Source organism: Streptomyces sp. NBC_01471 (genome assembly GCF_041438865.1).
Classification (GTDB): Bacteria; Actinomycetota; Actinomycetes; order Streptomycetales; family Streptomycetaceae; genus Streptomyces.
Genome location: NZ_CP109451.1, coordinates 509,884 through 554,737 on the forward strand (window position 1 = coordinate 509,884; position 44,854 = coordinate 554,737).

At 68.0% G+C, this 44,854-nt stretch carries 39 protein-coding genes and 8 pseudogenes (1 of these 47 cut by a window edge); 28 read left to right on the top strand and 19 right to left on the bottom strand.

Annotation, left to right across the window (positions count from 1 at the left end):
* From OG285_RS38200 to OG285_RS38210, 3 genes are all read left to right on the top strand, one after another.
* On the top strand, positions 1–275 hold the 3' portion of the coding sequence (locus OG285_RS38200) for a bifunctional DNA primase/polymerase (RefSeq protein WP_331760481.1). The gene continues 805 nt to the left of window position 1, outside the view; 275 of the gene's 1,080 nt are visible here — the last part of the coding sequence; its start codon lies off the left edge, out of view; it ends in the stop codon at positions 273–275.
* Positions 272–1,822 carry a phage/plasmid primase, P4 family gene (locus tag OG285_RS38205; protein WP_331760482.1) on the top strand — a complete coding sequence of 517 codons (1,551 nt, stop codon included), beginning with the start codon at positions 272–274 and terminating at the stop codon, positions 1,820–1,822. The genes OG285_RS38200 and OG285_RS38205 overlap by 4 nt, the downstream gene beginning before the upstream one ends.
* Before the next feature lie 126 nt (positions 1,823–1,948).
* Positions 1,949–2,329 (top strand): DUF6009 family protein, encoded by a 381-nt coding sequence (locus OG285_RS38210; protein WP_331760483.1) that lies wholly within the window; start codon positions 1,949–1,951, stop codon positions 2,327–2,329.
* Positions 2,330–2,547: 218 nt separating this feature from the next.
* On the opposite strand, the gene OG285_RS38215 is transcribed toward OG285_RS38210, so the two are convergent.
* Entirely contained in the window at positions 2,548–3,081 is a 534-nt protein-coding gene (locus tag OG285_RS38215) for a DUF1990 domain-containing protein (protein ID WP_331760484.1), read from the bottom strand.
* Positions 3,082–3,235: 154 nt separating this feature from the next.
* On the opposite strand from OG285_RS38215, the gene OG285_RS38220 reads away from it, so the two are divergent.
* The 3 genes and pseudogenes from OG285_RS38220 to OG285_RS38230 all read left to right on the top strand — a co-directional run.
* Positions 3,236–3,475, top strand: coding sequence for a hypothetical protein (locus tag OG285_RS38220; RefSeq protein WP_331760485.1), 240 nt, complete (start codon positions 3,236–3,238; stop codon positions 3,473–3,475).
* A complete protein-coding gene (locus OG285_RS38225) occupies positions 3,475–3,852 on the top strand; it encodes a fic family toxin-antitoxin system, toxin component (protein WP_331760486.1) in 378 nt (125 codons plus the stop codon). The genes OG285_RS38220 and OG285_RS38225 overlap by 1 nt, the downstream gene beginning before the upstream one ends.
* Positions 3,853–3,943: 91 nt before the next feature.
* Positions 3,944–4,276: pseudogene (locus tag OG285_RS38230) on the top strand (CbrC family protein); the annotation flags it as partial.
* Between the two features lie 53 nt (positions 4,277–4,329).
* On the opposite strand, the gene OG285_RS38235 reads toward OG285_RS38230, so the two are convergent.
* Entirely contained in the window at positions 4,330–5,808 is a 1,479-nt protein-coding gene (locus OG285_RS38235; RefSeq protein WP_331760487.1) for an MFS transporter, read from the bottom strand.
* Between the two features lie 576 nt (positions 5,809–6,384).
* On the opposite strand from OG285_RS38235, the gene OG285_RS38240 reads away from it, so the two are divergent.
* The 7 genes and pseudogenes from OG285_RS38240 to OG285_RS38270 all read left to right on the top strand — a co-directional run.
* Positions 6,385–8,274 carry an ABC transporter ATP-binding protein gene (locus OG285_RS38240; RefSeq protein WP_331760488.1) on the top strand — a complete coding sequence of 630 codons (1,890 nt, stop codon included), beginning with the start codon at positions 6,385–6,387 and terminating at the stop codon, positions 8,272–8,274.
* 160 nt (positions 8,275–8,434) lie between these two features.
* The gene (locus OG285_RS38245; RefSeq protein ID WP_331760489.1) at positions 8,435–9,430 is read left to right on the top strand and encodes a 4,5-dihydroxyphthalate decarboxylase; all 996 of its coding nucleotides are present in this window, start codon (positions 8,435–8,437) and stop codon (positions 9,428–9,430) included.
* A gap of 265 nt (positions 9,431–9,695) precedes the next feature.
* Positions 9,696–11,537: a prenyltransferase/squalene oxidase repeat-containing protein gene (locus OG285_RS38250; protein WP_331760490.1), complete on the top strand. Its 1,842-nt coding sequence runs from the start codon at positions 9,696–9,698 to the stop codon at positions 11,535–11,537.
* Entirely contained in the window at positions 11,537–11,683 is a 147-nt protein-coding gene (locus OG285_RS38255; RefSeq protein ID WP_331760491.1) for a hypothetical protein, read from the top strand. Before OG285_RS38250 ends, OG285_RS38255 begins: the two co-directional genes overlap by 1 nt.
* Positions 11,684–11,689: 6 nt before the next feature.
* Positions 11,690–12,547 carry a terpene synthase family protein gene (locus OG285_RS38260; RefSeq protein ID WP_331760492.1) on the top strand — a complete coding sequence of 286 codons (858 nt, stop codon included), beginning with the start codon at positions 11,690–11,692 and terminating at the stop codon, positions 12,545–12,547.
* Between the two features lie 144 nt (positions 12,548–12,691).
* Positions 12,692–13,933: a condensation protein gene (locus tag OG285_RS38265; protein WP_331760493.1), complete on the top strand. Its 1,242-nt coding sequence runs from the start codon at positions 12,692–12,694 to the stop codon at positions 13,931–13,933.
* A gap of 534 nt (positions 13,934–14,467) precedes the next feature.
* Positions 14,468–14,662: pseudogene (locus tag OG285_RS38270) on the top strand (helix-turn-helix domain-containing protein); the annotation flags it as partial.
* A 59-nt stretch (positions 14,663–14,721) separates the two neighbouring features.
* Here OG285_RS38270 and OG285_RS38275 read toward each other — a convergent pair.
* Positions 14,722–14,931, bottom strand: coding sequence for a hypothetical protein (locus OG285_RS38275; protein ID WP_371793758.1), 210 nt, complete (start codon positions 14,929–14,931; stop codon positions 14,722–14,724).
* 73 nt (positions 14,932–15,004) lie between these two features.
* Between OG285_RS38275 and OG285_RS38280 the strand changes: the two genes are divergently transcribed.
* The 3 genes from OG285_RS38280 (at position 15,005) to OG285_RS38290 (ending at position 17,045) form a co-directional block, all read left to right on the top strand.
* Positions 15,005–15,961: a dihydrolipoamide S-succinyltransferase gene (locus OG285_RS38280; protein WP_371793753.1), complete on the top strand. Its 957-nt coding sequence runs from the start codon at positions 15,005–15,007 to the stop codon at positions 15,959–15,961.
* A 3-nt stretch (positions 15,962–15,964) separates the two neighbouring features.
* A complete protein-coding gene (locus OG285_RS38285; RefSeq protein WP_331760495.1) occupies positions 15,965–16,555 on the top strand; it encodes a hypothetical protein in 591 nt (196 codons plus the stop codon).
* Positions 16,556–16,694: 139 nt separating this feature from the next.
* The gene (locus OG285_RS38290; protein ID WP_371793743.1) at positions 16,695–17,045 is read left to right on the top strand and encodes a hypothetical protein; all 351 of its coding nucleotides are present in this window, start codon (positions 16,695–16,697) and stop codon (positions 17,043–17,045) included.
* A 904-nt stretch (positions 17,046–17,949) separates the two neighbouring features.
* Here the strand turns inward: OG285_RS38290 and OG285_RS38295 are convergent.
* Positions 17,950–18,444 (bottom strand): GNAT family N-acetyltransferase, encoded by a 495-nt coding sequence (locus OG285_RS38295; RefSeq protein WP_331760498.1) that lies wholly within the window; start codon positions 18,442–18,444, stop codon positions 17,950–17,952.
* Positions 18,445–18,801: 357 nt separating this feature from the next.
* Here OG285_RS38295 and OG285_RS38300 point away from each other — a divergent pair, with 357 nt between their 5' ends.
* From OG285_RS38300 to OG285_RS38315, 4 genes are all read left to right on the top strand, one after another.
* On the top strand, positions 18,802–19,215 hold the full coding sequence (locus OG285_RS38300; protein WP_331760500.1) for a VOC family protein: 414 nt from the start codon (positions 18,802–18,804) through the stop codon (positions 19,213–19,215).
* Positions 19,216–19,488: 273 nt separating this feature from the next.
* Positions 19,489–19,668: a CopG family transcriptional regulator gene (locus OG285_RS38305; RefSeq protein ID WP_331760502.1), complete on the top strand. Its 180-nt coding sequence runs from the start codon at positions 19,489–19,491 to the stop codon at positions 19,666–19,668.
* A 1-nt stretch (position 19,669) separates the two neighbouring features.
* The gene (locus OG285_RS38310) at positions 19,670–20,014 is read left to right on the top strand and encodes a VOC family protein (RefSeq protein WP_331760503.1); all 345 of its coding nucleotides are present in this window, start codon (positions 19,670–19,672) and stop codon (positions 20,012–20,014) included.
* Positions 20,015–20,037: 23 nt separating this feature from the next.
* Positions 20,038–20,895: a class I SAM-dependent methyltransferase gene (locus OG285_RS38315; RefSeq protein WP_331760504.1), complete on the top strand. Its 858-nt coding sequence runs from the start codon at positions 20,038–20,040 to the stop codon at positions 20,893–20,895.
* 365 nt (positions 20,896–21,260) lie between these two features.
* Here OG285_RS38315 and OG285_RS38320 read toward each other — a convergent pair whose 3' ends face one another.
* Positions 21,261–21,686 carry a RidA family protein gene (locus OG285_RS38320; RefSeq protein ID WP_331760506.1) on the bottom strand — a complete coding sequence of 142 codons (426 nt, stop codon included), beginning with the start codon at positions 21,684–21,686 and terminating at the stop codon, positions 21,261–21,263.
* A 6-nt stretch (positions 21,687–21,692) separates the two neighbouring features.
* Here OG285_RS38320 and OG285_RS38325 point away from each other — a divergent pair, with 6 nt between their 5' ends.
* Positions 21,693–22,481, top strand: a complete 789-nt coding sequence (locus OG285_RS38325; RefSeq protein WP_371793744.1) for a GlxA family transcriptional regulator — start codon at positions 21,693–21,695, stop codon at positions 22,479–22,481.
* A gap of 258 nt (positions 22,482–22,739) precedes the next feature.
* On the opposite strand, the gene OG285_RS38330 is transcribed toward OG285_RS38325, so the two are convergent.
* The 4 genes and pseudogenes from OG285_RS38330 to OG285_RS38345 form a co-directional block, all read right to left on the bottom strand.
* Entirely contained in the window at positions 22,740–23,849 is a 1,110-nt protein-coding gene (locus OG285_RS38330; RefSeq protein ID WP_331760508.1) for a hypothetical protein, read from the bottom strand.
* Between the two features lie 110 nt (positions 23,850–23,959).
* Positions 23,960–24,280, bottom strand: a pseudogene (locus OG285_RS38335) (transposase); the annotation flags it as partial.
* Positions 24,281–24,424: 144 nt separating this feature from the next.
* Entirely contained in the window at positions 24,425–24,712 is a 288-nt protein-coding gene (locus tag OG285_RS38340; protein ID WP_371793745.1) for a hypothetical protein, read from the bottom strand.
* 380 nt (positions 24,713–25,092) lie between these two features.
* The gene (locus OG285_RS38345; protein ID WP_331760509.1) at positions 25,093–25,818 is read right to left on the bottom strand and encodes a carotenoid oxygenase family protein; all 726 of its coding nucleotides are present in this window, start codon (positions 25,816–25,818) and stop codon (positions 25,093–25,095) included.
* A 954-nt stretch (positions 25,819–26,772) separates the two neighbouring features.
* On the opposite strand from OG285_RS38345, the gene OG285_RS38350 reads away from it, so the two are divergent.
* The 4 genes and pseudogenes from OG285_RS38350 (at position 26,773) to istB (ending at position 30,435) form a co-directional block, all read left to right on the top strand.
* Positions 26,773–27,207 (top strand): hypothetical protein, encoded by a 435-nt coding sequence (locus tag OG285_RS38350; protein WP_331760511.1) that lies wholly within the window; start codon positions 26,773–26,775, stop codon positions 27,205–27,207.
* Between the two features lie 415 nt (positions 27,208–27,622).
* Positions 27,623–28,067 (top strand): annotated as a pseudogene (gene folP / locus OG285_RS38355) (dihydropteroate synthase); the annotation flags it as partial.
* A 149-nt stretch (positions 28,068–28,216) separates the two neighbouring features.
* A pseudogene (gene istA, locus OG285_RS38360) lies at positions 28,217–29,661 on the top strand (IS21 family transposase); the annotation flags it as partial.
* A pseudogene (istB, locus tag OG285_RS38365) lies at positions 29,648–30,435 on the top strand (IS21-like element helper ATPase IstB). The pseudogenes istA and istB, both read left to right, overlap by 14 nt.
* Before the next feature lie 57 nt (positions 30,436–30,492).
* Here the strand turns inward: istB and OG285_RS38370 are convergent.
* Together OG285_RS38370 and OG285_RS38375 are read right to left on the bottom strand one after the other, a co-directional pair.
* Positions 30,493–30,789, bottom strand: coding sequence for a hypothetical protein (locus tag OG285_RS38370; protein ID WP_331760513.1), 297 nt, complete (start codon positions 30,787–30,789; stop codon positions 30,493–30,495).
* Between the two features lie 72 nt (positions 30,790–30,861).
* Complete coding sequence (locus OG285_RS38375) at positions 30,862–31,338, bottom strand: transposase (protein ID WP_331760514.1); 477 nt, start codon at positions 31,336–31,338, stop codon at positions 30,862–30,864.
* A 1,035-nt stretch (positions 31,339–32,373) separates the two neighbouring features.
* Here OG285_RS38375 and OG285_RS38380 point away from each other — a divergent pair.
* Positions 32,374–33,409: pseudogene (locus OG285_RS38380) on the top strand (IS701 family transposase).
* A 266-nt stretch (positions 33,410–33,675) separates the two neighbouring features.
* Here OG285_RS38380 and OG285_RS38385 read toward each other — a convergent pair.
* The 3 genes from OG285_RS38385 to OG285_RS38395 form a co-directional block, all read right to left on the bottom strand.
* Positions 33,676–34,065 (bottom strand): lipocalin/fatty-acid binding family protein, encoded by a 390-nt coding sequence (locus OG285_RS38385; RefSeq protein ID WP_331760515.1) that lies wholly within the window; start codon positions 34,063–34,065, stop codon positions 33,676–33,678.
* 336 nt (positions 34,066–34,401) lie between these two features.
* On the bottom strand, positions 34,402–35,433 hold the full coding sequence (locus tag OG285_RS38390) for an alcohol dehydrogenase catalytic domain-containing protein (protein ID WP_331760517.1): 1,032 nt from the start codon (positions 35,431–35,433) through the stop codon (positions 34,402–34,404).
* Positions 35,430–36,560, bottom strand: a complete 1,131-nt coding sequence (locus tag OG285_RS38395; RefSeq protein ID WP_331760518.1) for a cysteine protease StiP family protein — start codon at positions 36,558–36,560, stop codon at positions 35,430–35,432. Before OG285_RS38395 ends, OG285_RS38390 begins: the two co-directional genes overlap by 4 nt.
* A gap of 110 nt (positions 36,561–36,670) precedes the next feature.
* On the opposite strand from OG285_RS38395, the gene OG285_RS38400 reads away from it, so the two are divergent.
* Both OG285_RS38400 and OG285_RS38405 read left to right on the top strand, forming a co-directional pair.
* A complete protein-coding gene (locus OG285_RS38400) occupies positions 36,671–37,165 on the top strand; it encodes a gluconokinase (protein WP_331760519.1) in 495 nt (164 codons plus the stop codon).
* A gap of 275 nt (positions 37,166–37,440) precedes the next feature.
* The gene (locus OG285_RS38405) at positions 37,441–38,037 is read left to right on the top strand and encodes a hypothetical protein (RefSeq protein ID WP_371793759.1); all 597 of its coding nucleotides are present in this window, start codon (positions 37,441–37,443) and stop codon (positions 38,035–38,037) included.
* A 23-nt stretch (positions 38,038–38,060) separates the two neighbouring features.
* On the opposite strand, the pseudogene OG285_RS38410 reads toward OG285_RS38405, so the two are convergent.
* From OG285_RS38410 to OG285_RS38430, 5 genes and pseudogenes are all read right to left on the bottom strand, one after another.
* Positions 38,061–38,486, bottom strand: a pseudogene (locus OG285_RS38410) (hypothetical protein); the annotation flags it as partial.
* Positions 38,487–39,468: 982 nt separating this feature from the next.
* Positions 39,469–40,674, bottom strand: a complete 1,206-nt coding sequence (locus tag OG285_RS38415) for a reverse transcriptase domain-containing protein (RefSeq protein WP_331760521.1) — start codon at positions 40,672–40,674, stop codon at positions 39,469–39,471.
* 261 nt (positions 40,675–40,935) lie between these two features.
* Complete coding sequence (locus OG285_RS38420) at positions 40,936–41,802, bottom strand: hypothetical protein (protein WP_331760522.1); 867 nt, start codon at positions 41,800–41,802, stop codon at positions 40,936–40,938.
* Positions 41,803–42,060: 258 nt separating this feature from the next.
* Positions 42,061–42,465, bottom strand: a complete 405-nt coding sequence (locus OG285_RS38425; protein WP_331760523.1) for a hypothetical protein — start codon at positions 42,463–42,465, stop codon at positions 42,061–42,063.
* Entirely contained in the window at positions 42,440–44,041 is a 1,602-nt protein-coding gene (locus OG285_RS38430; RefSeq protein WP_331760524.1) for a hypothetical protein, read from the bottom strand. The genes OG285_RS38425 and OG285_RS38430 overlap by 26 nt, the downstream gene beginning before the upstream one ends.
* Between the last annotated feature and the right edge of the window lie 813 nt (positions 44,042–44,854).

Below are 44,854 nucleotides of genomic sequence, written 5' to 3' on the forward strand. Positions count from 1 at the left end.
GCGCCAACCGGCTCCTGGAGCCGCTGCTGGCCCAAGTGGAAGCCTGTGCGGCCGCCCCCGAGGGAACCGCCTTCACCGAAAAGCTGAACCGCGCCGCCTACACCGCCGGTGGCCTCGTCGCTTCCGGCCATCTGACCGAGACGCAGGCCCGCGACCTGCTCATCACAGCGGCCGACGCCGCCCGCCCGAACCGCAGCCGACACAGCCTCACCGTCATCGCCTCTGCCCTGTCCGCCGGCGCAGCCCGGCCGCTTCACCTAAAGGGACGCCCATGAGCAGCGCCGACATCCCACGCTTCGACGCCACTGCCGCGGCGCAACAGATGCTCGCTCTCGAAGTCCAGGCGGACCAGCCCAGCCTGCCCGCTCAGCAGATCACCACCGCTGTGCAGGGGCCGCCTTCGCCGACGGGGCAACTTCCCGGACTGCTCACCGATCGCGGCAACGCCAAACTGTTCGCGATGATGTTCGGTGAACAGTTCCGTCATGTCGAGGGCCTGGGCTGGTACCACTGGGATCAGTACAGATGGAAGCGGACCGGCGGCGAAAAGGCAGCCGTCTGGGCAGCCGGTGACCTGGCCGAGCAGATGCCCGCGACCGACCCGACCGGCCAGTTCACCAACCGCGATCTGGCGTCCCACCGGCGGCGTTCCATGTCGACCCCCGGTATCAAGGCCATGCTCACTCAGGCCAAGGCCTCGCCTGCACTGGCCCTGGACCCTGATGTCCTGGACGGAGACCCGTACGCCCTGTGCACTCCCGCAGGCGTCGTCGACCTCCACACCGGCAACCTTCACAAGCCCGACCCCGAAGCGGACATGCACTCCCGTGCCACCAGTGTCGCTCCCGAAGTGATGCCCACGCCCCGGTGGCACCGCTTCCTCCACGACACCTTCGGCGAGGACGCCAAGGGCGAGGAGACCATCCACTTCCTCCACCTGCTCCTCGGCTACTCCGTCACCGGGGACGTCGGCGCCCAGGTCCTGCCCTTCCTGTACGGGACAGGAGCCAACGGCAAGTCCGTCCTGCTGGACGTCATGACGCAGATCCTCGGTGACTACGCCCAGGCCGCCCCGCCCGGCTTCCTCATGGAAAAGGGCAAGTTCTCCGAGCACTCCACCGAGCTCACCGAACTCCACGGCCGGCGCATCGTCGTCTGCTCCGAACTCAAGCCGAACGACAAGTTCGACGAATCCCGGGTCAAGCTCCTCACGGGTGGGGACCGCATCATGGCCCGCCGCATGCGCCAGGACTTCTTCAGCTTCAACCCCACCCACAAACTCTGGCTGCTCGGCAACCACCGCCCCGAAGTCGGTACCGGCGGCCACGCCTTCTGGCGGCGGATCCGGTTGATCCCCTTCGAACGTGTGGTCCCCGCCTCCCGCAAGATTGACAACCTTGCCAAGGAACTCGTGCAGAGCGAAGGCCCCGGCATCCTGCAGTGGCTCATCGAAGGCGCCAAGCGCTACCTCGACACCCGCGACCCGCTGGCCGGACCGGCCACCGTCCGCAGCGCCACCGCTGCCTACGCCACCACCGAAGACCACATCGGCCGCTTCCTCGCCGAGTGCTGCACCACCGATCACCCCGACCGCACGACGGGCGACCTCCGCGTCGAACAAGGCCTGCTGTACACGACCTACAGCAGTTGGTGCAGCGCCGGCGAAGGAATCCGCCCCGCAACCGCCCGTGCCTTCGCCACCCGCGTCCGCCAGGAACTCTCCCTGGCCTCACCTGCCGACATGATGAAATCCAGCGGCAAAAAGTACTACCCCGGCCTCGGACTGCTCACCGACGATGAACCCCACAACGACCATGACTGACTTTCGCGCCCTGGGCGCATGCGCGTCCGCCGCTTACCATGACACTGGTGCCGCCACCCGGGATCGTGCTCACCGCACCCATCCCGGCCCCCAAGAGGCTGGCCACAACGAAAAGGGGCTGCAGCCATGAGCTCGCTGCTGAACGAGAGCGACCTCCGCCACGAGAACGCCGTGGTATGGCTGGAGGACCCCGACGATCTCGACTACGTACGTCAGGCCCTCGACAAAACTCCCCGCCGCCGAGGCAAGCCCCGCTACGAACGGGACGGCCGCATGATCGGCTACACCGAGCTCGACACCCATGCCGAGTCCGACCCCGACAGCGGACTCCATCTCCGCCGGGTCTTCTTCCTCCTCCCGCACGATCGCGACACCAATCCGGACGGCCCTTACCACGAAGGCGCCCCCGGTGAAGCCGTCGATCCCGCCACCATTCAGCCCCGCCGCGTCGGTGACAAAACCCCCCGCTCCCAACGCGGTCCCGCCGCGATAGCAGCCACCAGCTGACCCACGGGTCAGCAACGTGCCCGTGCACTGGACGGGCTGTGGTGGACGGACCGCCGGCCGTGGTGGGCGAACCAGATGCCCGAAGGCGAAAAGAACAGGCCGGTTTCCCGCAGACGGAGCTGACTCCGACGGCGCGGGTTCGGTTCTGCTCCGTGTCCGGCCGGGGAACATCAACACGATGGCGCGTGCGACCTACCGCTTCGTAACGATGGCGCGCCTTACCGGTTCGTATCGGTGTCCACTCGCGGCTGCGCAGCCAGTTTCCTCAGTACGTGCCCGCACCGGCGCGCGTACCCCCGCTGAAAGGCGGGAACCAGAGGGCCGGCCGCGCGGGTCCACCAAGCGTCAGGACGGCTGAAGGCAGAGACGGTCAGCCACGCGGCGCCGTCAGCCAGCCTCTCGACAACGAACGCTTCTTCACCACACTCGGGATGCCCCGGCAGGGTGCCGTACCCGAACCCCACCTGCCGCGCGTTCTGCACGGTCCACGCCACGCGGCATGGCGCCCGAACCCGCCACGGGCCTATGCCCAGCCCCACGACAACTTCTGCACCGACAACCGCTGTCGGAGCCTGCGTCTCGATGGACACGCCTACGGCCCGGTGCATCTGCCAGCTCAGCAGGTATGCGCCGGCGGTCCGAACGATGTCTTCTTCCGTGCCCAGCCGGGTACTCACCCGCAACGGTCTGAACCCTTCGGGACAGTGTCCTTCGCGGCTCGCGCCTATCTGCGCATAGGTGAATCCGTCCACCACCGAACCGTATAGCGCTCGCCACCGGTTCTGAATCGTCCGCCCGCTTCGCTACCGAGGCACAGTCGTGCGTACAAGGCGAGCTCTGGTCGTTGCAGGTCACGTACGTGGATGGCCGCCAGACGCTCTTGGTAACAAGTGTTACCATGAGGTCATGGCGAAGACACAGCTCGGGGCACGGGTCGACCAGGATGTCGCGGAAGTCGCGAAGCAGCGTGCTGCTGACCTCGGTCTGAGCGTCGGCGACTATCTCACCCGCCTCGTCCAGGAAGACAGCAGCGGCCTGCGCAGCCGCGCGGTGGACGCAGCCGCCCGCTTCCTCGCCGAGCACCAGGACGTCTTCGACGAAGCCGAGGACGCACAGAACACCACTCCGGTGGCCCGCGTCGCGTGATGGAACTGCATATCGACACTCCCTGGATCCTGCAGGTCGCCGAGATCGCAGGAACAGGCGACCCTGCGCCTGACGACTACGGCGTGCCTTTCGCCGCCGTCGCCCGCCATCGCGCCGAATCCTTCGACCAGCCCATCTACGACGGCCCCTACGCCAAAGCCGCCGCCCTCGTGCACACCCTGGGCCGCTGCCGATGGCTGGAACGCTCCAACATGGCCGTCGCCGCCGCCACCGGCGTCATGTACCTGGAAGCCACGGGCATCGCCGTCAAACCGACCCGCCACCACGCCACAGCCCTGCGGGACCTCCTCCTCGACGCCGGCTGCACCGCCCCCAAAATCGCCGCGCTGCTCCGCACCTGGCCCACCGTCAGCTGATCACCCGGGTGTTCTTGTGGACGAGCACCCGGCCTGAGTGTTCCGTACGGTCGCGGTTGTCTGTCCGGGGCGACTGTTACGGTGCCGGGCTGTGACCGAGCTGCTTCCCGAGTTTCCGTATCACCCCGATCCTGTGGCCACGGGCGTGGTGGTTCCCTCCGACGCGACGTGCCTCTGTTGTGAGCGGAAGCGCGGGCACATATACACCGGACCGGTCTACGCAGCCGAGGACCTCACGGGGCACTTGTGCCCGTGGTGCATCGCGGACGGCAGCGCCGCAGAGCGGTTCGATGCCCACTTCACGGGCGGGACCAGTCTGGGGGACGACGTTCCTCTCAAGGTCTTCGCAGCCGTCGACAGCCGCACTCCGGGCTTCGAGGCATGGCAGGAGCCCCAGTGGTTCTTCCACTGCGGTGACGGCGCCGCGTTCCGCGCGGAAGGGCCGAACTACGGCCCCGAACGGGTCAGGCGACACGCCTACGACCCGGCGTGCCGCCGTTCGGGAGGTGTGTCCGCGGTGACCTGTTCCAGTGGCGGCGCGGACAGCCCGCAGCTCATGCGGCACTCGGGCTCCGCGCGTACCTGCGCCAGGTCCGCGGGAGCCGGCCTTCGGACGGTGAGGAAGGCGACGAGCGCGCCCGCGATCATGATGCCCGCGCAGATCGGCATGGCCTTGTTGAACGACCGGTCGAAGGCGGTGGCCGAGTGGTACGCCTGCGGCCCCATCCCCGTGAGGAACGGCAGCGCGGCGACCGCGATCAGGCCGGCCGCGCGGGCCGCCGCGTTGTTCACGCCACTCGCGAGGCCCGCGCGGGCGGTCTCCACGGAGGAGAGCACCGTCGAGGTCAGCGGGGCGATGAGCGTGACCAGGCCCGCGCCGAGCATCACCAGCGCGGGGAGCACGTCCGTCGGATAGAAGGCGTGGCGGCCGACCCTCAGCATCAGGAGCAGGCCCCCCGCGCACAGCAGAGGCCCCACGGTCAGCGGGGCCCGCGGGCCGATCCGGTCCGCGAGTTGTCCGGACCGCGCCGAGAACAGCAGCAGGAGCACCGTCGTCGGCAGCAGGGCCGTGCCGGCCGCCAGTGGCGAGTAGCCGGACACGACCTGAAGTTGCAGTGTGCCGAGGAAGAAGAAGCCGCCCAGAGCCGCGTACACGCACAGGGTCACGATGTTGACCATGGAGAACAGGCGGGAGGAGAAGATCGACAGCGGCAGCATCGGGTCCGGTCGCCGCTTCTCCACCAGCACGAACGACACCGCGCCCACGACGCCGAGCCCCCCGGCCCACCCGTTCTCCGCGATGAGCGAGTAGGCCAGGAGTGCCAGCGCGAGCGCGCCGAGCAGGGCCCCTCCCACGTCGAACCTGCCGTGATGCCGCGGGTCCTTCGTCTCCGGCACGTGTCGCAGCGCGACCGGTACGCACAGCGCCGCGAGCGGAAGATTGATCAGGAACACCCAGCGCCAGCCCGGCCCATCGACCAGCCAGCCGCCGACGAACGGGCCGATCGCCGATCCGATGCCGCCGAGACCCGACCACATGCCGACGGCCTTCGAGCGTTCGGCAGGATGAAAGCTGGCCTGGATGATGGCGAGGGAGCCCGGAGTCAGCAGCGCGCCGCCGATGCCCTGCAGGGCACGCGCGGAGATCAGCACCTCCGTAGTCGGCGCGAGACCGCACAACAGCGAACCGCATGCGAACCAGACCACCCCGATGACGAACACCCTGCGGCGTCCGTACCGGTCGCCGAGCGAGCCACCGAGGAGAATCAGCCCGGCCAGCGTGACCGTGTAGGCGTTGGTGATCCACTGCAGGGAACCCAGTGGGGCGTGCAGATCGTCACCGATGCGCGGCAACGCGACGTTGACGACGGTGGAGTCCAGCAGCGCCATACTGGAACCGAGCACGGTCGTGAGGATGACCCAGCGGCCCTGGGCCGTGGACAGACGGAGATCCATATCCGGATCATCCCCGTCCGCAGCGAGTCGGTGATCCGATAGCGGGTGCGGCGATCCGATCAGTACCCATTCGACCGGCACTCGCACTAATCGCCCATCGCCTGGCCATGACCAGCCCATGCCGACGACGCCACAGGGGCGCGAATCGCTGCCGGAGCGCTGCTCGGACTGCGGGCGAAGCCACACCGTCACCCGCTGCCGCTCTTGTCATGCGGCTGACCGGGATGATGCGGGATGACACGGGAGGACGCGGGACGATGGCCGGTTCGCCACCGCACGGCGGTTCCTGACACCCTGCGCTGTGTACCGGACACCCTGAGCTGCGTGCCGGACTGGTCGGATCATCCCTCGGAACAGGCGAGTTGACCGGCGGGATCGGCGGAATCGGCGGGACCAACGGGACCAACGGGACCGGAGGGACAGGCGGGGTCCGGCAGCGCAGTCCATTGACATCAAGTTTGCTTGAGGTTTTAGCGTTCTGTATGCATCCCGGACCACACGGCCGATGGGAACCAAGAGTCGGTCCACCAGCGCCGGGGCCACCAGCGCCGGGCCAACAGATTCGGAGTCACCTTCATGGACATGGAAGTCACCGCATGGCACTCGCTGCACAGTGCGATGAGTGCCCAACAGGACCGGAGACCCTTCTCCCGGGCCACTCTGCGCCGTATCGCCACGTTCGCCAGCCGGCACCACCGGCAGCTGTACCGTTTTCTCCTGCTCAGTGTCGTCACCGCTCTGCTCGCGGTGGCCACTCCGGTACTCGCAGGCCGCGTCGTCGACGCGATCGTTCAAGGCCGGGAGAGCGGCACGGTCTCCCGCCTCGCCTGGCTCATCGCCGCGATCGCGGTCGCTGAGGCCGGACTTGGACTGCTCACCCGCCGGCTCTCGGCCACCCTCGGCGAGGGGCTGATCCTCGATCTCCGCACGGCGGTCTTCGACCACGTGCAGCGGATGCCGGTCGCCTTCTTCACCCGCACCCGCACGGGCGCACTCGTCAGCCGGCTCAACAACGACGTCATCGGAGCTCAACGGGCCTTCAGCAACACCCTCTCCGGCGTCGTCTCCAATGTCGTCACGCTCCTGCTGACCCTCGCCGTGATGCTCAGCATCTCCTGGCAGGTCACCCTGCTCGCTCTGGTGCTGCTGCCGGTGTTCGTCGTCCCCGCCCGCCGGATGGGCACCCGGATGGCGGCGCTGCAGCGCGAAGCCGCCCATCACAACGCCGCCATGGGTACGCAGATGACCGAACGCTTCTCCGCCCCGGGCGCGACTCTCATCAAGCTCTTCGGGCGTCCCGACGAGGAGTCCGCCGCGTTCGCCGCCCGCGCGAGCCGGGTACGCGACATCGGTGTTCGTACCGCCATGGCCCAGTCGACGTTCGTCACCGCTCTCACACTGGTGTCGGCCCTGGCACTGGCCCTGGTCTACGGACTCGGCGGCCACTACGCCCTGCGCGGCACGCTCGACCCGGGGGCTGTCGTATCCCTCGCCCTGCTGCTGACCCGCCTCTACGCCCCGCTGACCTCGCTGGCCGGCGCCCGGGTCGAGGTGATGAGCGCTCTGGTGAGCTTCGAGCGGGTCTTCGAGATTCTCGATCTGAAGCCACTGATCGTCGAGAAGCCGGACGCCCACCGGGTGCCGGACGGACCGGTGTCCGTGGAGTTCGACAAGGTCTCCTTCGCCTACCCCACCGCCGAGAAGGTCTCACTGGCCTCCCTCGAAGATACGGCGACCCTCGATTCCCGTGGCGGTACCGAGGTCCTGCACGAGGTCTCCTTCCGTGCCGAACCGGGCCGGATGGTCGCACTCGTCGGCTCTTCGGGAGCGGGCAAGTCCACGATCGCGCAGCTCCTGCCGCGGCTGTACGACGCCGACTCCGGTTCCGTACGGCTCAACGGCGTCGACGTACGCGACCTGAGCGCCGAATCGATCCGCGAGACCCTGGGGATGGTCACACAGGACGGGCACCTCTTCCACGAATCCGTCAGGGCGAACCTGCTCCTCGCCCGGCCCGACGCCACCGAGGACGACATCTGGGACGCCCTGCGCCGCTCCCGCCTCGACGGGCTGGTGGCCTCGTTGTCCGACGGCCTAGACACCGTCGTGGGTGAACGCGGATACCGGCTCTCCGGTGGTGAACGTCAACGGCTCACCATTGCAAGGCTGTTGCTGGCCCGCCAGCGCGTGGTCATCCTCGACGAGGCCACGGCCCACCTGGACTCCACTTCCGAGGCCGCCGTCCAGGAGGCCCTGGGTGAGGCACTTGAGGGCCGTACCGCGGTGGTGATCGCCCACCGGCTCTCGACCGTACGGGCCGCCGACCTGATCCTGGTCGTCGAGAACGGCCGGGTCGTCCAGCGCGGAACCCACACCGAACTGCTGGCAGCCGCAGGCCGCTACCAGGAGCTGTACCGAACCCAGTTCGAGAACCCGCAGGCGCAGGAGGTGCGCCCGGTCGGCTGACCTTCAGGGGGCGGCGCCGCGACCGGTCAGGACGGGGGCAGGAGCGTGCGGACCGTTTGCGGATCCGGTCCGGGTTTTCGACGGTGGCAGCGATCAGGTCGGCCACGGACGCGTCCGCGTCCGCGTCCGCGTTCTGAAGGTGGGATCGAGGAGGCAAGCCATGAACCAACGCGAGATCCACGTCGGCGTCTTCCCCTACGAGCACACGCAAGCACTGCTCACGGGGGAGGTCTCCATCGAGGGAGTGACGGCCACGGTCGAGGGGGCGCCGATCGTCTCGGACGTCTTCCGCAGGGCGGTGCTCGGCGAGTTCGACGTCGCCGAGCTGGGGCTGACCTATTTCCTGCGGATGTGGGACACGGCGCAGCGGCCGTTCGTCGCGCTCCCGGTGTTCCCCAACCGCAACTTCCGCCATTCGGCCATCTTCGTCAACACCGACAGCGGCATCGAGCAGTCCGGAGATCTGGCAGGGAAGCGCATCGGGGAGTTCGCCCTGTACGGGCATGACCCCGGTGTGTGGGTCAAGGGCATCCTCGCCGACGACTTCGGGGTGCGCTGGGACGAGTGCTCGTGGGTCATCGGAGGCACCAACACCCCGTTGCCCGCGTTCGACTGGCTCCCCCTGCCGACGCCTGCGGATGCCGACGTCCGCCACCTCGGAGACGGCCAGACCCTGGGCGCGATGCTGGAGGAGGGCGAGATCGACGCGCTGATCTCCGTCGACGTGCCCCGGGCCATCACCGAAGGGTCGCCGCGCGTTGCCCGCCTCTTCCCGGACTACGAGACGGTGGAGCGGGACTACTACGGGCGTACCGGCATCTTCCCGCCCATGCATCTGGTTGCTGTCGACAGAGAGTTCGCTTCCGACGGCGCTCTGCTCAAAGCGGTCTTCGACGCGTTCTGCACCGCGAAGGGCCAGGTGGAACAGCGTTACCTGGGCGGCGCGGTCAAGCAGCACATGAACCTCATCACCCCGTGGTTCAGCAGCCTGTTCGAACGCAACCGCCGCCTGATGGGAGACGACTGGTGGCCCTACGGCGTCGAGCGCAACCGCAAGGCCGTCGACATGTTCCTGCGGCACCACTACGAGCAGGGCCTGTCGAAAACGTTGCTCACCATCGAGGACATCACCGCCCCGGCACTGCTCGACACCTGAACAAAGCTCGTCCGTCCGGCCAGAACGCTCGGCGCTGCCGGACAGCGCGCTCCGTCACGTCCGACCCGCCGGCCAGCGGGACCGCGGCTGATCAGCTGACGACGTCGGAGACGCACGCGGTGTCGTCCGCCATCCGGGTGCACCTGAGGAAGAGCAGGAACGCCCGGCGGGGCTCCCCATTAGCTTCCTGAGCATGGATCTTGAGCAGACCTGTCAGCCGGAGCGCCGCCCGGGTCCGAGATTCGCCGCAGGCCGGGATGCGTCTGTGACCGTGGTGGAGGCGACGGCCCGGCTGCGGAGTCGGGTGGAGGAGCGGGTCGAAGCTGACGGCGCCTTGCGGGAGCCGTGCCGGAGCCGGGTTCTGGAGTCCGCTCTCGTGCTGGCGCTGATGCGCCGGCTCATGGACTTCTCCGGAAGCCGTGAGCGGGTGACCCGTTATCTGTGGCTGCGGTGCAAGAGTCCTGATCCGCTGGAGCGGTCGCTGGCCCTGGTGGGCAGCGGAGCAGGGCCGGCACCGGAGGGGGAGGATTTCCGTACGCTCATCCTGGAACAGGTGCCCTCCTATGTCGCGCCCCGGCGCCGGTTGGTCCTCGACGCGGTGGCGGTGATCCTCGGCGGGCACACCGGGAGATCCCCGGAAACGGCCGCTGCAACCGCCGCCGCAACCGCCTCTGCAACAGTCCCTTCAAGCGCCGCCGACCCCGCGGGCAGTGCACCGAGCGGTGTCCTGCACCCGTGGGCGCGGGTGCAGAGCGTCGCGTCCGCGGTCATCGTGCGATCCACCCGGGACGGGCCCGTGGAGATCAGCGCAGATGATCTCGTGGCGCTGCGGGCGACGCAGGACGGTTCGGGCCGGGTGTGGGAGGGACACCTGCTGGCCCACGTACTGGCCCTGCACGCCCTGGCACGGCTGCCCGGGAACGACCACCTGGTCCGGCGCGGCCTGACGGCGATGCTGCCCCTGCAGCGTGCTGACGGGGGATTCCCGTTCGTATCGGACATCGACACCTGGTGCACCGCCACCGGTGGCCTGGCCCTGGCGGTGGCAGGCGCCTCCACTTCGCTGCTGCACCAGGTGGCGGGCCATCTGGTGAGCGAGCAGAAACAGTGCGGCGGCTGGTCCATCACGAACGGCACCCGCCTCACGGACACCGACGACACCTCAGTGGCCCTGGAATTCCTCCAGGCCCTCGACCCCGGACGCTACAAGCACGAGATCGACGCGGGGCTGGGCAGACTCAGGGCGCTGCGCGGGCCGGACGGAGGGTTTCCCACGTATGTCGCGGGCGGGCCGTCGGAGGCGTGCATGACGGCGGCCGCAGTGAACGCCTTCGCGCCCGCGGGGCGTGGGGACGCCCGGTTGCTGGAGGAGGCGCGCCGGTTCCTGGCGGCGAGTCAGCACCGGGACGGATACTTCGAGCCGGGCTGGAGCAACAGCCGGCTGCACGTCCTGTACCGGGCCCGCATGGCAGCCGGCCCGGGAGCGTCCGGGCTCGCGATGGCCGCCCGGATCCGGCAACTGGTGGCGGACACGCAGAACCCGGACGGCGGCTGGAGCAGAGAACCGGGCCACACCAGTGACGCGATCAGCACCTCCTACGCACTTCTCGCCCTCGGCAGGCAGGCCACCGGCAGCCCACCGCAGCGCGCGGGGGCCCGATGGCTGTGTGAACGCCAGGACGCGGACGGCGGTTCGACTCCCCGCCCGACATGGTCGGCCCGCGCCCCTTCACGTACCACGTGCCGCTGCTCACCGACATCTGCGTGCTGCGGGCCCTGGGTCACCTCACCCGCTCACCGGCGCGGAACCTCGCTGATCCGCCGGCACAGGACCTCGCCGATCGGCACGCAGGGAGGCGCCGGAGCGTGCCCGCACAGCATCGCAATGACAGGGCGCCGGGGGAGGGGCAGCCGGGCAGCCCAGAGCTGTGCCTTGTCGACCGGCCGAGAGGGCACGTTCGTGGACCGCGCGGTCTGCGGCCAGCAGTGGATCTGTCGGTCCGGCCCCCCGTCCGGTCGGCGGCGGCCCTGTCCGGCCAGAGCTTCCGGATGCCGGTGCTCGCACACCAACTGCCCCGTGCCCTGCACGCCGACAGCGAGCGGCTGATGGCGGAGACCGGCGCCTGGGCGCACGAGCATCTCGGGTTCGCCTACGACGGCGACCACGACCGCGTCGAGCACAACGTCGACGGGACGCTCCTGGTCGCGCTGAGCATCCCGCACGCCGGCTACGACCTCGCACTGGTGTGTTAGAAGCTCATGAACCACCTCATCGGGATCGAGAACAGCCTCGTCGACCGGGGCGCTCTCGGCGGCAGCTCCTTCGCGACCTGGGGTGTCTTCTCCCGCCTCATGTCGGACCTGGTGGGATGGCAGGACGGCGCGACCCCGCTGACCGCCGAATTCCGTTGGCTGCGCCGGCGCATGCCCCGTCCCGCCTGGGAGCGGTTCGTCGCCTGCATGGAGGACTTCGCCTACGGCTTCACCACCGAACTCGAACAGTGGCGGGAAGAGGAGTACACCGGCTACGAGGACTACCTGCACCAGCGGCGCAGCAGCCTGGGCGTGCGCTGGCTCTTCGGATTCGCCGAAGCGCAGAACCCCGCGCTGCCGCTCGCCGAGGAGACGTTCCGGCGACCGGAGATGAAGGCCCTGCACGACACCGCCGTCGACGGCTACACCTTGATCAACGACCTTGTCTCCTACCGGCGGGAAGCCGCCATGGGCGACACCATGAATCTGGTGCACCACCTCCGGGAGAGCGAGGGGCTCACCACCGGGGGCGCGATGAACCGGTTGTGCACGCTCATCGACGCAACCGAGGCGCACTTCCTGTACCTGCGCGAACAGATCATGGACCATGACGCCCGTCGTCCTTCACCGGTCCCTGCCCCGGACCCGGAGCCGCGCGGAGACCCGCACAAGGAAAGGGACGGGGAGAGCCCTGAGGGATTGCGGGGCTACCTCGACACGGTCGGCCACATCATGACCTCGAATCTCTGGTGGGCCACCCTCAGCAACCGCTACGAACACGGTGGTCTCCAGTGGGACGGCACCTGCCCGGGGACCATGACCCTTCATACCGACCGGACCGAGTTCGTCCCCGACCCCTCCTGAGAGCCGGGGCAGCGTGCCAGACCCACCACTCCGGCACGGTCGCGCCGGTGCGTTCATTCGTCCGGATGAACGCGGTGCGAAGCCGTCTCCGGTGGTGGCGTGCCGGGCGATGGTGTCGCTGTCCGTGGAATCAGGGGAGGGGCGATGACGGAGCGTCAGCTCGCACCGCACGAGGCGGCCATCACTGCTGCCGGTGTCCGGCTCGTACTGCACTGCGACATCGTGGGCGAGCTCGACGAGGCGGTCCTGGCGCTTGCCCTGGCCCGACTGCGGTCCTGCTACCCCCTGATCACCGGCAGGATCACCACTGACCGTGCGGAGGCCGGGCCACTGGCCCGGATCGGGGAGACGGCCACCGGACCCTTCCTGGGCCATGGCGCTGACTTCGACGAGGAGATCAGCGCACCCCTCAACTGGGAACAGGATCCGTTGCTCCGGATCACCGTGCTCCACGAGCCGGACCGCCCCGGTCACCGCCGGGTGGTCCTGACGCTTCCCCGGGCCTTCGCCGACGCGATGAGTTACGTCGCTGTCCACCAACGCCTGTGGACCCTCTACACCGCACTGTCCACCGGCCGGCCCGCTCCCGACGAGCCCGTCCGGCCGGTGCTGGGCCCGGCGCTCGACGACCTGCTCGCAGCGCGCTTCACCCCGCGGCAGCTGCGCGACTTCGTCGACGAACGCGCCCGCCTGGACACCGGGGCTCCGCCCGCGCTGCTGCCCACTCCGGCCTCGCGTAACGGCGGCCCCGGGCCCGACCTGAGCTTCGGCATCATCGAGATCGAAGCCGATGCCGACCAGTGCGCACAGCTGGTCCGGCGGGCCCACGACGCCTCCCTCACCGTCAACGCACTGGTCTCCGGAATCCTGCTGACCGCTCTGCGCACCCTGTTTCCCGCACCGGGTGGACCGGTGCGAATCCTGTGCACGACGGCCGTCGACATGCGCCGCAGACTCGTCCCGCCGCTGCCCTACGAGGTCCTCCAGTCCGCCGCGACGACCACCTCGATCCGGCTTGAGGTCGCCGGCGGGGCGGACCCCGTCGCGGTCGGGCAGGACCTGGACACCCGGCTGCGCGCTGCTCTGGAGAACGGAGCCGCCGCGATGGAACTGGCCGCGTTCCCCCACATGCTCGACCAGCACCCGCCCAGCCTCGTCATCACCAACGTCGGCGCCATCACCGCCCCCGATCTGCCGGACGGTCTCCGCATGGTCGATGTGTGCCTGGCACCACTGGGCCACGTCCCGATGGTCTTCGCCGTCGTCAAGCGCTATCAGGGCCGCCTGACCATGACCCTGAACTACAGCCGCGCCTGGTACACCGACACCCAGATCCACGCACTCGCCCACCAGGCCGCCACCTTGCTGACTGACCTGACCGCATAACTCCTGGGCCGACCCGGCTGAGTGCGCTCGGCGACCTCCCCCTTCGCTGAACTTCGCACCCTGCCCCACTCCCTGCGCCCCGCCGGTCAGGACCTGAACACCGAAGCAACCCGCTCGGCCCCACCGAGTTCGGCCGCACCGCGCTCGGGACGATCACGGCGCCCGACTTCGCCCGGCCTTCGGGTGCCGGCCTCCGGTGACGGTCACCGTGGTGGCCACCCGGAGGCTGGTCCATCGCACTGCCCCGGGGTTCCGTACGGTGAACGGTCACGACGACTGTCGGGCGAACGCTGTCGTGAACCGCTCATTTCAGGCAACCGTGCGTTGACCCGCAGCGTCGTAACGCAGGTTACGTGGTAGGCATACCAAGGACGGCTGGGTGCTCTCCGGCACTGCCCTCACAGCCTCCCGGTCAGTAGAGGCAGCTGGGCGGGGTGTTCATGAATGCGATCCGGCGGAGAGCCCTCGCAAAGATGCGCACCATGCATGATGAATGCGATATGCGCATGCGGCGGGTAGGGTGTGCGCATGCTGATGAGTACCGAGGAAACCCTGCGGGCGACGGTGACCGCGATTGCGCACCGTACCGGTGAGCAGCAGTCGGCGCTGGCTGCCGCTCTGGGGCTGACGCAAAGTCAGGTCAGTCGCAGGCAGCGGGGAAAGGCCGCGTGGACTCTGACGGACTGCGACCGCCTCGCTTCCCATTGGGGCATGCCCGTGCTGGATCTCCTCGCGGGCCCAACTCACGCTCTGACGAGGCTGCCTGCGGACCGTATCGCGGCCGGCGGTCAGCAGACCCTCATCCCGCTCGACACTCCTGTACCCGAGCACATCACACCCCCGTCTCTCGCTCCGGCCGTGCCCCCGGCTCCTGCTCCCACCCCACAGATGTCGGCGTCGCCGCCGGTGCCCTCTGCGCTGTCCACCCCGGCCACGACCCCGTCCCCGGCCACGACCCCGTCCCCGGCCGCGACCCCGTCCACCTTGGTTGTGTCCACCTCGGCTGTGTCCGCGCCGCCCTCCCCGACCGTCTCGGAGTCGGCACCTGTCGCCCCGCCGGCCCCCAAGCGGGTGGCGCCGCCTGCCGGTCCGCTCGCGGACCGTGTCCGCGGGCGGATCGCGGAAGAGCTGTCCGCGCATGGCGGGGACCTGGAGGCCGCGCGGGCCGCGCTCATCAGAACGGCGGTCCCGGACGTGATGGCACTGTTCGCCGCTTCCCGGGTTGGTGGCCGTTACGAGCACAGCGAGTTCCCGCCCACCGCGGGCATTTTGAAGAAGGCGTCGCAGAAGGGTGCGGATCAGGTCTGGGAGGCGCGGCCGAAATGGCGCTCCGAGGAGTTGCACCGTGCCGCGCGCGGCGGGCACATCACCATGGAGGTGACTGCCCTGGACATGAACGCGGCCTACCTGTCCGCGCTCAAGACGTGGCTTCCCATCGGGAAGCTGGTGCATTCCGAGGGTGACCACCACGACGCGAAGCGCTCCGGCGTCCACCGGGTGACGCCGGCCACCTGGCAGCAGCCGGACCTCCCCTCGCCGCTCGGCGCACGGAAAGAGCCGGGCGACCTGTGGATCACGGAACCGACCCTCCGACTCCTCCTGCGCTGCGCGAAACTCGGATACTGCGAAACTCCGGTCATTCACGAATCCTGGACGTCCGGCGCGTCCGAAGGGCTGCTGGAAAAGATGCGCCGTGCCCTCGTGGAAGTACGCAAGGATGCCATTTCCAGGAATGATGAAGTGGCCCTGGAATATGTGAAGTCCATGTATTCTAAGTTCGTGTCAACTATCGGGGAGAGCAGCGCGAACCGTGAGATTCGGCGCCCCGACTGGATGCACATCATTCGCTCCCAGGCATTCGCGAACCTGTGGCTCAAAGCACACAAAGCACACACGTCGGGCCTGACGGTCGTCCAAATGTCCGGAACCGACGAACTGCACGTCGCCGGAGACTGGCAGCAGGTCTTCCCGGAGGGCCGCGACCTGTCCCAGGTCAAAGCGAAGACCATCTACACACTGGGGGAGTAGCCCATGTCCGGCGGAGCAACCGACCTCTGGGGCGAGTGGCAGAAGCACGGCGCCCAGGGGCTGAGCGGCGCGCGGGCTCTCGCGGGCGAGCTGGACCGGATCGCCCGCGAAGGCGGCATCGCCTCACCGGTGACGACCGACCGCGGGCTCTCCGCCCGCCTGCGCTACCTCAACACCCGCCCCGGCCGTGAAGTCCTGCGTGAGCACGGCGTCTCCGCCCGCCTGCTGCGCTCGTGGGGACGCGGGGCCCGTCCCAGCGCCCCCAAGCTCGAAGCGGTCGAGCGGGCCTACCAGGAGCGGCGCAGGGACAACCTGGTGCGCTCGGGTGCGCTGAAGCGCCTGATGGACAACGAAGGCCGCGGCCGCCGCATCGAGATCTACCCCGTCGACCAGACGGCGGTGGACGAGAGGTACCGCCGGCCGAATGTCAGCGAGCGCTCGGTGCAGGCGCGTTACGTCTGGGACGACATGGTCGACGCCTGGGGCAAGGGCGACATGAACACCCTGGACGAGATCTGGGACGACATCATCACCGACCTCGACTCCGACTATGCGGCATACGCCTACGTCGGATCCATCGGAATCGGCGCGTGAAAAACGGATCCTGAAGCCGGAGAACGGGGCCCGTCGCTACAGCGGGGCCCCGTTCTCATATGGGGACGGCTCCTCACGCAATACCGCTTCGGTGCCGATGGTCCAGAGGTACGCATACACGCCGACCCGGAGGAGACCGATGAACTCGCGAAGGATGTTGCCGGCCAGGTCGATCGGCAGGATGGGCCTGGCTCTTGCCGGTGCCCTCGTGATGACCGCCGCGCTTCCCCTCAGCGCTCAGGCCGCAACCGGACAGCTGACCCTCACTCGGGACGACGGGAGCGTGAGCGTGATCTCCAACCCGCGGGACGGCCGGTGCTACTCGCTGCGCGGCGCGGGCGCGGCGCGCGTCGCCAACGACACTGACTCCACAGCATTCGTCTACATGGACAGTGGCTGCAGCGGGCTCGTCTCGCGGGTGGACGCAGGAGAGACCTGGGAGAAGTCCGGGACTCAGGCTGCCGACAGCATCGTGCTCTTCCAGCCCTGATAGTTCTGGAGAGTCAGGGAAATCCTGCCCGCGGACAGAGAGTAATGGTCAAGAGTTGTGGATCCGCCGATCCGCATGGCGTTCAGTCTGCCGCCGAAGGCCAGTGGAGGAATGGTGGTTCGGGTAGTGCCGCGCCGTCCTGCACGTCCAGGTCAGTCCCCTGGGAACGTCCTGTCAGCCGGGCCAGATGGCGGGGGCACCGGCGCGTGCGTGGAACGACGCGACAACCCCGGCCCAGCATCGCTTGGACGAAGTCGCCCGGCACTGCACAGGCGTGTACCCGGCGTCGAGACCTACGTGGTGGACCATCACCTGCTCCCGACGACTGCGGCCCCGGTCGGCACCAGACCCGCGGCGCACCTCACAGGCCAGACCCCGCAGTGCACCTCACAGGCCGAGCCCGCCATGCGCCCGGCTTCCGTGCGGAAGCCGGGCGCTGCGGCGTCAGGACTGATGTAGTACTGGCGCATCGCGGTGAGGAGTTCCGCGACGCTCAGCTTGCCGCTGCCATCGATGTTCCAGTGCCCGGAACGCAGCCGCGCGGCCGTCCGGGGACGTACCGAAGACCTCCTGCCAGGACTGGAACTCCTTCAGCTCAGCGGCACGGTCACCGTTCGCCGTGCCACCGACAGCGGACAGCCCTTCCTCCTCGCCCAGCAAGACCCGTCCCGGAGGGGGCGTTTCCCGACGATCTGCCGGTTACGCCCGGGGTGGCTTCTCCGGCCGGGCGAACCGGACAACGGGCCGGCTCATCAGGCCCTCGAACGCTTCCTGCCAGCAGGCAAGGGCTACGCGGTGACTGAGACCACGGAAAGATCGTCAGTTCCCCCCCCCCACACACACACACCGATGATCGGCGGTGGCCACAGCCGTCCCTCAGCCGACCTACGAGCAAGATCAAGGTCTATGGCTGGAGGTCGCGCCGGTACCAGGTGCCTGACTTGCCGCCGAGATCGGCCGGGGCCGCGGGGCCAACCGGGACGAACCCGGCCTTGGCCAGTACTTTCTGGGACGCGGCGTTGTCGTGGGAGGTGGCCGCCCACAGTGTGCGCAGGCCGTGCATCGCTGTCGCCATCCGGCACAGCTCCCGGACGGCCGTGGTCGCCACGCCGTGGCCGGCGACCTGCTCCGCGACCCGGTAGCCGAGTCTGGCAGTGCCGTCCTCCAGGTCGTACAGATTGAACCTGCCGAGTACTGAGCCGTCCCCGGCGACGAGCACGTAGAAGGCGCAGATGCCGGCCTCGTGCTCGGCCAGCGAGGCGTTGTACCGGTCGGTGAACTGGTCGAAGAAGTCGTCGCCGCGGTCGGAGACCGAGGCCGCGAAGTAGGCGCGGTTCGCCAGCTCGAAGGCCAGGACCGCCGGGGCGTGGCCGGCATGCAGCCGCTTCAGCTCGGGCATTGCCCGACTCTATCCAGCTCGTGCGCTGAGGCCACCCGAGTTTCCGTCAGTGACAGACAGCCCCAAGACCCTTCTCCGACGGCTCAAAGGAGATTTCGGGGGGCCGGGCCCCGCTTCGGGTGCGGCATCGTCATCCTCGGCGCAGAGGCCCCTGGTTCCGAAAGTGTCGTCCTGACCCACCGGCGGAAACCGGTCGTACAGCTCCTGTCGGTCGAGCGGCTGCCCCCGTCCGGCCACCGGCCGGGCGGGCGGGCTCTTCAGGCGCCGGGGTATCTCGGAGCGCGTCGCTGGACTCGGGCGGGACTCGTTCGGAGATCGTGATGGAGCCGGAGTCGGAACCGGGTGAGAAAGTTCCGTATGGAACTCACCCAGATACGCCTGCTGGTGTCCGACTTCCCCACCGCCTACCGCTTCTACCGGGACGTACTCGGGCTCAGGCCGCAGTTCGAGGCCGAGAACGGCCCGTACGCCAAGCTCAGCCCCGACACCGGACCTGCCGCGATCGCGTTGCAGGACCGGGCTCAGATGGCCGGCGTGCTGGGGAGGTTGGGGGTGGAGCCGGAGGGATACCGCGCGCTGGTGGTGCTGCGGGTGGAGGACCTGGACGCCGCCCACGCCGAACTCACCTCGCGTGGGGCGGAGTTCACCCTGGCCCCGGGACCGATGGGCGACCGGATGCGGGTCGCGTACCTGGAGGACCCGGAGAAGAACCTGATCGAGCTTCAGGAGTGGCTGACGCTGCGCGAGCAGGCTGGTAGCGCGGTGGGGTAGAAGCGCCGGGGTGGAAGCTGCGGCGGCGACCAGGAAGCCCGCCGGCCTGGTCAGGCTCCAGGTGGGGAACGGCAGGTGACCCGGTGCCCCTGCGGATGATCCGCATCGGCCGTCGGCCCTCGTCGTCGTCGACTTCCCGGACAGGCACTCGCTCTGTCACGAGGACAGCATGGCGCGTCCGCGCGTCCCGGACCGATACCACGGCTTGTGCGTCACAACCGGGTGAACGTTGCCCGATGTGCGCTAGCTTTCTAGGATGCTAGCATCGCTTCTGTGAGTGACGAAGAGGTCAAGCAGTTCAACGTGTACTTGCCGGTCGGGCTGATCAAGCAGGTCAAATATCGCGCCATCGAGTCGGGCTCGTCCCTCTCGGCGTTGGTCGCGGAGGCCCTGCGCGCCTACCTCGACGACACCCATGGGCAGCGGCAGCAATCGTCTGAGAAGGAGACCTGACATGGCGACCCAAGGCATCGAGGCCGTGTTCCTGACGACACACAACTGGGGCAAGGCGGCGAAGTTCTTCCAGGCACTGGGCTTCGACTTGGAGTTCTCGACCGACCACAGCTCGGGCCGACTCCGCAATGGCGACGGTCCCTACGTGTTCATCGCCGAGGTGCCCGAGGACCGGGAGCCCCAGACGCAGATCGTGCTGAAGGTGACCGATGCGGAGACGTTCCGACCTGATCCTGCCGTCGAGGTGGTCACGCCGTTCGAGGACACCCATTACGGGACCACGGAGATGACTGTCCGTGATCCCGACGGACGTCTGTGGAGCCTCCAGGCTCCGACCAAGAACTGACCGACCGTACGGAGAGGGACATCATGGCAGACGAGCAGAACGAGGTGCCGGACAGCACCGCAGTACGGACCGCCCTCTGGCGGGCGATGCACGTGCAGGTCGATCCGCCGCCCCATGTGTTCGAGGACGAGATCGGTCTGCAGCTGGCGGCCCCGGGCGACGAGTGGCAACAGCGGCCGGACATGGACCCGCGCGCCACCAGCGGGTTCCGGGCGGCCATCGTGGCCCGCGCTCGTTTCATCGAGGACCTGGTCGCTGAGCAGACCGGCCGGGGCATCACCCAGTACGTCGTCCTGGGGGCCGGTCTCGATACCTTCACCCAGCGCAGGCCGGAGCTCGCCGACCGGCTGCGGGTCTTCGAGATCGACCAGCCGGCCACCCAGACCTGGAAGCGCCGCCGCCTGATCGAGCTCGGGTACGGGATCCCCGACTGGCTGCGGCTGGTTCCGGTGGACTTCGAGGCGGGCGGGGACTGGTGGGAGCAGCTGTCCGCAGCCGGCTTCGATCCCGGCCGGCCTGCGGTCGTCGCCTGCACCGGCGTCACCATGTACCTCACCAAGGACGCCACCGCGGCGACCCTGCGCCGGCTCGCCGGGCTGGCCCCGGGCTCGACGTTCGCCATGACGTTCATGCTGCCGGTCGAGCTCATCGATGACGCCGACCGCCCCGCGCTGGAGGCGACCAAGCCACAGGCACAGGCGTCCGGGACGCCGTTCATCAGCTTCTACACCCCCCAGGAGATGCTGACACTGGCCGGTGACGCCGGCTTCAAGGAGGCCCGACACGTGTCGGGAACTGTGCTCGCCAACCGCTACTTCGCCGACCGGACCGGCGGCCTTCGCCCGTCAAGCGGAGAGGACCTACTGGTCGCCACCACCTGACGCAGACCGACGCCTCATCCGATGCGGCACACCATCGCTCGAAGCCCGCTTGTCGTTCATGGTCCGGCGTCGAAGGCGGCTCGTACTTGATCTGCTTGACCTTGCCGACTGCCGACTGCCGACTGCCGACTGCCGACTTCCGACTGCGGCTTGTCCTTGCCGCCGTCGGCAGTCCATCTCGCACACACCCTCGGCATCGACATCACCGCCGTGGCCAAAGGGCAGCGGGACGCCGCAGGCGACTCGGCAGCGTACGCCGCCGAGTCAGCCGCCGGACAACCAATACCAAGGAGTCCCGATCATGACTGGCCGCCCCTATGGCCGGGGCCCCGGGGTCGAGCTCCCGGGGGCCCCGGAGCGGCGCTCTATCGGGCCGCGTCGTCGGGGTAGGCGGCGGTCGCCTGGATCTCGACGAGGAGTTCCGGGCTGGCGAGGCCGCTGACGCCGATGATCGACCAGGCGGGGTAGGGAGCCGTGACGAGGCGCTGCTTGGCCGCGAGGAAGCCGGACATGTTCTCGCGGATGTCGACGTGATAGCTGGTCACGTCCACCAGGTCGCTGAGGTCGAGGTTCTCCAGCCGGAGGATCTCCTGGAGGCGCCGGATGGCGAGCTCGGTCTGCTCCTCGGCGGTCTCCCCGGGGACGCCGTCGGGGCGGCGGCCGATCTGACCGGAGATGAACAGGTGCCCGTGCGAACGGATCGCGGGGGCGTGGCCGAAACGCGCGAAGGCGCTGGTGGTCCCTCCGAAGACCGGCGAGTTGTCGGGGACCTCTACAGGGTGGATGGCCATTGCGGTGTGTCCTTCTCCCTCGTGACCGAGGGGGGCCTGGACCAAGTACGCGCCGCCGACACCGTGATCGTGCCGGGATACGAGCCGATGGTAAGGCCGTCGGAGGAGGTCCTCGACACGCTGGCCCAGACGCGCGACCGGGGCCGCAGGGTGGTGTCGATCTGCACGGGCGCCTTCGCGCTGGCCGTGGCGGGCATTCTGGATGGACTGCACGCCACGACCCACTGGCTGCACATCGACGAGCTCGAACAGGACTTCCCGTCCGTCACAGTCGACCGCGACGTGCTCTACGTCGACGAGGGGGACGTCCTCACGTCGGCCGGAGTGTGCTGCGGCATCGATCTGTGCCTGCACATCGTGCGGCGCGATCTGGGGGCGATCGTGGCCAACCGGATCGCCCGCGGCCTGGTGGCCGCACCGCACCGCGACGGCGGGCAGGCCCAGTACATCCCGGCTCCGGTCACCGTGGCCGGGGAGACGTCCCTCTCCGAGACCCGGGGCTGGGCGCTGCGCCACCTCGACCAGCCGCTCACGCTCCGCGAGCTCGCCCGGCACGGGGGCGTCTCACCACGCACCTTCATGCGCCGGTTCGCCACGGAGACGGGCACCACACCCCTCCAGTGGCTGCTGGGCGCCCGCCTCGGCAAGGCACGCGAACTACTGGAGACGACGACCCACTCGGTGGACCAGGTGGCCCGGGACTGCGGCCTCGGCACAGCGGCCAACCTGCGTCTGCACTTCCGACGCACCCTCAACACCACCCCCACCGCCTACCGACGCACTTTCACGCGCTGACACCGTTCGCGCGCCGACCACCCACCTCGGTCCGGCTCGCGGCGACCACCGCCGGCGTGGCCATGTGATCCCGGCGGTGTTGTGGGTGGCGTAACTGCCACAGACCAGCGGACGTTGAGGCCGGTGGGCATCAAGGCCGGCGGGCATCACCCTCATGCTCGGCGTGCTGTTCGTCGCACCCGTCGATCGAACGCCGCCGGGACCGCCCATTGTGCGAGTCCCGGCGGCAGGAGCCGAACCGGGCTTCAGCGGAAGGTCCTAACGCGACTGCGCCCAGTCGTAGAGGCGGTGCGCGCTGTCACCGAGGCGCGTGGCGTAGAGCGTGTGGGTCGGTCCGCCCGCGAGTTCCTCGGTGGTGGTGGTGATGCCCACGACGGTGCCGTTCCCGGTGCGGGTGTTGAAGTTGGCCAGGTGAGGTCCACCGCTCGATCCGGCCGACATGTCGCAGGTCTCACCCCACAGCAGAGGGACCTTGGGGCCAGGGTGGCTCGGGCCCGCGCAGTGGATCATGCGGGATCCGACGTACTTGTCTTTGGGGTCGTTGAGTCCGTTGCTCGGGTATCCGAGGGCATGGACGAACTCGTCCTCGACGGGCTGACCGAACCCGATGTGCTGGCTTCCGGTGATGTCCGCGATCGGTTGGCCCCCGGCAGCCGGGTTCGCCACGAGGAGCCCCGCGTCGTAACCAGCGGCAGCTACGTCCGACGATTCCGTGGTGTCCGGATCGGCGTCCCAGCGGGAAGAGGTGGCCATGGTCCTGAGGCTGAAGCCACCGACCGGTTTCGTTCCGTTGCGATAGCCGGGCACGAAGTAGAAGTTGTGGTTCCAGGTGTCATCGGCGGAAGGCGCGCCGACGCCCCTCAGACAGTGTGCTGCCGTGAGGACGGTACTGCGGTTGGCGCTCGTGACGACCGTCGCTGTGCAACTGCCGTCGTAGCCGTCGGAGAAAGTAAAGAACAGACGGCCGACGTTCTTCTCCACCGCCCCGCCGTGAGTCCACACGGACCCGGAGTCCGGCGTGTTCGCGGGAAGCGGCCGCGGGTCGTCCGGCGTGTCGTCGTCCTTGGGTATGGGGGTGATCTCGGGGATCACAGCGCCCGCGAGCTTCATCCGCTCAGGGCTCCAGTAGGCGTTGATCCGATTGCGCTCTTGCGCGGTCGTGGCGCCGGCGTGGGTGGTGGCGTCGTCCGGTCCTGCCGCGCCGCCGCTGTTGGACGACGGGAGGTGCGGTGCGGCGTTGGCGGCCGCGGCTGGCGTGACCAGTGCGAAGACGGCCGCCGACACTGTGACGGTGGCCCCGATCGCGCGGAGGAGGGTCCTACGGGTGCTGCCCTGCTGACCGCATGGGTGATGGGGAGGTATGCGCATGCGCCGGACAGTAGTCACGCGTTGTCAGGAAGCGGTCAGAGAAGTGTGCAGGCGGTGCTAACACGGCAAGTCGGCGGGTCTTGCTGGACGGCGGGGATGGTGACTCGGGGTCAGGGCATGAGTGAACCCCCGGTAGGAACGGGTCTGCGAAGACAACGTCCCGTACAGACAGAGCCGAGTGCCGTCTTGAGGTCGTCGAGGGAGCAGAAGACGCCGCATCCCAGGCAGCGGCGTTCCAGTTCGGCGAACCACCGTCCGACCTGGTTGATCCACGACGAGTAGGTCGGGGTGAAGTGCAGGGTAGAGCAGGTGTGTTCGAGCAGCCACCGGTGCACCACGGGTGCCTTGTGGGTGGACAGGTTGTCGCAGATCACGTGGACCGCAGCCCGGGTTCGACCTGCGGTCGATCTTGTCCAGGAAGTCCAGGAAGTCCAGGAAGTCGCGGAAGTCGACGGCGCGGTGCCGCTCCGAGAGCTGGCTGATGACCTTGCCGGTGGCGGTGTTCAGGGCGGCGAACAGGTCTACGGTGCCGTGCCGCACGTAGTCGAAGCTGTGTCGTTCGGGGACGCCGGGCATCATCGCAGGACCGGAGCCGTTCGCTCCAGGGCCTGGATCTGCGGCTTCTCGTCCACGGAGAAGACGGCCGCGTTCGCCGACGGGGCCAGATAGCGCCCCACGACGTCGCGGATCTTGTCGATCAGGAGCGGATCCGTGGAGATCTTGAAGGTCTCCGTCCGCCGCGGCTGCAGACCGAAGGCCCGCCAGATCCGGTGCACGCTGGTGGGCGAGATCCCCACGGTCTTCGCCAGTTCCCGCTTGGACCAGTGCGTCGAGCCCCGCGGTGTCCCCTCGAGCGTGCGCACTACCACCTCCTCGACCTGCGCGTCGGTGATGGTGCGTGGCACACCCGGGCGTACATCGCGCCGTGTCCGCTCCGGTGCTCGGCCGTAAGACAGAACTCGACCAACGTCTCTACTGGACCGTCGGTGTACAGAAGTGCGTCGGCGAGCTCGAAGAGGCATCGCCGCGCTTGTACAGGCAGTCGTAGAACTCGACCCCGAAAATGGAACAACACACTCAACGCGTCACCTACAGACGCGTCGACGGTGAGACTCATGGGCAGCGGCCGGTCTCTTGTGCTTCCTGACTCGACATCTCGAAGCGTGGAGAACGGCCGTGCTTGCTGTCCCGGGAATGACCGCAGAGCAGCAGGTCGGGTGACCCGCGAGGTGAAAATAACAGGCTAAGCCCGCTGGTCGGGTACCCAGCTGCCGTGGACACCAGCGGGGACCCGTCGCGGCATCTCCACGGTGGCCACCCGGGTCATGCCCTGGGCGTCCAGGACCAGCAGCTCTGATCCGTGGGCCGTGCCGTGCTCGACCATCGACAGGAGCCATCCGGCGTCTTCCGGGGCGCCGGCGCCGTGTGCGGGCACGAAGACCGCTTCACCCGGCGAGGAGCCGTTCCCGGTTCCGTAGGCCTGCGAGGTTCCCGCGAGGGTGTCGTACTTCAGGATGGCATTTTCGGTGACGGTGTAGAGATAACGGCTGGGCCGTCCGGTCAGGTCGTCGTTGATGGTGGGCAGCTCCACACCGCGGTCGTCGAGCGGCTGCTCGCTGACCGTGCCGGTGGCGGGGTCGAGCCGCCACCGGTGTACGCGGCCGCCCTGGGTCTCTCTCAGCAGCCATCCGGTGTCGGCCACCGGATTCTCGACGGGCCCGCCCGCGAGGTTGCTGGTGCGTACCCAGCAGTTGCGGTACCACTCAGCACGGCCGTTGCGCAGATAGCCGGGCAACGTGGTGCCCTCATAGGGGATGGTGACCGGTTCGACGCGCGGCGTGAACAGCTCCGCGGCCGCGCGGAAGCACTCGACGCCGCGATCGTAGGCATGCTCGTGCCGCGGGTCGCACGGGCGCCGCGACCCAGTTCGTACAGGCGAGTTCGGGGGCACTGCCGTGGTCTCGCACATCCAAGTCTCGCTATGCGCAAGACCACCGTCACACGCCCTGTTCCCGGCAGGGGTTAGCGTTGAGAGACACTGCGAGGCGTCCCCGACTCGCCGACGCTGGCCGGCTTGCAGCCAGTCAGCACGGCACCGTCAGGACTCTCGTTGGCGCACTGCACTGGCGGTGACGGGCAAAGGTCCTCGTCGGTCCCTCCCCTCACCGGTTGGCAACCCGTGCCCACCCCTTCACCGACGGGGACGTCCACGCCGATCTCACTGGAGAGCTTCGCTGCCTGGTCCTTATCGGGGTAGTTGGGACAACACCAGGTGCCGGCAACCATCACACGAACGGCAGGCGCGGACGGGGCACCAGTCGCGGCGCCCGTACCGCTCAGCAGGCCAAGGGCCAACACGGCACCGGCTGCCAGAGTCAGAGCCCTGCGCATCAGACGTCCTCCAAAACCATGCGCCCCGCACCGGCCGCCGCGTCAACCACACAGCACCGGAGGGGGCACAGAACAGGCCGGCCGGATCCCAGGCCGACACCAGCACCGTGCCCCCCAGCTCAAGACCCGCTCACCCCAACACCCGTACGTCCCATGAAGAACCGTTCCCCCCCCTCGTCCGCTTCAGTGAGCCCGAAGCACACGCCGACACCGGCGCGCGCCCGCACACCACCCCCAGGGCGAACAGGCAACCTGGAGGCCTGACGGCAGGCGGGAACGGCAACGTACCGGGGCACAGAGAACTCGGACAGCGACACGAACCGCCTAGCGGTCCGACCGCGCCGCTGGTGCCGTACCGGCCCGGAGGGGGCGGCTGTCGCTGCGGCGCCGCTTGCAGCGGTGCCCGGTAGTGAGGTCGCCAGCGGAGGGGGCTACCCGTTCGGGTGAACCTCCCCGTGCGGTCTGGTTACCCATTGGAGTCATTCGGCACTGTGGGTAGTCAAGTATTGGGTGTGTGCAAGGGAGGCTCCTCATGACGGTGTTCAGGAAATCGCGTGTCGTTGCCGTGACGGTTGCTGCGGCGTGTGTTCTCACCGCGGGTGCGGTCGCGGTCGCGGTGCCGGGCAAGGCACCCGCCGCGCCGGCTGCCGCGCCGGTCGCGGTGGCTCCGTACGCGCGGGCCGCAGCGGTCGTCGACGCGGCGGGCAGGTTGGTGCGGGGCAAGGGCATCGCCTCGGTACGGCGCCTCTCGGCGGGCCTGTACTGCGTGAAGGTCTCCGCCTCCGGTTTCGACATCAGCACCGCGGTGACCCAGGTGTCCGCGAACCTGAGTGCCGACCGGAACTCCATCGTCGAGGTGGCCCGTTCCCGGCAGCCCGGGTGCGGGAACACCGCCACGTCGGTACTGGTGCGGACCGCCGCGGGCCCCACCCGCAAGGACGAGGCCTTCACGATGATCGTCGTCTGACCCCGGTCGCCACACGGCCGTACACGTCGTCACGGAACGCGGCGTCGTCTCTTGGGACTGGCTCTGCCCGGCGACGAGACGGTTCCTCCTGCCTGCCCCGGGACGCCCCTTGGACAGGTGCGCTGCCGAGGGGCAGGGCGATGTTTCGGCGGGCCGGCGGCTGGCAGCCGGTGAGCTCCGGCCCGCTCCCGGGGCCGGAGTGCGGGCGGCACAGGGCGCGATCGGGGTCGTAGACGCAGGTGACGAAGGCCCCGGGGTGCATGTGCGGGTCGTGCCGGGCCATGATCCGTTGCAGGCGGGCTTCGCCGGTGACGACGCTGTCTGTTCGGGTGGGGGGTGGCGCCCGCCACAATGCGTTCATGAGCGCATATAAGTCCTGCCGCCTGGCCTGCCCGACTGGGAGCGTTGTGGGGTCATGGGCGTCGTCAACCTCACCCCGGACTCGTTCTCGGACGGCGGGCTCTGGCTGGACCCCGATCGAGCTTTAGTCCACGGTTGGGAGATGGTTGCCCAAGGCGCGACGTGGTCGACGTCGGCGGCGAGTCGACAAGCCCGGGTGCTGTGCGGATCACCTGCGAGGAGGAACTGCGGCGGGTGGTCCCGGTCGTCCGGGGTCTGGCCGGAGGCGGTGCGTTGATCAGCGTGGACACCATGCGCGCGGATGTGGCAGAGGCTGCGGTGGATGCGGGGGCGCGCGCATCATCAATGACGGCAGCGGGGGGCGCGCAGACGCTCGTATGGTGCGCGTGGCCGCGGAGGCGGGTGTCCCCTTCGTCGTGATGCACTGGCGGGGGCAGTCTGCTCGCATGGATGAACTGGCTGGCTACGGGGATGTTGTGGGCGAGGCCATCGAGGAAGTCGAGCTGGCTTTATTCACGAGTAGTGCCGTCAGTTGTTCACGGGTTTGGGAGGCACCCAGATCCACGGGCGGGTGATGTTCACGAGTTTCGACAGCACTGGGGTACTTGCCAGGGCAGCATCGGGGTGCTCCTGGCGAAAGGTCCTGGTCATGCCGCAGATGTCCAAGGTCGAGCTGTACGCGGCGATCCTGCGTGATCACCGCTCCGGTATGAAGATGCGCGAGCTTGAGCGCAAGTACAACGTGTCGTGGCGAACTGTGAAGAAGGCCGTGGACTCGGTCTGGCCGGAGCCCCGCAAGAAGCTTCCGCCGCGGCCGACCGCGCTGGATCCGTACAAGCCGGTCATCGACGAGATGCTGCGGACAGACCTTGACGCGCCGCGCAAGCAACGGCACACGATCACCCGGAACTTCCACCGGCTGGTCGAGGAGCACAGTGCCGACGTCTCGTACCAGATGGTCCGGCGCTACGTCTCCGACCGGAAGCCGGTGATCCTCGCGGCCTCGGGCAAGGCTCCGATGGAAGCGTTCGTTCCTCAGTCCCGTCTGCCCGGTCACGAGGCGGAGGTCGACTTCGGCGACGTCACGGTGCGTCTGGCCGGCGAGCTGGTGACCTGCTATTTGTTCTCGCTTCGCCTCTCCTACTCGGGCAAGGCCGTGCACCGGGTTTTCGCTTCGTGCGGCCAGGAGGCGTTCTTCGAGGGGCACGTGTATGCGCTTCGGACGCTGGGCGGTGCCGGACCAAGATCCGCTACGACAACCTCAAGTCGGCCGTCGCCCGGGTGCTGGGGCTGAGCCGGGGAGGGTGGAGACCGACCGGTGGATCGCCTTCCGCTCGCACTTCAACATTGAGAGCTTCTACTGCCGCCCCGGCATCGAAGGCGCCCACGAGAAGGGTGGCGTCGAAGGGATGATCGGCTACTTCCGCCGCAACCACTTCACCCCGGCCCGGAAGTCGACTCCCTCGCTGAGCTCAACGAGATGGTCGACCAGTGGGACCTGCACGACGGACACCGCCGGATCGGCTCGCGGCCTCGGACCGTGGACGAGTACTTCGCCGTCGAGCACCCGCTGCTGATGCCGCTGCCTCAGGAGCCCTTCGAGACGGGCCGGTTGTTCACGCCACGGGTCGACCGCTACAGCCAGATCAACGTCCGAACCAACCGCTCTCGGTCCCGACCCGTTTCATCGGCAAACGGGTGCGGGTCGTCCTGCACGCCTCTCACCTGGTGGTTTACGACAGGAACGTCGAGCTGGCCCGGCACGAGAGGCTGATCCCGAAGGGTGGGTTGCGCCTGGACCTGGACCACTATCTCGAAGCCCTCATCCCCGGCGCCACGGCCCTGGAACAGGCCCGGTCCGCAGGCAAGTTCACCCCGGTCCACGACGCCTGGTGGGCCCAGGCCCGCAAGGTTCACGGCGAGCGGGACGGCACCCGGGCGTTGATCGAGGTCCTGCTGCTGAACCGCCACCTCGCCCACGAGCACGTCGTCGCGGGACTGGCCACCGCTCTGCGGGCCGGAGCTCTGACCGCCGACGCCGTCGCACCAGCGGCGGCGGCCATCATGAGGGAGAAGCCCAGTGACCCTGCCCCGCCAGCGAGGCTTGACCGAACAGGCCGCCGACGCGGCGATCGACACCGCCTGCCGCCTGCTGCGGCTTCCGTCGATCCGCAACGAGATCGCCGATCGGGCGATCAAGGACCAGATGACCTACCGCGGCTTCCTCGCCGAGCTGCTGATGACCGAGTGCGACGACCGGGCCAGGCGCCGTTCGGAACGACGGATCAAGGCTGCGGGCATTCCACGGGAGAAGCCCCTGCGGGCCTTCGACTTCGATGCCAACCCCAACATCGACGCCGCCACCATCCATACCCTCGCAAGCTGCGAATGGATCAAGAAGAGCCAGCCGCTCTGCCTGATCGGCGACTCCGGCACGGGCAAGTCCCACATGCTCATCGCCCTGGGCACCGAGGCCGCGATGAAGGGCTACCGGGTCCGCTACGCGCTGGTCACGAAGCTGGTGAACGAGCCGGTTGAGGCCGCCGATGAGAAGAAGCTGAACAAGGCCATCGCCCGTTACGGGCGTGTTGATCTGCTCTGCATAGACGAGCTCGGCTATATGGAACTCGACCGCCGCGGCGCCGAACTTCTCTTCCAGGTCCTGATCGAACGCGAGGAGAAGACCAGCGTCGCGATCGCCTCCAACGAGTCCTTCGGCGGCTGGACCAAGACCTTCACCGACCCCCGCCTCTGCGCGGCCATTGTCGATCGCTGACCTTCAACGGCACGATCATCGAGACCGGCACCTACTCCTACCGCCTCGCCAGCACCCGAGCCCGAGCCGAAGAGCCAGCCAAGGCCGTCTGACGGCGTTCCTGCAACCCGCCACCCTTCACGGGTGGTGGGGCGCCAACCAGCTGGTTGTCACGGGCCGATGGCACCGTTCTGCTCCAAGTCGTCCATGAACTGTTCATGCCCCCTCAGCTCACGCCCTCTGCCTGGGCTCGTCAGGACGACGGTCTTCGCCTCCGCGAGCGACGTGGGGCCCGCCCCCAGCAGTTCACGCGTGATCACCACCGCATCAAGCACCTCGACCCGGCGCCCACTCAAAAGCCGCTGCACGGACGCCATTCCGCCGTCCCCTGTCAACAGCGGTCGGCACTCGTCGACGAGCACTTCAAGGCGGGCCGTCCTCTCTGGGCTCAGCCCACTGATCGCCATCGCGCTGTTCCTTCCCTCGCAGATCCGAACTCCTTCCCCGATCATCCCGGACGCTCGGGTATCAGACTGACTTCATTTCTCGTGAACATCAGCGAGCCAGTCGATCACCAACTGCCTCCCAGACTGCTGAACAAACGCTGCCGCTTGGAGTGAACGAAGCCAGACCCCTATCTGGCAGTTCCCGACCTTGCCCAGGGTGCCGGAGTACTGCCTGGCCACCCCGGGTGAGGACGTGCCGTCTTTCGGGAACCCGGTGTCGTCCACCACCCACACCTGAGGCCGCACCACCGCCACCGCCCGGCGGGCCAGCCTCGTTCGAACAGTGTCCACCGGCCAGGTAGAGGAGGTCGTGAACTGCTGCAACTGCTGATGGTCCACACCGAGGCGTCCAACCATCGGCTGCATCGACTTCCGGCGCCCGTCCAACAGCTGGCCCCGCAGATAGAGGCTGCCCTTCACTCGCTGGTCAGCATGCGACCAAGGCGCGAAAACCTCCCCAGCGAACTCTTCCAACCGGCCCCTGCACGAAGCGAGTTCATTCGCCCTCATACCAGCAGGAAACCACCAGGGCGACCACTTGCCCAGAGACGTAACAAAGCCCTACTAGGTGGAATGAGCACGGGCCCGGATGTAGGGGGACGCACGTGGGCCCGTGCTTCATTCCGGAGCGTTAGCCGTGGCTGTGCATCACTTCCACGATTGCCGCCCACAGAACGCGAACGCCCAATGCAACGGCGAATCGCTTAGCCAGCTCAGCAAGCAGTTCCGCTCGTTGGGTCGCCTTTCGGTTGCCCATGCCCCTCACCCCCTCCTGGTTTCAGCGCCAACGGCATCCCGGTTGGGTGCCGTTGGCGTCGATCCCCCACGAAGAGAGGTACTGAGCAACCCCCAGATTAGCGGACCTAGTTGGTCACCGGACAGGAATCCTTGAACCCCTGCACCGGGCGACCAGAAGGCGATTGCCGAATTTACGGCCATGCTGACGCTGACTCCGTCATCCTGGCCCCCATCCAACCCGAACACCGAGACCCCCTCTCACCAGCAGAGTCCGGTGCTGCCGTACACGAATCCTCGGTATCTGGACCGCCCCTCACCGCATGCGGCGAGCCCCCCAGTCCCCGGCCCACCACGACAGCCGCATGAAGAAGGCTGCCGGCATCGGCTCCCTGTCCATCATCTGCAACAAGGACATCTGGACGGACACGCTTCCCAACAGCCTGAAGAAGGTCGCCACCGTGCCCGCCGGCGGAGGGTGAGGCCAACGCGGGATGGTCCGGATCACACTCACCGGTGCCCAGCTCGTCACGTACTTCGACCAGCTCGACCACTTCGGCGACGGTCCGGAGGCAACGGCTCGATCCGCGCCCACTGCGCATCAGTCAACGACACACCCAGACCAACGATCGGATGATCCGAACGAAACGGCCTAGTACTCCAGCCGTACTTCTCTATTAGTGCTGGTCAGCGGCTTGTGTGTGGGGATTGTAGTGGGGTGGATCGGAGTGCGGGGCGGTCTTAGCGGACCGTCCCGCGAACGTGTGACCACGCCGGATGTAGTGGCAGCGGACCGAGCAGTCCGCAGGTGTGATCAATGATGTGCCCACGAGCGCCTGGGGCCATGAACTCGAGAACCTGTTCCTCCGGGCCGGAGCCTGCTTCGCAAGAATTGAACCCCGGCGCCGGATGCGCGACTACGTACGAGGACTGCTGGGTCCGGTAGGTCGCAAGAACGGCTGGCAACTCGCCGAATACGCCGGCCATGCCACCCCGGACGGGCTGCAGCACCTCCTCTCCCGCAGCCGCTGGGACGCCGACCGCCTCCGCGACGACCTGCAGTCTTACGCGGCAGAACAACTCGGTTCCTCAGATGGCGTGTTGATCATCGATGACACCGGCTTCATCAAGAAAGGCACCACCTCAGCCGGGGTGCAACGGCAATACTCCGGAACGGCAGGCCGCACCGAAAACTGCCAGATCGGTGTCTTCGCCGCCTACGCCACCACCCGCGGTCACGCGCTGGTCGACCGCGAGCTCTACCTGCCCAAGTCCTGGACCGAGGACCGCGAACGCTGCCGAGCAGGTCCACGGCCCGCGCATCGACTACCTCATCGGCCAGGCCCCGCCCGAGGCATGGCAACGCCTCTCCTGCGGAGACGGCGCCAAAGGACCGCGCCTCTACGACTGGGCGGCGGCCCGACTGCCGGCCGTCTGGGAGTTCGACGGCGACGAGCCTACGCGGCAACGCTGGATGCTCGCCCGCCGCAGCATCACCAGGCCCGATGAGATCGCGTACTACCTGGCCAGTGCCCCGTTGGACGCCACCGTTGCGGACCTGGCCCGTATCGCGGGCTGCCGTTGGAAGATCGAGGAGTGCTTCCAGAGCGCGAAGAACGAGTGCGGGCTGGACCAGTACGAAGTCCGCCGCTATGTCGGCTGGTACCGGCACATCACTCTCGTCATGCTCGCGCATACCTTCCTCGCGGCGATGGCCGTCCAGGCATGTGAAAAAGGGGTGACACGGCCGACACACCCGACCTCGTGGACCTCACCCCGGCCGAAATTCGCCGTCTGCTGGCAGTTGAACCCCAACGCTGTCCTGCACAACGCGATCACGCAGTGAGGTGGTCGCACTGGAGACGCCTCCACCAAGCACGCGCCCGCCGCTGCCACTACATCCGGCGTGGTCACACGTTCGCGGGACGGTCCGCTAAGATCGCCCCGCACTCCGATCCACCCCACTACAATCCCCACACACAAGCCGCTGACCAGCACTAATGGAGAAGTACGGCTGGAGTACTAGTTGGCCGGTCCTGCGGCTAGGTAGCGGCAGTCGGCATGCGGGACCCCCGCACGGATGCCCGTGCGGGGGTTGGCGTTCGCGTCGAGTCAGATGCGCTTGTAGATGCGCTTGGAGACGGCGCCGTTTGCTTCGAAGGTGGCGTCGAGTCCGTTGTCACGGAAGGTCCGAGTGATGGTGAACGTCTGGCCGTCGAGTTTCTGGGTCTGGATCAGGGTGTTCCCGTCGCGGGTGACAGTGGTATTGCACTTACGTCCGTCTGTGGTCTCCTCGACGAACTCCTTGTCGAGGGTGAAGACCAGGTCGATCGTCTTGAGGGTGGTAGTCGTCTTCAGCTTGAAGTTGTCGCCGTTCTCCGTGAGTTCGACGGTCGGCTTGGAGGCGGCCTCGATCTTGCGGGTAGCCGGGCGCACGCCGGTCGCCTTCAGGTACTCCTCGTAGTTGTCGCTGCTGGTCATCTCGTACGTGCCGCTGATCACGCAAGTCCCCCTGATGCAGTGGTGTCACAACGCAGCGAGCCGACTGCTCACTGTGACTGCCATGATCGCACCGCTGCCTGATGTGCCGTGTCACGTTAGTTGGAACTGGAAGGGAGCGGCGACCTGCGCTTCTGGGAGTAGTCGGACAGCGGAGTTGGAACCAATGTGACAGGTTTGTTGGCACCCGCAGTGAGTTGTCACGCTCGTTGGAACTGGTCGTGGGTGTCCCGTCTCGGTCGGTCGTTCCCCGAGGTGCTCGGCGCGGGTCGGCGCGTGGGCCGCCCGGCCGGGCCTTGCCGCAGGGTCGATTCGGGCCTCAGCCAGTGGTCGGTTCGTTCAGCTGGGGGTTTGGTCTATGAGGATCTTTCCTCGAGGGCCGTCGGCCGGGTCGGTCAGCAGCCGTAGCGCGTGGGTGTACTCCTCGATCCGGACCCGGTGGGTGATCGCGGGCAGTGGCCGGTAGACGCCGGTGTTGAGTAGGCGCACAGTCTGGGCCCAGGCGGCTGAGGTGTAGCTGAAGCTGCCGCGGATTCGCAGGTCGTTGTTGACGACGTCGTCGACGGGCAGGGCGGCGGTGCGGCCGTGGCCGGCGATGCCGAACAGCAGCACCTGCCCCCCGCGACCGGCCGATTGGAAGGCGTCCGCCACGGCGGTCGTACTCCCAGCGGCCTCGATGACGACGTCGTAGGGTCCCGTCGCGGGCCGGTCGGTGGTGAAGTGGTCGACGCCCATGGCTTTCGCGAGCCCGGCCTGTGCGGGGCGCAGTCCAGCCATGGTGACGGCGCCCGGTGACCACAGCCGGACGAGGTGCGCGGCGAGGAGGGCGATGGTGCCGTCGCCCACCACGAGCACGTGCGCGCCCGGGGCTATGTCGATCTCACTCAGGCCCCGGAGTACCACTGCTCCGGGTTCGATCAGGGCGGCGGCGGTCAGTGGGACTTCGGGGGCGATCCGGTGGACCAGGTGCCAGGGTGCGGTGATCGCGGGGGAGGCGGCTCCTCGCAGGGTGAAACCGAGTTGCTCGATGTCTTGGCACAGGTTGGTCCTGCCGCTGCGGCAGGGCGGGCACGGCTGGCACGGCCGGATCCCTTCCACGACCACCCCGTCCCCGGGGGCCAGGCCCGGCACGCGCGGTCCGGCCGCCAGTACCCGCCCGGACCATTCGTGTCCCAGGACCACCGGGTAGCGGACATAGGCCGGATCGAGCTCCCCCTTGACGATCTCCAGGTCCGTTCCGCACAGCCCGACGAAATGCGGTGCGATCAGCACCTCCCCGTCACCAGGGGCCGTAGCTGACCGCTCCTGAAGTGCCACCTTGCCGGGGCCGAGGACAACCAGGGCCGGGCCGCGGACGGGCAGGCCGTTCATGCCGCGCCCTTCAGCAGGCCCACGCACGTGTAGGCGAGGTGGGGCACGACCTCGACCGGGACGCCGCGGGCCGCGGCGAGCAGGCGGACATGTCGATGCTCAAGGGCCTGCGGTTCGCGGACCAGAACCCGCCAGGTCGGGCGGCGCAGCAGCACGCGGGTGGTCTCACCGACGCCGGGTTTGACAAAGTTGGGGTCGGTGATGCCGTACTGCGCGCACAGCGTCGCGGCGGTCTGCCGGCCGGCCCAGGTGGGGGTGCGGTCGCTGCCCCGGATGGCTGCGACGGCTGGGGCCACCTGGTCGGCTATGTCCGAGAAGGCGTCGCTGACAGCGTCCAGGAGCCGGTGGGAGGCGTCGTCGCGGGCCAGCTCGCGGTAGAACTTGGCGCCGTGGAAGCCGTCGGGCGGGGTCAGGGACGGGCTGTAGACGGTCCGTGAGACAAGGCCGGTGGCTGTGGAGTTCAGGCAGGCTGATGGCAGGAGGAAGTCGTCGCGGGTGCCGTAGGTCCGCACGCAGGATCCAGGGTCGGCGAGCACGGCGAGTTCGTCGTTGAACGCGGCGCCGCCTCCTACGGCCCGGTAGCGGGCCAGTGACGTGCTCAGCTCCTCGGCGATCGCGCCCTTGCCGGTCCAGCCGTCGACGAACACCACGTCGGCCGGGTCGTGGTGGCGGGCGAGGTAGTCCAGCGCACCGGTGTCCACGCCTGGTCCGCGAACGAGCGAGACCGCGTAATGAGGCAGCACCTGACCGCGGGCGGCTGCCGCCCACCGGCGCATCAGGATTCCGACCGGTGTACCGCCCCGGGCGATGGACACCAGGACGCTGTTCGCGCCGCGTTCGGCCAGGACCAGTTCCGTCAGCACCGCCACGGCAAGGGCAAAGCGGGCACTGCCCTCCCGCAGTACCGTCTCGAACAGCTCCTGGTAGGCGGCGTCGGGCTGGTACTCGGCCGGCAGCCAGGCGAAGAAGTCTGCCTCGTCCACCGCGCGACGGGGCTCGAGATCGAGGTGGGACAGGTCTTTGAGAAGCCATCCCACCTCCTCAGGCGCATAGGTGCCAAAACCGGGCCCCCGCAGTGGGACATGCACGCCACCGGAACACGGCTCCGGCCTCTGAGGCCCACCCACGCCCGCCCCTGCCCGCGCCGTCCTGCTGAAAACACCACTTCGCATCCCGTGATCATATAAAGCTGGTCTGCTGGGGCGGGGCCAGTTCCCAAGACACGAAGGAGGGCTCCATGGTGATCGTGATGATGGGAGTCGGCGGGGCCGGCAAGACCACCCTGGGACAACAGCTCTCCGCGGCACTGGGTACCGGCTTCATCGACGCCGACGTCTACCACTGCCCGCGATCGGTGGAGAAGATGTCCCGTGGGATCCCGCTGGACGACACCGACCGCGCACCATGGCTGCGCCGCGTGAACGCGGAGATCCTGCGCTCCCCGGCGCGCACGGTCCTCGCCTGCTCCGCCCTCAAACGCGCCTACCGAGACGTGCTGCGCACGGAAACGGGAGCAGGCGTCTGGTTCGTACACCTGGACGTCGGCGAGGCTGAGGTACGGCGGCGGTTGGCTGCCCGCAAGGGGCACTACTTCCCTGAAGCCCTCGCCGGATCCCAGTTCACGGCCCTGGAACCCCTGCAGCCGGATGAACACGGAGTCACCCTCGACGCATCCCGCCCGCTGGACGAACTCCTCGCCGAGACCCTGGCCACCGCGCCTGGCACAGGCTGACGGACCGCAGCGCAACACCCCCGCCAGATCACACGACCGGCTGGCACTGATGCGGACGTCCCGCCGTCCAGCCATCGACGGTGCCAGTCGTCGTGGCAAGGTTCCAACTAACGTGTCCCGGCTCACCACGACGTCGATGCCCACCAGGGAAAAGGCGAACCCGGCCACCAGCACTTCGACCTCCGGTTCTTCTTCCGCCTGCACACCGTGGACGAAACGCCGGTGGTGCTGCAGGAAAAGAGGTCGGCGGCATCGAGTGGCGGCCCGTGGACAAGGTGACCTCTCCCTCCCTGCGCGAGAAGCTGCTCAAGCTCCCGCTCCAGGCCGAACCGGAGAGGGCCCATGCCTCCGCCCTGATCTACAACGACCGCGGCGAGTACCTGCTCCACCTGCGCGACTACTTCCCCGGCCAGATCTGGGAACCGGGCATGTGGTCCCCGCTGGGCGGCGGCCGAGAGCCCCAGGACGCACCCCTCACGGCCGCGTGCTGTGCCGGGCCCGTCGGTGCGGCTCTCCTGGAGGAGGGTGGAGAGCACGTCGCCCTCGGCCGCACCGTCGCGGCGGCAGGCGGTGACGCTCCGCGCGACGGCCTCACGCAGGTGTGTGTTCGCGCGGCGGAAACGCCGGTTCGCGGGTGTGGGCAGTTTCTCCAGCAGGCGCAGCGGGTTGCGGAGACGCCGGTCCAGGCCCTGCAGGAGATCGCCCGCCACCGCGTCCAAGGCCGCTGCCGCGCTTCCCGCCGCCGGTGTGACAGAGTTCCCACAACCGTTCCCATGGCCATCCTTCGCATCTGCGCTGGCACATCGACCACCAGCCCGTCGCTCCAGGACCCGGTCACAAGCCGTGCCTGCTCGCTCATGATCCGGGCGTAGCCGGACAGCCGCCCGGGATGAAAGGCGGGCTGCAGGAGCCGCCGCTGGCGGCGGTGCTGATCGTGCGAGCAGGTGGCCAGGCCGTTGCCCACCACCTCGCGCCCCTTGTCGAAGAACCAGCCGCCCTTGTCGAACGCGCGGTCGTCCAGCAGCAGCTCCCGCACCAGGCCCGGATCACAGACCACCCACGCCCGCACCGGCCCCAGCCCCACCTGCATCACGTCCCCCTGCACGGCGAGCGACCGCAGAAACCCCAGCGGATCCCGGCGCAGCACCCACAGATGCCCCAGCACGGGAAGCCCGCCCAAGGCGCGAGAGGGAACAGGCCCGCCCCGCACATCCACCGGCTCCCGACGGTCCGCCCGGCCTTCCCTTGCCATCACACCGTCTCCTCCCTCGCCACCACCACCGGCTGCCGACGAAGACCGGCCGCCGTACCCCTGTGACATGTACGGCGACGCGGCCCGGAGTTACTCGTCAGCGGATCCGGATCGTCGCAGTGTCGAGCAGGACGTTGAACTCTCCGCGTTCGTTGGGATCGCCTGAAATCTCCCCGCCCAAGAAGGCGAAAGGCCCTTCCACAATGCTGGCCTCTGCGTCTGCCGTGCCCCTTGCGAAACCGGGCCCGGAGATATCCGCGGGCTCGATCTCGACCTGGCTGGTGCGCTGGGTGCTTGGTGAACCTCCAGCGCATGTCGTCCTTCTTGCTGTCGCACGGCACGAAGCGGGCCGTGTTGGACATCCAGAACCTGCCGTCGAGGCATCTGCGCGGGTCCTTCTTCGACTGGACGTAGAAGGAGCTGCGTCCTGCGAAGCGGATTTTGAACTGCTGGTCGACGTTGTCGCCGCACTTGCGTGTCTTGGCGAGTACGGTCCCATTGGCCTTGACGTAGTACAGGCACTCACCGCTACGGCGCTTGCTCTTGGTGGACTTGAGGTTCCAGACCCCGGGGCCCTTGCGGAGGATCTGCCAGCGGGCGGTCCCTTGGTGGTCCGCGACGATGCCGGCTAGGTCGGTACCGGTGGGAATCAGACGGTGATCGAGGCCGGTTTCTTTGTCAGTGACGGCCTGGCGGACGATGAAGGCGCTCTGGTTGCCCCACTTGGCCGGGGGCGGCGGGGGGACCTTGATGCCAGTGACGTCGTTACTGCTGATCCAGAAGCGCTGGCGGCAGCTTTCGGGGAAGGGGCCCCTGCACTTCTTGTTCTTCTTCTTGGTCCATATCCCGTGGCGTCCCAGGGAGTGGGAATCGTCAGGCCCCGGTAGCGGTAGCGAGTGGTGCCTACCGTGACCGGGTTGAACAACTCCCGGGTCTCCCCGGTCCACCATGGTCTGCGACCGCAGTAGCGGCGGAAGATCTTCTTCCGGCCTGTCTTGGGGTGCTTGCGCTGGACCCATCTCCAAGCCGTGTGCCACACGTAGTTGCGCAGCTAGGAGAAGGTCGCGAAGGACACCCCGGGTCGGAAGTAGGCGCACCAGCCCCGTACTGCCGGATTGATCCGGGCGAGCAGGGCGTCGAGCGGCTGGTTCGTGCCGACCTCCCGGCACAGCGCCTTGACCTTGGCCATGATGGCCCGCAGGGCCTTCTTGGCCGGGTAGGTGTAGACGTAGTACCGGTTGGTGTCTGGTTTCCGGTGGCGCTGGATGTGCCAGGCCAGGAAGTCCAGGCCCTGTTCGATGTGGGTGATCAGAGTCTTCTCCGGCGACAGGCGCAGGCCCATCGTGGTGAGGACTTCCGCGATCTCTGCGCGTAGCGTTTCGGCGTCTGCCTTGGTGCCGTGAACCATCAGGCACCAGTCGTCCGCGTACCGGACCAGCCGGTAGTTGGGTAGACCTCGGCGTCGGCGCCTCCGACGCCCGTTGAGATCAGTTCCGGCGCCTCCCGGCGGCTGGGCGATGTGCTCGTCCAGGACCGAGAGAGCGACGTTGCTGAGCAACGGCGAGAGAATCGAGCCCTGCGGGGTGCCCGTGTCGTTGACCCGCAGCAGACCGTCCTCGCTGAGGATGCCCGCCTTGAGGAACGCCTTCACCAGGGCCAGGACGCGTTTGCTCTCGGAGTCCTCCTCGGGAAGTGCGGCGAGGACCGCGCCGACGCCGGGGGTCAGGTCGGGCCAGACGGTCAGTAGAGCTCGTGGCCCGAGACCGGCGCGCACCGCGTCGAGGTTCTCCGGCGTGAGGCGGTGCCAGCGTGCGGAGTTGCGGACGGAGGCCTCCTCCAGGAGCACCGTCTGCCGTGAGGCCAGCTGCACATGCACGCGCGCCCAGAAGCCCTCGTCGGCGGCCTCCGTCACTTCCCGTTCCTCAAGTTCCTCCGCGTAGGGCGAGGCCGTCAGCGGTTCTGGGAAGAGGCCGAGCTTCCGTGTAAGGGCCATGGCATCCGTGCAGCGCCGGTCGCTGCCTACGTACACGTACTGGTCCCATCCGACGTGCACGGTGAACAGGTCCCCCGCCTTCAGCCGACACCAGGCGCCCCGGTCGCGGAGCATCGCCCGGACCAGTTCCAGAGCCACGGGAAGGGAGAACTCGGCCCCGTCGTGGTAGCCGGTGAGGTCGGGTGGGAAGAGCCCGGCCAGGCCGTGTCCCTCTACGGGCGGCTCCACGCCGAAGTGGACGAAGCCGGCCAACCGAGGGCTCACGGATCTCCAGCCGGTCGATACCCGAGGCCTCCGCGAAGCCCGCGATCGCCGCCAAACACGCCGCTTCCACCGGCCCGTGGTCGCTGACCGTGCCCTCCACACCGGTGTAGTGCCCACGCTCGTCGCGGCCGGCTGGGGCGTACTTGGTGATGCGGTGGACAAAGGACGGCGGCACGATGCTCCCTGGGCGGCAAGGTCCTTGCGGGACTGTCCGCCGGATGGTTGGCGACCGGGTGGAAAGGATCTTTCCAGTGCTGGGTATCAGCTGCTGAGGTCGAACACGCCCCACGCGCTGAACGGCTCGGCCTGGACGTAGATTCTGCTTCCTCGGCTGACGACCCGTCGGCGGCCGGGGGCAGGGCCATCGGGCAGGCTGAGCAGGCCGACTTCCTTTGGCTCGACGGACGTTTCGGTGAGCTCTCCGTGGGCGAGTCGGTCCCGCTCCTCGCCGTAGCCGCCGTAGAAGGCGACCCGCCCGCCGTGGACGGCCACCGCTTTGGCGCCTCGTACGCTGTTCGCCCGCACCGTCACGGGCTGGTCGGGGCGGTTGGGGCGTATCTCGACGAGCGGGAAGTCCGTGTATGGGCACGCCCAGGCGGTGGTGCCCGACACGTTCAGGGCGTAGCAGTCGAAGAGATCGGGGATGTGGGCGTCGTCTGACGTCCAGACGAGTCGGCCTGTGGCGTTCCAGCGGCGGATTCCGGCCGGGTTCTCGTCGAAGTGCCCGACCCAGATATGGCCGGCTTCGTCCACGAGCAGGTGCTCGATGGCGTCCCCGACGGAGAAGGACAAGGTCTCGCGGCCGAGGGCGTCGAAGATCTGGACCTGGTTCGCGTCCTCGTACCGGCGGGCGCGAGACGCGGCGGCGACGAACCTGCCGTCGGGCAGGCGGTCCAGGTGCGGCCAGCGGGCCCGCACGGCGCTCAGCTCGGTGAGTTCGACGTCGCCGTCCGGCTGGACGGAGACGACCAGCGTGTCGAAGGGCAGAACATCGCCGCCGGGCTGCGGAGCGCGTTCGGTAAGCAGCCAGTGGGCGGCGCCGAAGACGTCGACGGTACTGGTCAGGACGTGGCGGTCGTGGTGCGATCGGGGGAGGTGGGCGTAGGGCGTCAGCGCGGTCTTCTGCACGGGTGGGCTCTCCTGCGTGGGCGGTCAGGCTGCGGTGAGCGACGCGCGAGCACAGCCCGCGCCGACCCCGCCGCCAGCAGCCGTCAAGTTCTGGGCGAACAGCAGTTGCGGGCCGAGGGCACCCGGCGCCACCGGTCTCTACGCTGGCGACGGGTGCTGGCGGACACGTGAAGGCCGCCGCTGTACTGACCAGCTTCGCTGGCCACACCTTTACCCTGAACGGTAGGTAGATAGTGCGGCCAGCGCGTCGACGTCATCTCACCGCCTGGTCGAATGGCCCGCGACGCTCTCAAAGGCTTCGAGAGTGATCTCCTGAACGAAAACGGAATCGCTCTCCATACCCTCGGGGAGCTGTGCCCTCACGTCCTCACGGCACAAGAATGTGCCGCTGGGAAGGAAAACAGTTCCACTGACCCGGTCGGCCAGCTCAATAATGATCTCCCACACCTTGCCGACCTCCGGGCGCTCGATACCGATAACACAGCCACTGACATCTACCTCGACCTCGCTGCCGTCGGCAGCGCGGATCCAGAACTCACTGTCAGGGCCAGTCACTTTCTCAGGTGCGGCGTAGTAGGGCGAAAGGATCGCCCGAACCTTCTGCATTTCCGGCTCGACCGGCGCGCCGCCCTCGAACTTATAAAGGCTTAGACCGTAGCTCACTTCTGCGGCCCCACCCTGAGAACGAACTCGATCCCCTTGACATTATGTCAAGCGCCCATTGCTTCAGGGCATACAGAGTTTCCTCGTCGGACATGTACCACACGATGGGCGTCCCTTTCGCTGCCGCGACCTGTTTCACTATTGCCTTAGTCTCCTTCGTGGGAAACACCAGTTTCCCATCCGCGCGGATCATCGACGCGGAGTAGTGCAGGTTCTTAGCGTCTATGAGAGTTCCGTTCTGGAAGCCGTCAAACTTAACGAAACCGCTCGGTGTGTCTGCAGCGACCTTGTACGAGATGCCTGACGGGACCCCGTTCGTCACCAACTGCTCGTAGGCACGGTCGGCATCGGCCATGGACTCCGTCGCAGGCATCCACCGACCCGGGCCACCCAGGACCAGCCACGCACAGTAGCCTCCTCCGCCACCTGCTGCCCTGATGGCGTTTGTGAGGGCGGCGGTGGTGACCGTCCCCTTGGCGCACGCCCTTTCTAGCTCCGGGATCGCCTTCGCACCGATCCCGGCGACAGCTTCGTCCGAGAGGTGGAGTGTGCGAAGGGCATTCCACGCCTCGGTGAAGCCGATACCGGTCCTGACAGACGCGTCGAGGGCCGTGACGGCGCGGGCGATCGGGGAGAGCAGCCCTTCTACCGGGACATACGTGGCGAGGCTCCAGGCGCAGGCGGTCTTGCTGCCGTGCCAGCAGTCCATCAGGTCTTCGGCGAAGAAGGAGAACAGGATCGATCCGGCCACATCACCGAAGAGGCTCTGCCATCCGGCGCGGACGATGTCCTTGCCGGAGAATGTGTGAGTCCAGCCGTCGATCTTGATGTTCTTCAGCGTCGACCGCTGGAGGAACGTCCATGCCGATTTCGGGCATCCGGCGGCTGTGGCCTGGGCCTGGCCGTCGGTGCACAGGTAGAAGTCAGCCTCGTAGGTGACGACCAGGTCGTACACAGCGTTACAGTCCTGGAAGCCGGCCTCCGGCATCCCCGGGCACGTGCCGATCTGTTTGGAGCTGACGATCTCGACGGTGGACTCGTCTGGAACGGCGAACACACTGGGAATGCCCGTACCGGAACCCTCGGAGCGGCCCTTGCCAGCCTCCGCTTTTTCGGTCCTGTCGGCTGCTGCTTGGGCGTCCTTGGCGTATTTGTCGGCGTCCTTCGCGGCCTGTTCGGCTTCGGTCGTTGCGGTGTCGGCGCGGTCGGCCGCTGCGCGTGCGTCCGTCGCGTCCTGTTCTGCGAGGGTGGCGGCGGTGCGTGCCGCGGAGGCGTCGAGTGCTGCTTGGTCGGCGGAGTCGCGGGCGTCCTTGGCGTAGCTCTCGGCCCGGCCTGCCGCCGTGTCGGCGGCTGCTGCGCCGGCGGTGGCTTTGCTGTCGTAGGTGATGGTGCGGGCCAGTGATGCGGTGGCCTTGGATGCTGCGGTAGCGGCGTCGGCTGCGTAGCCGAGGGCCTCCTTGGCGTAGGTGCGGGCGTCGGCCGCGTATCCGGCGGCGTTGGCGGCGGACTGGTAGGCGGCCTTGGTGTCATCCGCCGCCTTGTCGGCGAGGGCTTTGGCGGTGGCGGCTTCCTCCACCGCGTTCTTGGCATGGGCGTTGGCGACGGCCTTCTGGTGCCGTACCTGACTGACTTCGCCGGAGACTTCCGCTTACGCCCGCCACTGCCAGCCCGGTCCGATCCGAAGCGGCATACATAACGCAAACTATCTGTAACGCCCCAAGTGCAGTGGTATGACGGCTGCCTGGGTCCCAGCTTCGAGGCTGTCAGCTACCAGCAGTGGCTGTGCTCGACTGTGTGGTCGCCCACTTGCGGGTCTGAGTAATGGGTGGCGTTGGGGTTGTAGCAGGTGTTGTCGGATAGCCGTGGGTGTCTGGCCTGGGGGTTGGCTGGTGATGTCATCGAGATGATGCGTTGTTGGTGACTCCACCGTGTGTCTGTCCTGGACGGCGTGGTGCAGATCGGACCTGGCCTGTCGTCACGTCGTCCCGCTTCGGTAGGGAATAGTCAGTGGACTAGACCACTTGATGGTATATCAAGTGTGCTCATCGCGGCTTCGCTGCCCGGTCGAGGGGAGTCTTGTCTCGGGTATAGATCGACTGCATAATGTGACGGTAGGGTAGTTGAAGAGCGGCCACGGAGTGGACGCCGGCCAACACCGGCAACCTGCACCCATGGAGACGAGGCCACTGAAACCCCCAACTCCCCACACAAACACACCTCCTGAGCCACCGTCACACATAGCCAGCCAGGTTCGGCCGGAGGCCGGACCTTTCGGGCCGGAGGCCCGGTGTCACCGAAGGTGACAACGCTTCAAGCGCCGAAGGCGCCAAGGGCGCGGAGCGCCCGGCATCTTTGACGGCCCGTAGGGCCGTCGCGTCGTGTCTCCGGG

Excerpts from the sequence above, each read along its gene's own strand:
- OG285_RS38240 (WP_331760488.1), top strand. The coding sequence starts at position 6,385 with ATGGACATGGAAGTCACCGCATGGCACTCGCTGCACAGTGCGATGAGT.
- OG285_RS38390 (WP_331760517.1), bottom strand. The coding sequence starts at position 35,433 with ATGAACGGCCTGCCCGTCCGCGGCCCGGCCCTGGTTGTCCTCGGCCCC.
- OG285_RS38320 (WP_331760506.1), bottom strand. The coding sequence starts at position 21,686 with ATGGCCATCCACCCTGTAGAGGTCCCCGACAACTCGCCGGTCTTCGGA.
- OG285_RS38370 (WP_331760513.1), bottom strand. The coding sequence starts at position 30,789 with ATGGCGATCAGTGGGCTGAGCCCAGAGAGGACGGCCCGCCTTGAAGTG.
- OG285_RS38345 (WP_331760509.1), bottom strand. The coding sequence starts at position 25,818 with ATGTGCGAGACCACGGCAGTGCCCCCGAACTCGCCTGTACGAACTGGG.
- OG285_RS38300 (WP_331760500.1), top strand. The coding sequence starts at position 18,802 with ATGGAACTCACCCAGATACGCCTGCTGGTGTCCGACTTCCCCACCGCC.
- OG285_RS38330 (WP_331760508.1), bottom strand. The coding sequence starts at position 23,849 with ATGCGCATACCTCCCCATCACCCATGCGGTCAGCAGGGCAGCACCCGT.
- OG285_RS38285 (WP_331760495.1), top strand. The coding sequence starts at position 15,965 with ATGTCCGGCGGAGCAACCGACCTCTGGGGCGAGTGGCAGAAGCACGGC.
- OG285_RS38290 (WP_371793743.1), top strand. The coding sequence starts at position 16,695 with ATGAACTCGCGAAGGATGTTGCCGGCCAGGTCGATCGGCAGGATGGGC.
- OG285_RS38220 (WP_331760485.1), top strand. The coding sequence starts at position 3,236 with ATGGCGAAGACACAGCTCGGGGCACGGGTCGACCAGGATGTCGCGGAA.
- OG285_RS38210 (WP_331760483.1), top strand. The coding sequence starts at position 1,949 with ATGAGCTCGCTGCTGAACGAGAGCGACCTCCGCCACGAGAACGCCGTG.
- OG285_RS38265 (WP_331760493.1), top strand. The coding sequence starts at position 12,692 with ATGACGGAGCGTCAGCTCGCACCGCACGAGGCGGCCATCACTGCTGCC.
- OG285_RS38245 (WP_331760489.1), top strand. The coding sequence starts at position 8,435 with ATGAACCAACGCGAGATCCACGTCGGCGTCTTCCCCTACGAGCACACG.
- OG285_RS38400 (WP_331760519.1), top strand. The coding sequence starts at position 36,671 with ATGGTGATCGTGATGATGGGAGTCGGCGGGGCCGGCAAGACCACCCTG.
- OG285_RS38315 (WP_331760504.1), top strand. The coding sequence starts at position 20,038 with ATGGCAGACGAGCAGAACGAGGTGCCGGACAGCACCGCAGTACGGACC.
- OG285_RS38295 (WP_331760498.1), bottom strand. The coding sequence starts at position 18,444 with ATGCCCGAGCTGAAGCGGCTGCATGCCGGCCACGCCCCGGCGGTCCTG.
- OG285_RS38235 (WP_331760487.1), bottom strand. The coding sequence starts at position 5,808 with ATGGATCTCCGTCTGTCCACGGCCCAGGGCCGCTGGGTCATCCTCACG.
- OG285_RS38225 (WP_331760486.1), top strand. The coding sequence starts at position 3,475 with ATGGAACTGCATATCGACACTCCCTGGATCCTGCAGGTCGCCGAGATC.
- OG285_RS38350 (WP_331760511.1), top strand. The coding sequence starts at position 26,773 with ATGACGGTGTTCAGGAAATCGCGTGTCGTTGCCGTGACGGTTGCTGCG.
- OG285_RS38310 (WP_331760503.1), top strand. The coding sequence starts at position 19,670 with ATGGCGACCCAAGGCATCGAGGCCGTGTTCCTGACGACACACAACTGG.
- OG285_RS38205 (WP_331760482.1), top strand. The coding sequence starts at position 272 with ATGAGCAGCGCCGACATCCCACGCTTCGACGCCACTGCCGCGGCGCAA.
- OG285_RS38255 (WP_331760491.1), top strand. The coding sequence starts at position 11,537 with ATGGCGGAGACCGGCGCCTGGGCGCACGAGCATCTCGGGTTCGCCTAC.
- OG285_RS38375 (WP_331760514.1), bottom strand. The coding sequence starts at position 31,338 with ATGAGGGCGAATGAACTCGCTTCGTGCAGGGGCCGGTTGGAAGAGTTC.
- OG285_RS38260 (WP_331760492.1), top strand. The coding sequence starts at position 11,690 with ATGAACCACCTCATCGGGATCGAGAACAGCCTCGTCGACCGGGGCGCT.